General features: G+C 60.5%; 57 protein-coding genes and 4 pseudogenes (1 of these 61 cut by a window edge). 35 read left to right on the top strand and 26 right to left on the bottom strand.

Going from position 1 to position 56,011, the window contains the following annotated elements:
• Positions 1–34, bottom strand: partial view of a hypothetical protein gene (locus K6N12_RS02705; RefSeq protein ID WP_003592237.1) — the start only. The gene continues 485 nt to the left of window position 1, outside the view; only the first 34 of its 519 coding nucleotides appear in the window; the start codon lies at positions 32–34; the stop codon falls past the left edge of the window.
• Between the two features lie 311 nt (positions 35–345).
• Positions 346–810, bottom strand: coding sequence for an Lrp/AsnC family transcriptional regulator (locus K6N12_RS02700; protein WP_222148685.1), 465 nt, complete (start codon positions 808–810; stop codon positions 346–348).
• A gap of 126 nt (positions 811–936) precedes the next feature.
• Between K6N12_RS02700 and alr the strand changes: the two genes are divergently transcribed.
• From alr to K6N12_RS02685, 3 genes are all read left to right on the top strand, one after another.
• A complete protein-coding gene (gene alr, locus K6N12_RS02695) occupies positions 937–2,067 on the top strand; it encodes an alanine racemase (RefSeq protein WP_097624497.1) in 1,131 nt (376 codons plus the stop codon).
• 31 nt (positions 2,068–2,098) lie between these two features.
• Positions 2,099–3,349: a D-amino acid dehydrogenase gene (locus K6N12_RS02690; RefSeq protein WP_183781520.1), complete on the top strand. Its 1,251-nt coding sequence runs from the start codon at positions 2,099–2,101 to the stop codon at positions 3,347–3,349.
• A gap of 81 nt (positions 3,350–3,430) precedes the next feature.
• Positions 3,431–4,450, top strand: coding sequence for an AraC family transcriptional regulator (locus K6N12_RS02685; RefSeq protein WP_222148684.1), 1,020 nt, complete (start codon positions 3,431–3,433; stop codon positions 4,448–4,450).
• 71 nt (positions 4,451–4,521) lie between these two features.
• Here the strand turns inward: K6N12_RS02685 and aptA are convergent, their stop codons facing one another.
• Positions 4,522–5,856, bottom strand: coding sequence for an omega-aminotransferase AptA (gene aptA / locus K6N12_RS02680; RefSeq protein ID WP_222148683.1), 1,335 nt, complete (start codon positions 5,854–5,856; stop codon positions 4,522–4,524).
• 142 nt (positions 5,857–5,998) lie between these two features.
• On the opposite strand from aptA, the gene K6N12_RS02675 reads away from it, so the two are divergent.
• Positions 5,999–6,547 carry a cupin domain-containing protein gene (locus tag K6N12_RS02675; RefSeq protein ID WP_054184486.1) on the top strand — a complete coding sequence of 183 codons (549 nt, stop codon included), beginning with the start codon at positions 5,999–6,001 and terminating at the stop codon, positions 6,545–6,547.
• A gap of 73 nt (positions 6,548–6,620) precedes the next feature.
• Here K6N12_RS02675 and K6N12_RS02670 read toward each other — a convergent pair whose 3' ends face one another.
• The 3 genes from K6N12_RS02670 to K6N12_RS02660 are packed head-to-tail and all read right to left on the bottom strand — an operon-like array spanning position 6,621 to position 8,586.
• Positions 6,621–7,073 carry a DUF5086 family protein gene (locus tag K6N12_RS02670; RefSeq protein ID WP_097624327.1) on the bottom strand — a complete coding sequence of 151 codons (453 nt, stop codon included), beginning with the start codon at positions 7,071–7,073 and terminating at the stop codon, positions 6,621–6,623.
• A gap of 5 nt (positions 7,074–7,078) precedes the next feature.
• Positions 7,079–7,861 carry a pyrroline-5-carboxylate reductase gene (locus K6N12_RS02665; RefSeq protein ID WP_097624328.1) on the bottom strand — a complete coding sequence of 261 codons (783 nt, stop codon included), beginning with the start codon at positions 7,859–7,861 and terminating at the stop codon, positions 7,079–7,081.
• 5 nt (positions 7,862–7,866) lie between these two features.
• Positions 7,867–8,586: a GntR family transcriptional regulator gene (locus K6N12_RS02660; protein WP_003592247.1), complete on the bottom strand. Its 720-nt coding sequence runs from the start codon at positions 8,584–8,586 to the stop codon at positions 7,867–7,869.
• A 202-nt stretch (positions 8,587–8,788) separates the two neighbouring features.
• Between K6N12_RS02660 and K6N12_RS02655 the strand changes: the two genes are divergently transcribed.
• The 10 genes from K6N12_RS02655 (at position 8,789) to K6N12_RS02610 (ending at position 18,115) form a co-directional block, all read left to right on the top strand.
• On the top strand, positions 8,789–9,619 hold the full coding sequence (locus K6N12_RS02655) for a substrate-binding periplasmic protein (RefSeq protein ID WP_097624329.1): 831 nt from the start codon (positions 8,789–8,791) through the stop codon (positions 9,617–9,619).
• A gap of 62 nt (positions 9,620–9,681) precedes the next feature.
• A complete protein-coding gene (locus tag K6N12_RS02650; RefSeq protein ID WP_131710635.1) occupies positions 9,682–10,464 on the top strand; it encodes an amino acid ABC transporter ATP-binding protein in 783 nt (260 codons plus the stop codon).
• 9 nt (positions 10,465–10,473) lie between these two features.
• On the top strand, positions 10,474–11,136 hold the full coding sequence (locus tag K6N12_RS02645) for an amino acid ABC transporter permease (protein WP_183854304.1): 663 nt from the start codon (positions 10,474–10,476) through the stop codon (positions 11,134–11,136).
• Between the two features lie 9 nt (positions 11,137–11,145).
• Positions 11,146–11,814: an amino acid ABC transporter permease gene (locus K6N12_RS02640; protein ID WP_183854306.1), complete on the top strand. Its 669-nt coding sequence runs from the start codon at positions 11,146–11,148 to the stop codon at positions 11,812–11,814.
• Between the two features lie 30 nt (positions 11,815–11,844).
• A complete protein-coding gene (dapA, locus tag K6N12_RS02635; protein ID WP_222148682.1) occupies positions 11,845–12,723 on the top strand; it encodes a 4-hydroxy-tetrahydrodipicolinate synthase in 879 nt (292 codons plus the stop codon).
• Between the two features lie 58 nt (positions 12,724–12,781).
• The gene (locus K6N12_RS02630; protein WP_131710637.1) at positions 12,782–14,020 is read left to right on the top strand and encodes an NAD(P)/FAD-dependent oxidoreductase; all 1,239 of its coding nucleotides are present in this window, start codon (positions 12,782–12,784) and stop codon (positions 14,018–14,020) included.
• Between the two features lie 34 nt (positions 14,021–14,054).
• A complete protein-coding gene (locus K6N12_RS02625; RefSeq protein ID WP_222148681.1) occupies positions 14,055–15,545 on the top strand; it encodes an aldehyde dehydrogenase family protein in 1,491 nt (496 codons plus the stop codon).
• Positions 15,542–16,576 (top strand): proline racemase family protein, encoded by a 1,035-nt coding sequence (locus K6N12_RS02620; protein WP_131710639.1) that lies wholly within the window; start codon positions 15,542–15,544, stop codon positions 16,574–16,576. Before K6N12_RS02625 ends, K6N12_RS02620 begins: the two co-directional genes overlap by 4 nt.
• A 9-nt stretch (positions 16,577–16,585) precedes the next feature.
• Positions 16,586–17,350 (top strand): SDR family NAD(P)-dependent oxidoreductase, encoded by a 765-nt coding sequence (locus K6N12_RS02615; RefSeq protein ID WP_097624335.1) that lies wholly within the window; start codon positions 16,586–16,588, stop codon positions 17,348–17,350.
• Positions 17,351–17,359: 9 nt separating this feature from the next.
• Positions 17,360–18,115 carry an SDR family NAD(P)-dependent oxidoreductase gene (locus K6N12_RS02610; RefSeq protein WP_131710640.1) on the top strand — a complete coding sequence of 252 codons (756 nt, stop codon included), beginning with the start codon at positions 17,360–17,362 and terminating at the stop codon, positions 18,113–18,115.
• 11 nt (positions 18,116–18,126) lie between these two features.
• Here the strand turns inward: K6N12_RS02610 and K6N12_RS02605 are convergent, their stop codons facing one another.
• Positions 18,127–19,122, bottom strand: a complete 996-nt coding sequence (locus K6N12_RS02605; RefSeq protein ID WP_131710681.1) for a LacI family DNA-binding transcriptional regulator — start codon at positions 19,120–19,122, stop codon at positions 18,127–18,129.
• 301 nt (positions 19,123–19,423) lie between these two features.
• On the opposite strand from K6N12_RS02605, the gene K6N12_RS02600 reads away from it, so the two are divergent.
• The 5 genes from K6N12_RS02600 to K6N12_RS02580 all read left to right on the top strand — a co-directional run bounded on the left by K6N12_RS02600 (position 19,424) and on the right by K6N12_RS02580 (position 22,941).
• A complete protein-coding gene (locus tag K6N12_RS02600; protein ID WP_131710641.1) occupies positions 19,424–20,218 on the top strand; it encodes a TIM barrel protein in 795 nt (264 codons plus the stop codon).
• 26 nt (positions 20,219–20,244) lie between these two features.
• Entirely contained in the window at positions 20,245–21,264 is a 1,020-nt protein-coding gene (locus K6N12_RS02595) for a Gfo/Idh/MocA family oxidoreductase (RefSeq protein ID WP_131710642.1), read from the top strand.
• A gap of 55 nt (positions 21,265–21,319) precedes the next feature.
• Complete coding sequence (locus K6N12_RS02590) at positions 21,320–21,646, top strand: MurR/RpiR family transcriptional regulator (RefSeq protein ID WP_097624339.1); 327 nt, start codon at positions 21,320–21,322, stop codon at positions 21,644–21,646.
• A 112-nt stretch (positions 21,647–21,758) separates the two neighbouring features.
• Positions 21,759–21,998 (top strand): IolE/MocC family protein, encoded by a 240-nt coding sequence (locus tag K6N12_RS33960; protein ID WP_245499981.1) that lies wholly within the window; start codon positions 21,759–21,761, stop codon positions 21,996–21,998.
• 265 nt (positions 21,999–22,263) lie between these two features.
• Complete coding sequence (locus K6N12_RS02580; RefSeq protein ID WP_131710643.1) at positions 22,264–22,941, top strand: GntR family transcriptional regulator; 678 nt, start codon at positions 22,264–22,266, stop codon at positions 22,939–22,941.
• 27 nt (positions 22,942–22,968) lie between these two features.
• Here K6N12_RS02580 and K6N12_RS02575 read toward each other — a convergent pair whose 3' ends face one another.
• Positions 22,969–23,970, bottom strand: coding sequence for an Ldh family oxidoreductase (locus K6N12_RS02575; protein ID WP_131710644.1), 1,002 nt, complete (start codon positions 23,968–23,970; stop codon positions 22,969–22,971).
• A gap of 285 nt (positions 23,971–24,255) precedes the next feature.
• Between K6N12_RS02575 and K6N12_RS02570 the strand changes: the two genes are divergently transcribed.
• Positions 24,256–25,308, top strand: a complete 1,053-nt coding sequence (locus K6N12_RS02570; protein ID WP_131710645.1) for a proline racemase family protein — start codon at positions 24,256–24,258, stop codon at positions 25,306–25,308.
• Between the two features lie 107 nt (positions 25,309–25,415).
• The gene (locus K6N12_RS02565) at positions 25,416–26,264 is read left to right on the top strand and encodes a hypothetical protein (RefSeq protein WP_131710646.1); all 849 of its coding nucleotides are present in this window, start codon (positions 25,416–25,418) and stop codon (positions 26,262–26,264) included.
• Between the two features lie 27 nt (positions 26,265–26,291).
• Here K6N12_RS02565 and K6N12_RS02560 read toward each other — a convergent pair whose 3' ends face one another.
• From K6N12_RS02560 to K6N12_RS02525, 8 genes and pseudogenes are all read right to left on the bottom strand, one after another.
• The gene (locus K6N12_RS02560) at positions 26,292–26,765 is read right to left on the bottom strand and encodes a hypothetical protein (RefSeq protein WP_343228859.1); all 474 of its coding nucleotides are present in this window, start codon (positions 26,763–26,765) and stop codon (positions 26,292–26,294) included.
• A gap of 159 nt (positions 26,766–26,924) precedes the next feature.
• On the bottom strand, positions 26,925–27,509 hold the full coding sequence (locus K6N12_RS02555) for a TadE/TadG family type IV pilus assembly protein (protein WP_131710648.1): 585 nt from the start codon (positions 27,507–27,509) through the stop codon (positions 26,925–26,927).
• 1 nt (position 27,510) lies between these two features.
• Entirely contained in the window at positions 27,511–28,041 is a 531-nt protein-coding gene (locus tag K6N12_RS02550; RefSeq protein WP_097624346.1) for a TadE/TadG family type IV pilus assembly protein, read from the bottom strand.
• Entirely contained in the window at positions 28,038–29,426 is a 1,389-nt protein-coding gene (locus K6N12_RS02545; RefSeq protein WP_222135102.1) for a TadE/TadG family type IV pilus assembly protein, read from the bottom strand. Before K6N12_RS02545 ends, K6N12_RS02550 begins: the two co-directional genes overlap by 4 nt.
• Before the next feature lie 295 nt (positions 29,427–29,721).
• Positions 29,722–29,931 (bottom strand): annotated as a pseudogene (locus K6N12_RS02540) (integrase); the annotation flags it as partial.
• A gap of 48 nt (positions 29,932–29,979) precedes the next feature.
• Positions 29,980–30,180: a hypothetical protein gene (locus K6N12_RS02535; RefSeq protein ID WP_425517703.1), complete on the bottom strand. Its 201-nt coding sequence runs from the start codon at positions 30,178–30,180 to the stop codon at positions 29,980–29,982.
• 11 nt (positions 30,181–30,191) lie between these two features.
• Entirely contained in the window at positions 30,192–30,569 is a 378-nt protein-coding gene (locus K6N12_RS02530; protein WP_222135101.1) for a type II toxin-antitoxin system VapC family toxin, read from the bottom strand.
• On the bottom strand, positions 30,566–30,856 hold the full coding sequence (locus K6N12_RS02525) for a type II toxin-antitoxin system Phd/YefM family antitoxin (RefSeq protein ID WP_222135100.1): 291 nt from the start codon (positions 30,854–30,856) through the stop codon (positions 30,566–30,568). The genes K6N12_RS02530 and K6N12_RS02525 overlap by 4 nt, the downstream gene beginning before the upstream one ends.
• A 189-nt stretch (positions 30,857–31,045) precedes the next feature.
• On the opposite strand from K6N12_RS02525, the gene K6N12_RS02520 reads away from it, so the two are divergent.
• A complete protein-coding gene (locus K6N12_RS02520; protein WP_222148680.1) occupies positions 31,046–32,173 on the top strand; it encodes an RHE_PE00001 family protein in 1,128 nt (375 codons plus the stop codon).
• A gap of 30 nt (positions 32,174–32,203) precedes the next feature.
• Here K6N12_RS02520 and K6N12_RS02515 read toward each other — a convergent pair whose 3' ends face one another.
• Complete coding sequence (locus K6N12_RS02515; protein WP_222148679.1) at positions 32,204–33,130, bottom strand: hypothetical protein; 927 nt, start codon at positions 33,128–33,130, stop codon at positions 32,204–32,206.
• On the opposite strand from K6N12_RS02515, the gene K6N12_RS02510 reads away from it, so the two are divergent.
• Together K6N12_RS02510 and K6N12_RS02505 are read left to right on the top strand one after the other, a co-directional pair.
• On the top strand, positions 33,089–33,628 hold the full coding sequence (locus K6N12_RS02510) for a hypothetical protein (RefSeq protein WP_222148678.1): 540 nt from the start codon (positions 33,089–33,091) through the stop codon (positions 33,626–33,628). The two genes, K6N12_RS02515 and K6N12_RS02510, sit on opposite strands and share 42 nt — an antisense overlap.
• Positions 33,629–34,138: 510 nt before the next feature.
• The gene (locus K6N12_RS02505) at positions 34,139–34,972 is read left to right on the top strand and encodes a hypothetical protein (RefSeq protein ID WP_222148677.1); all 834 of its coding nucleotides are present in this window, start codon (positions 34,139–34,141) and stop codon (positions 34,970–34,972) included.
• Positions 34,973–35,192: 220 nt separating this feature from the next.
• On the opposite strand, the gene K6N12_RS02500 is transcribed toward K6N12_RS02505, so the two are convergent.
• Positions 35,193–35,708: a cysteine hydrolase family protein gene (locus tag K6N12_RS02500; RefSeq protein WP_343228866.1), complete on the bottom strand. Its 516-nt coding sequence runs from the start codon at positions 35,706–35,708 to the stop codon at positions 35,193–35,195.
• A gap of 165 nt (positions 35,709–35,873) precedes the next feature.
• Positions 35,874–36,101 (bottom strand): annotated as a pseudogene (locus K6N12_RS02495) (ATP-binding protein); the annotation flags it as partial.
• Positions 36,102–36,600: 499 nt separating this feature from the next.
• Between K6N12_RS02495 and K6N12_RS02490 the strand changes: the two are divergent.
• The 5 genes and pseudogenes from K6N12_RS02490 to K6N12_RS02470 all read left to right on the top strand — a co-directional run.
• Positions 36,601–37,518, top strand: coding sequence for a LysR family transcriptional regulator (locus K6N12_RS02490; RefSeq protein ID WP_105009192.1), 918 nt, complete (start codon positions 36,601–36,603; stop codon positions 37,516–37,518).
• 317 nt (positions 37,519–37,835) lie between these two features.
• Complete coding sequence (locus K6N12_RS02485) at positions 37,836–38,816, top strand: MBL fold metallo-hydrolase (RefSeq protein WP_105008782.1); 981 nt, start codon at positions 37,836–37,838, stop codon at positions 38,814–38,816.
• A gap of 165 nt (positions 38,817–38,981) precedes the next feature.
• Positions 38,982–39,506 (top strand): annotated as a pseudogene (locus K6N12_RS02480) (molecular chaperone HtpG); the annotation flags it as partial.
• Between the two features lie 135 nt (positions 39,507–39,641).
• A complete protein-coding gene (locus K6N12_RS02475) occupies positions 39,642–39,983 on the top strand; it encodes a hypothetical protein (protein ID WP_155256961.1) in 342 nt (113 codons plus the stop codon).
• Positions 39,984–40,333: 350 nt separating this feature from the next.
• Positions 40,334–40,674, top strand: a pseudogene (locus tag K6N12_RS02470) (LysR substrate-binding domain-containing protein); the annotation flags it as partial.
• Positions 40,675–40,957: 283 nt separating this feature from the next.
• On the opposite strand, the gene K6N12_RS02465 reads toward K6N12_RS02470, so the two are convergent.
• Complete coding sequence (locus K6N12_RS02465) at positions 40,958–43,729, bottom strand: EAL domain-containing protein (protein ID WP_222148676.1); 2,772 nt, start codon at positions 43,727–43,729, stop codon at positions 40,958–40,960.
• Positions 43,726–44,697 (bottom strand): FecR family protein, encoded by a 972-nt coding sequence (locus tag K6N12_RS02460; protein WP_222148675.1) that lies wholly within the window; start codon positions 44,695–44,697, stop codon positions 43,726–43,728. Before K6N12_RS02460 ends, K6N12_RS02465 begins: the two co-directional genes overlap by 4 nt.
• 373 nt (positions 44,698–45,070) lie before the next feature.
• On the opposite strand from K6N12_RS02460, the gene K6N12_RS02455 reads away from it, so the two are divergent.
• Positions 45,071–45,358, top strand: a complete 288-nt coding sequence (locus K6N12_RS02455) for a DUF1236 domain-containing protein (protein WP_130773508.1) — start codon at positions 45,071–45,073, stop codon at positions 45,356–45,358.
• Positions 45,359–45,423: 65 nt separating this feature from the next.
• Here K6N12_RS02455 and K6N12_RS02450 read toward each other — a convergent pair whose 3' ends face one another.
• The gene (locus K6N12_RS02450) at positions 45,424–46,563 is read right to left on the bottom strand and encodes a glycosyltransferase family 2 protein (RefSeq protein WP_222148674.1); all 1,140 of its coding nucleotides are present in this window, start codon (positions 46,561–46,563) and stop codon (positions 45,424–45,426) included.
• 470 nt (positions 46,564–47,033) lie between these two features.
• Here K6N12_RS02450 and K6N12_RS02445 point away from each other — a divergent pair, with 470 nt between their 5' ends.
• Positions 47,034–47,408 carry a response regulator gene (locus K6N12_RS02445; protein WP_164598302.1) on the top strand — a complete coding sequence of 125 codons (375 nt, stop codon included), beginning with the start codon at positions 47,034–47,036 and terminating at the stop codon, positions 47,406–47,408.
• A 207-nt stretch (positions 47,409–47,615) separates the two neighbouring features.
• Here K6N12_RS02445 and K6N12_RS02440 read toward each other — a convergent pair whose 3' ends face one another.
• Entirely contained in the window at positions 47,616–48,554 is a 939-nt protein-coding gene (locus tag K6N12_RS02440) for a sialate O-acetylesterase (protein WP_168299521.1), read from the bottom strand.
• A gap of 256 nt (positions 48,555–48,810) precedes the next feature.
• Between K6N12_RS02440 and K6N12_RS02435 the strand changes: the two genes are divergently transcribed.
• The 4 genes from K6N12_RS02435 to K6N12_RS02420 all read left to right on the top strand — a co-directional run bounded on the left by K6N12_RS02435 (position 48,811) and on the right by K6N12_RS02420 (position 51,552).
• Positions 48,811–49,422 carry a response regulator gene (locus tag K6N12_RS02435; protein ID WP_168299504.1) on the top strand — a complete coding sequence of 204 codons (612 nt, stop codon included), beginning with the start codon at positions 48,811–48,813 and terminating at the stop codon, positions 49,420–49,422.
• Between the two features lie 355 nt (positions 49,423–49,777).
• Positions 49,778–50,050, top strand: coding sequence for a BON domain-containing protein (locus K6N12_RS02430; RefSeq protein WP_017959395.1), 273 nt, complete (start codon positions 49,778–49,780; stop codon positions 50,048–50,050).
• Between the two features lie 129 nt (positions 50,051–50,179).
• Entirely contained in the window at positions 50,180–50,575 is a 396-nt protein-coding gene (locus K6N12_RS02425) for a DUF1236 domain-containing protein (RefSeq protein ID WP_028732201.1), read from the top strand.
• Between the two features lie 101 nt (positions 50,576–50,676).
• Complete coding sequence (locus tag K6N12_RS02420) at positions 50,677–51,552, top strand: DUF1236 domain-containing protein (RefSeq protein ID WP_222148673.1); 876 nt, start codon at positions 50,677–50,679, stop codon at positions 51,550–51,552.
• Between the two features lie 649 nt (positions 51,553–52,201).
• On the opposite strand, the gene K6N12_RS02415 is transcribed toward K6N12_RS02420, so the two are convergent.
• The 3 genes from K6N12_RS02415 to K6N12_RS02405 all read right to left on the bottom strand — a co-directional run bounded on the left by K6N12_RS02415 (position 52,202) and on the right by K6N12_RS02405 (position 55,077).
• A complete protein-coding gene (locus K6N12_RS02415; protein ID WP_343228857.1) occupies positions 52,202–53,398 on the bottom strand; it encodes a sensor histidine kinase in 1,197 nt (398 codons plus the stop codon).
• A gap of 297 nt (positions 53,399–53,695) precedes the next feature.
• Complete coding sequence (locus K6N12_RS02410) at positions 53,696–53,923, bottom strand: hypothetical protein (RefSeq protein WP_164598294.1); 228 nt, start codon at positions 53,921–53,923, stop codon at positions 53,696–53,698.
• Between the two features lie 929 nt (positions 53,924–54,852).
• A complete protein-coding gene (locus K6N12_RS02405; protein WP_164598293.1) occupies positions 54,853–55,077 on the bottom strand; it encodes a hypothetical protein in 225 nt (74 codons plus the stop codon).
• Between the last annotated feature and the right edge of the window lie 934 nt (positions 55,078–56,011).

Below are 56,011 nucleotides of genomic sequence, written 5' to 3'. Positions count from 1 at the left end.
GCGAGAATATAGCAGCGATCAGAACAGCACGCATGATAGCCTCCCCGTTTAAGCTACCAAACCGCTGAACGCTGCCGATTGTTCCGTAGAGATTCAGGCTCTAGCCGGCACCGCAGCCCAACAATCCGCCGCTGACGAGCGATCCGCAAGGCTGCGGCGTTGAGAATTGATAGAGGCCCGCTGATGGTGCTCGGTCGCGCAATCAAAAACTCCCCGCCTCGAACCTTCGCGCAAGACGGAGAGAGGGATCGTTTTCGAGCCGGAATTCGGCTTTCATTGGCAGGCAGTCAGACCACCCGGATTTCGAATGGCGGCAAAACCGACGCCGTGTTTGGTGATCGCGTTTTAACGCCTGCCTCTGGTGCGCGTCGCCAGAACATTGCGGATCGAGAAGCTGGAATGAATCCGGAGGACGCCCGGTAGGGTCGACAGTATTTCCTTGTGGATGCGCTCGAATTCGCCCGGACTGGCGACCTCCACGCGCAGGAGATAGTCGGAACCGCCCGTCATCAGAAAACATTCCCGGATCTCGGGATGCCGGCGGACCGCCGCCTCGAAGCGATCGAGATGGTCCTCCGTCTGTCGCTCGAGCGTGATGTTGATGATCACGGCGATCATCTCGTCCGCATTGCCGGGGTCCACCAGCGCCGTATAGCCGCGGATCACCCCTGACTTTTCCATGATCTTGATGCGCCTGAGGCAGGCGGACGGCGACAGGCCGATCTCGGCGGCGAGCTTGGCATTGCTCATGCGGGCGTCGAGGCGCAGCAGTCTCAGGATATTGCGATCGATCGAGTCGAGAGCGGTCATGATAGATTATACCAAAAGTTCGCCGATTATGCGGATAATAAGCAAATAATGCGATAAGCAGCTGCTGAATGCTAGGCAATTTCGCGCATTGTTTCATAAACTTTCCTGAGATCGAGAGGGATGGACATGGATAGCGATATTTTGGTTTCCCGCACACGCACCACGACCGCAAAGGGAGCCACGGGCTATCTGACGATCGATCTTGCCGCGCTCGGCCGCAACTACCGCAAGCTCGTATCGATGCTGGCGCCGGTCCGCGCCGGAGCCGTCGTCAAGGCCGACGCCTACGGCCTCGGCGCCGAGCGGGTCGCGGCAACGCTCTACGGCGAAGGCTGCCGGCATTTCTTCGTCGCCCAGTTCGTCGAGGCGGTCAGGCTGCGGCCGACCCTTGCGCATGACGCCCAGATTTTTGTGCTGAACGGCTTGCAGCCGGGCAACGAGATCGCCGGCGCCGAGAGGGGCATCGTGCCGGTTGTCAACTCGCTGGCCCAGTGGCGGCAATGGTCGGCGACGGCGCGGATGCTGAAGCGATGCCTGCCTGCCGTGCTGCAATTCGACACCGGCATGTCGCGGCTCGGCTTTCCCCGGGAAGAACGAGCCGAACTGGCGGCAGCGCTTGGCGACGGCAGCAATGTCGAAATCCTGTTCATCATGAGCCATCTCGCTTCGGCCGACGATATGGAGAGCGACCAGAACGGCGAACAGTTGGCCGAGATGTCCCGCATTGCCGACGAATTTCCCGGCCTCGACATGTCCTTCGCCAATTCCGGCGGAGTCTTCCTCGGTGATGCCTATCATGGTGTGCTCGCCCGCCCCGGCATCGCGCTTTACGGCGGCGCGCCCAACAATGGTGAGGCGAACCCGATGGAGCCGGTCGTCAGCCTCGATGTCGCCGTGGTGCAGACCCGCACCGTGCCGGCAGGCACCAAGGTCGGCTATGGCGGCGCGCATGTCACCCAGCGGGAGATGCGTCTCGCCACCATCGCCGCCGGCTATGCCGACGGTCTGCCCCGGACGCTCAGCGACCGCGGCGCCGTCTATGTCAACGGCATCCGCCTGCCGATCGTCGGCCGGGTCTCGATGGACAGCGTGACCGTCGACGTGTCGGCACTGCCCGAAGGCACGCTGACGCTGGGCAGTCTGGTCGAAGTGCTTGGCCCGAACCAGACGCTCGAGGACATCGCCGGCGATGCCGGCACCATATCTTACGAAATCCTAACCGCTCTGGGCGATCGTTACGACAGGCAATATCGCTGAGAGCCCGGCGGCTCCATCATTTGGGAAGATCATGAAAGTCATTGTTCTGGGTGCCGGTATCGTCGGCGTCACATCCGCTTATCAGCTAGCCAAATCAGGCCATGAGGTCACGGTCGTCGATCGGCAGACAGGCCCGGCGCTGGAAACGAGCTTTGCCAATGCCGGCGAAGTTTCCTTCGGTTATTGCTCGCCATGGGCAGCGCCCGGCATTCCGGCGAAAGCGATGAAGTGGCTGTTCATGAAACATGCGCCCCTCATCCTGCGCCCGAAGCTCGACATGGCCATGCTCTCCTGGATGGCGAGGATGCTGTCGAACTGCACCTCCGAGCGCTACGCGATCAATAAGAGCCGCATGCTGCGCCTTGCCGATTACAGCCGCATCGCGTTGGCCGAACTTCGCGCCGAGACCGGCATCGCCTATGACGAACGCATGCAGGGAACGCTGCAGCTCTTCCGCACGCAGCAGCAGCTCGAGGCCTCGGCCAAGGACGTCAAGGCGCTGGCGGCGGACGGCATTCCCTATGAGGTGCTGAACCGGGACGGCTGCATCCGCTTTGAGCCGGCATTGAAGCACGTGCGCGACAAGATCGTCGGCGGCCTGCTGACGCCGAAGGACGAAACCGGCGACTGCTTCAAATTCACCAATGCGCTGGCCGCCAAAGCCGAGGCACTCGGCGTCCGCTTTGCCTATGACACGACGATCAAGGCGCTGGATGTCGAGGCCGGCCGCGTACGCGGCGTCATCACCGATCGCGAACGGATGAGTGCGGATGCGGTGGTGGTTGCGCTCGGCAGCTATTCGCCGCTGCTGCTCAAGCCCTTCGGCATCAAATTGCCGGTCTATCCGGTGAAGGGCTATTCGCTCACCATCCCGATCACCGACGCGACGCGCGCTCCGGAATCGACCGTCATGGATGAAACCTTCAAGATCGCAATCACCCGGCTCGGGGACCGCATCCGCGTCGGCGGCATGGCTGAAATCTCGGGCTATACCAACGATCTCGGGTTCGCCCGCCGCAGCACGCTGGAACATTCGGTCACCGATCTGTTCCCCGGCGGCGATGTTTCCAAGGCGTCCTTCTGGTCCGGCCTGCGCCCGATGACGCCGGATGGCACGCCGGTCATCGGCCCGACGAAGATCAGCGGTCTCTTTCTCAACACCGGCCACGGCACGCTCGGCTGGACGATGAGCACCGGTTCGGCGCGGCTGATCAGCGATCTGGTCGGCGGTCGCACGCCTGAGATCGACGCGCGGGATCTCGCCATCAATCGATATGGCTGAAACCCGTCAAACGGCGCAAAATGCAAAGAAATGATTGCGGCCATCGCTTATTATCGATGGGCTTTGTCTTCGAGGTCATGAATGTCCGGTCGTTCCCTTATGCCCGCCAATGGCAGCTCCCTCCACGATCCGGCGAGGCAGAGCCCGCCGTTTTGGGAGACGGCGTTCAGCGGCACGGATCCGGACGCACTCTCGGAAATATTGTCGACGCCGAACTCTCCGATCAAGGCTGAGGCGAAAGCCGACGCACCCATCGCCTATCGCTGCAATTTCGTCGCGACGGAAGAGCTGGCCATTGCCGACTGCGCCTACGAAGGCACAATCTCGATCCGGCGGGAGGCGCCCAGTGGCAAGGTGATCATATTCCTGCCGATGGAGGGGGACGCCCTCTTCGATGCGGGCAAGGAGCATATCCATTCCATTCCCGGCCGCGGCGCCATTCTCGGGGCGGGCCGCGTCTCGGGTGCCCGCCTGCTCGGCCCGCGCCGTCATCTCGGCCTGTTCATCGATCAAGCGAGGATCAACAGGCACCTGACACAGATGTTCGAGCGAACGATTATTGGCGACACGGATTTTCGTCCCTCTATCGATCTGACGACCGGTCCAGGGCTCGTGTTGCAGCAACTCGCCGCGAACCTCCATTATGGACTCAGCGGCGACGGGCCGCTGCTGCAGTCGCCGCTGGCTCTGAACGCGCTCTGCGACGCGACGATCTATCTGCTTCTGGAGACCTGTCCCCATCGCTATTCGGAGGCGCTTGCGCTTCCCGCTCCGGCCCCGGCTCCTCGCCATGTGAAATGGGCGATCGAATTCATGCAGGAATATATCGCCGAGCCGATCTCGCTCAACGACATCGCGACCGCAGCCAAGGTCAGCGTCCGCACTTTGCAACAGGGTTTCCGGCAGTTCAGAGATACCACGCCGATGGCCTACCTGCATGAAATCCGGATGCTTTCCGCCCATCGCGATCTGCTCGAATCCGGCACGCGACAGGCCGTCGCCGACATCGCGCTCCGATGGGGATTTACCCATCTCGGGCGATTTTCAGCAGAATACCGGAAGCGTTTCGGTCAACTGCCGTCACAGGCTTTGAAGCGCTGAACGCCATATAGCTGGCCGGATGGTTCCGTCGGCGATTCAAAATCGCCGACGAGGACAAGCTGGATGCAGGTCTATGCCGCGCGCTTCAGTGCATCGCCGATCGTCGAGACGATCGTGTCGATTTGGCTCTTCTCGATGATGAGCGGCGGCGAGAGCGCGATGATGTCGCCGGTCACGCGGATCAGCAGGCCCTTGTTGAGGCAGTCGACGAAGACGTCGTAGGCCCGGGTTCCCGGCGCGCCGTTGCGAGGCGCCAATTCGACCGCGCCGACCAGGCCGAGATTACGGATGTCGACGACATTGGGGAGGCCTTTCAGCGAATGCAGGGCCTCCTGCCAGTGCTCGGCCAGATCGGCCGCGCGCGTCAGCAGTCCTTCTTCCTCGTAGATTTCGAGGGTTGCAAGCCCGGCTGCGCAGGCGACCGGATGGCCGGAATAGGTATAGCCATGGAAGAGTTCGATCGCATTTTCCGGGCCGACCATCAGGCCGTCATAGATCTTGCGGCTGGCAAAGACTGCGCCCATCGGGATCGCCCCGTTGGTCAGCCCCTTTGCCGTGGTGACGAGATCCGGCACGACGCCGAAATAATCGACGGCGAAAGGCGTGCCGAGACGGCCGAAGCCGGTGATGACCTCGTCGAAGATCAGCAGGATGCCGTGCTTGTCGGCGGTTGCACGCAGCTTTTCCAGATAGCCTTTCGGCGGCAGGACGACGCCCGCCGATCCCGACATCGGTTCGACGATGACGGCGGCAATGGTTTCGGCGCCGTGCAACTGCACCAGGCGCTCCAGATCGTCGGACAGTTCCACGCCGTGGGCGGGAAGGCCCTTCGAAAAGGCATTGCGCTCGACGTCGAGCGTATGGCGCATATGGTCGGCCGGTATCTGCGGAAAGACCCGCCGGTTGTTGACGAGGCCGCCGACGGAAATGCCGCCGAAGCCGACGCCGTGATAACCCTTCTCGCGCCCGATGATGCGCGTGCGGGTGCCCTGGCCGATGGCACGCTGATAGGCGATGGCGATTTTCAGCGCCGTATCGACCGATTCCGAACCTGAGCCCGTGAAAAATACCCGGTCGAGCTTGCCGTCCGGGCCGCCCGGCGCGTTCGCGGCCAGCTTGGCGGCGAAGTCGAAGGCGATCGGATGGCCCATCTGGAAGGTCGGAGCATAGTCCATGGTCGAAAGCTGCCGTTCGACTGCCTGGGCGATCTTCTTGCGGCCATGGCCGGCATTGCAGCACCAGAGGCCGGCAGTGCCGTCCAGCACCTGGTTCCCGTCGACGTCGGTGTAATACATGCCCTCTGCTGCGGCCAGGAGGCGCGGCGTAGCCTTGAACTGCCGGTTCGCGGTGAACGGCATCCAAAAATTGTCGAGTACGGGCGCGTTCGGTTTGCTGATCTGGTCCATGCTGGCCTCCTATGGTTGGCGGTGAGAATGGCAATTTCTCCCAGTCAAACAAGTCCTTTTCTTCTGCGGTACAAGTCATTGAAACTGAACGGATGAGCGGATATGTTTTTCGATATTCTGGACAACATAAACGGACCGCATCATGTCAGTCGACATCGGCAGCCGCCTGCGTCATCTGCGCATCGCTCATAAGCTTTCCCAGCGTGAACTGGCCAAGCGCACCGGCGTGCCCAATTCAACGATTTCGCTGATCGAATCGAACGCCTCCAACCCTTCGGTCGGGGCCTTGAAACGGATTCTGGACGGTATCCCGATCGGTCTGGCGGAGTTCTTCGCCTTTGAGCCCGAGCGTCCGAAGAAGGCTTTCTATGCGGCCGAAGAACTGGTGGAGATCGGCAAGGGCGCCATCTCCTACAGGCAGGTTGGAGAAAACCTGTTCGGGCGCAGCCTGCAGATGCTCAAGGAATGTTACCAGCCGGGCGCCGACACCGGTAAGATTCCGCTTGTTCACGAGGGGGAGGAGGGCGGGATCGTCCTCTCGGGAAGGCTTGAGGTGACCGTCGACGACGAGCGGCGTATCCTCGGGCCGGGGGATGCCTATTATTTCGAAAGCCGGCGGCCGCATCGGTTCCGCTGCGTCGGGCCGGTGCCCTGCGAAGTCATCAGCGCCTGCACGCCGCCGACGTTCTAGAGCATGATGCCGAAAAGTGTGAGCGGTTTTCGGACGACATCATGCTCTAACTCTTTAATTTAGCAGGTCACATCTATTCTGAATCGGATCTGCCTATGCATTCGAGAATTGCCGTGCGGCAAACCATGGCCTCTCTTTGCGCCGGAGATTGTTGACGCCAGGCCTTGTCGGCGATCCGGAACTCGATGTCCTTGTAAAAATAGGTCTTTGCTTTCCGTCTGAGGCGGCTCCTGTCCAAAGCCGCCGCCGTCACGACGAGATGGGCGGCAAGCCGCTTGAATTGCCAGGGCGGCGTATGCCGCTCCTTCTCGATCACTTCAAGATGGTAATAGGGATCGTGATCGGCGGGGTCGGGAACCTTGTAGATGGTGGCCCAACGAATGGTCCGTGGTGAGAGGGAGAGAATGACGGTGGAAACGGCCGGTGGTCTTGCCGCCTCGGCATGCGCCAGGACGCTTCCGCCGAGAAGGGCCGCGACGGCTGCAAGGGCGGCGCCGAGACCTGTTCGCATCCATGCCGATGCCATGCGCCTCAGCTCCTGCGGCCCTCGATGCGGGCAAGCACGCCGTCGAGGGCGGCGGTGAGTGCGGCAAGACCGCCCTGCTTGTCGAAGTCCGAAAGAACCTGCTCGTTCAGGCCGCCTTTGGTGGCGAATTCGCGGCTCAGCGCGCTGAACGGCTCGTTGCCGGGGTTGTTGGCTTTCTGCGCCAGGCTTGCAAACAGTGGGGCGATGTAGGCTTGGCCCTTTGCCCTTTCGAGGCCGCTTTTTTCCAGCCAGCCGGTGATCGACTCCATGACGCCGAAATAGGTCGACATGACTGCGCTTGCGGCCGCGAGGAGATCGTATTCCTTCCGCGACTGACACTGGACGGCCGTTCCGAGCGTGTCAAACAGCGCCGCGATGGCGGCATTGGCGGGATAGATGGCAGTAACGCCTTGCCGCTGTGCGACGAAGGGCAGGGGGATGGCCTGGACGAGATCGATATCGGCGCCGATCCAATCGAGTAGGGCTTGCCGCTCCGTCGCCGCGACGAGGCTGACGACCGTCTGGCCGGTCCTGAACGACAGCGCCCGCACGACCTCCTCGGCGATCTGCGGCCTTATCGCCAGGAACACCATGTCGCTGCGATCGACGACAGTCTGGTTGTCCCCGGCAATCCTGACCGAGGCGAACTCTTCTGCCAGCGTGGCGGCAATGTGCGCGCTCCGCGGTGAAACGTGGACCTCGGAGGCGTAAGCCGGTGCGGCCAGAAGCCCGCGAACCATGGCTTCGGTGATGGCGCCGGTGCCGACGAATCCAATGCTGTCGATCATCGCTGTTACTCCGCAGCCCGCAACGGCCCCAACGCGACATCCGTCGTGTAGTTCTCGCGCATGAAGTTGATGAAATTGTCTTGGAATTGGCGCGTATGGGCATGGGCGAGCTCATCGGCGAGCTCGACGTTCTTGTCCCTGATGGCATCGAGCATCAGCGTGTGCTCGTCGGTCAGCAGATAGCCCTCATGGGTCCGCTCCAGATATTCGAAATGCAGGTGGAGCATGCGCTGTCCCTGCGACAGCAATTTCTCGTAGAAGGAGGCGAGGTACTGATTTTTTCCGGCATGGGCGATCGCCATGTGGAATTCCTTGTTGGCCTCCGACATGGCGAGATGATTGCCGGTTTTAACCGCCGCTTCGAAGATCTTCAGCCGCTTGGCGATGGTCTTGAGGTCGGCCTCGGTCCGGAGCGCTGCGGCAAGCCGCGTATTCATTCGCTGCGCGATGTCGAGCGCCTCGACATATTTGGGAAAGGTCGCGACTTCGATCGGCGCGACGATCGTGCTGCGGTTGGAAAGCGTCACTACCAACTCGTCGGCGCCGAGCCGGATCAGCGCTTCACGCACTGGCGAGCGCGACATGTCGAAGCGTTCGGCAAGCGTCATCTCGTCGAGAAGCTGACCGGGCGGCAAAGCAAGCGACAAAATCTCGTTGCGGAGCGTTTCGTAAACGCTCTTCCAGCCGGTCCCGCGGATGCGTTTCACTTCCGATTCATCAGACACTTAAGTCCCTTTCTCCAGGCGCGGATCCCATTGGGCCAGAAAAACAGCGTGTCGGCAATGTAATTTTTCCGCTTGACTTTGTCGACACGCTGTTGACATGATCCCGTCCAGTCGACACGCAGCCGACAAAAAACCAATAGAAACGGCCAGAGCCGACGAGTGGAACCGCGCGCTTTCGCGCACAGCAAAAGAGGAATGCCCAATGCTTTCTTTGATAACGTCCGCCTTGCGGGCGCTGCCCGTGCTCGCCCTGATGGCAGGTCTTTCCGCAACCGCCGCACACGCCCAGACCACTGACGGATATTGGCAGGGCGTGCAGAAGGCAGGCACGCTGCGCTGCGGCGCGGCCGTTGCGCCGCCTTATGTCATGCGCGATCCGGCGACGGGCGAGTACACCGGCTTCTTCGCCGATCTCTGCAAGGAATTTGCCGACGTCCTCAAGGTGAAGCCTGAATTCGTCGATACCACCTGGGACAATATCGTTGCCGGTCTGCAGGCGGGCAAATGGGATCTGTCGCTGGCGCTCAACCGGACACCAACTCGCGCCATGGCCGTGCAGTTCTCGATCCCGGCGATGGAGTACCAGATCTCGCTCGCCTACAATAAAAACAATCCGAAGATTACCACCGGTGCCGCTTCGGTGGCCGATATTGACAAATCAGGCGTGACGCTCGCCGTCATGTCCGGCACGGCGCAGGACAAAGCCATTTCCGCTGCGGTGAAGAACGCCACGATCATGCGCCTTCCCGGCAATGACGAGACCCGGCTGGCGGTCACCTCGAAGCGCGCCGACATCCTGGTCGACGCCTCCGATACCAATCAGCTCTTCACCCAGTCGAACCCGGATTGGGCGGTTGCGCTCAACCCGACGCCGGCTCTTGCCAAGCAGGGTGTCGCTTTCGGTCTGCCGCATCAGCTTTCGGCCGCCGATGTCGAAGTGGTCGATATTTTCCTCGAAGAGAAGGTCGCCACCGGTCACGTCGATGAGCTGATCCGCAAGGCGGTCGACGACGTGCTCAAGGGCGCAAAGTAACCTCGCCGGGCCGGTGCGGGGATCGCGCCGGCCCTTCCAGCTTCGATCATCGGAGATTGGCCATGACCACCTCCTTCAGCCTTCCCCTCGTGAAAATGCAGGCGCTCCACAAAAGCTATGGCAACGGAGCAATCCAGGTGCTGAAAGGCATCGACATTGAAATGACGCGCGGCGAACGCGTCGTCGTCATCGGTCCGAGCGGCGGCGGCAAGAGCACGCTACTCAGGGTGATGATGGGCCTGGAGCAGATCGACAGCGGCTCGGTCAGATTCGACGGCAAGGCCTATATTTCTTCCGATGGCGGTGCCAGGAAGACCCAGATCGACACCAATGTCCGCCGCTCGATCGGCATGGTCTTTCAGCACTACACGCTGTTTCCACATCTGAGCGTCATTCAGAACCTGATCCTCGCACCCTGCAAAGTGCGCGGAGAAAGCAAGTCGAAGGCGACCGCTCGCGCCCAGGCTCTGCTCGAGCGCTTCGGGCTCGGCGCCAAGGCCAATGCCTATCCGGCACAGCTTTCCGGCGGCCAGAAGCAGCGCGTCGCCGTCGCCCGCGCATTGATGCTCGATCCGAAGCTGATGCTGTTCGACGAGGTTACCTCGGCGCTCGATCCGGAACTCGTGAGCGAGGTGGAGCAGGTGATCCTGCAGCTCGCCGCCCAGGACATGCCGATGATGATCGTCACCCACGACATGTGGTTCGCCAAGAACATCGCCTCGCGCGTCATCTTCTGCGCCGGCGGCGTGGTCGTCGAGGACGGCCCGCCCGAGCAGGTGCTCGGCGCTCCGCGCGAGGAACGCACCAAGGAATTCATCGACCGCGTCTTCCACATCAAACAGTAGGAGGCACAGATGAACTACACGTTCGATTTCAACGCCGTCTCCATCGCTCCGCTGCTGCAGGGGCTGTGGGTTTCGCTGCAGCTGACAGCGGCTGCGAACGCCCTCGGCATCGTCCTGGGCTTCGGACTCGCCCTCCTGATCATGAGTCCGATCAAGGTCGTGCGGCTGCCGTTCATGCTGTTCGTCGAATTCTTCCGCTGCACGCCGGCGATCGTCCAGATCGTCTGGATATTCTACTGCGTGCCGATGCTGTTCGACGTCTTCCTCGACCCGATGACGATGGGCATCATGGCCCTCGGGCTCAATCTGATGGCGTTCAATGCCGAGGCCTACCGGGCATCCATCCAGGCGGTGCCGCGCGAGCAGCTCGATGCCGGCATCGCGCTCGGTCTCAATCCGCTGCAGCGGGTGCTCTACATCGTCTTCCCGACGGCGTTCCGCGCCTCGATCCCGGTGCTTTTGACCAACGGCATCGTCATTTTCCAGCAGAGCGCGCTGGTCGCGATCGTGGCGATCCAGGACCTGATGTACCAGGGCAAGACTCTGGCGACGGAGACCTATCGCCCGATCGAGACCTTCACGGTCGTGGCACTCATCTATTTCGCCGTGTCCTTCCCGATCACCCAGATCGTCGGCCTGCTCGAACGCCGCCGCCAGATCCTCGTCAGCTAGGAGGCCAGCATGATGACGCTCGATTTCTCGATCCTGCTGCGCTTCGAAAACGCGCTGCTGCTCGGCCTGTGGATGACGATCAAGCTGACGATCATCTGCATCGTGCTTGGATGCTCTCTCGGCTTTCTCGTCGGTTTGGCCCGCGCGTCGCGCAATTTGGCGCTTCGCGCCATTGCAGGCACCTATGTCGAATTCTTCCGCGGCACGCCGGTCCTTATCCAGCTCTTCTGGATCTTCTTCTGCCTGCCGCTGCTCCTCGGCGTCGAGCTTTCGAATCTCGCATCGGGCGTCATCACGCTGACGCTCTACATGGGCGCGATCACCAGCGAAACGTTCCGCGCCAGCCTCAAATCCATCGGCCGCGAGCAGTTGGATGCCTGCGTCGCACTCGGCCTGCCGCGCAGCGCCCAGGTCGTCAACGTCGTGCTGCCGCAGGCGGTGCTGCGGGCCATCCCGACGCTGCTGTCGAACTGCGTCAGCCTCTTCAAGGAGAGCGCGCTCGTCTCCGCCGTCGGCATGGCGGACCTGATGTTCGTCGGCCAGAACATCTCGAACAACACGGCCCGCCCGGTCGAAGTGCTGACGGTCGTCGCGCTGATCTACTTCGCCATTGCCTTCCCACTGACGCGGGCGGTTTCCCTCATCGAGGGACGCATCCTCAAGAAGCTCGCAATCTGAAAACCGTCATTCCCAGGACAGGAGAATCCCATGAAACTTTCCGGCGTCGTGCCCGCCCTCATCACACCCTTCGACGCGAGCAACAAGATTGACTTCAAGGCGTTCGAAAAGCTTCTGACACATCTGCGTGAGGCAGGCGTCACCGGCTGGGTTCCGAATGGGTCCACAGGTGAATATTTCAGCCAATCCAGGGAAGAGCGTCGTGACGTGCTGCAGTTCGTCAAGGAGTTTGCCAGACCGGGCGAAATTCTGATCGCCGGCACCAATGCGCCGGCGACCCGCGAGGTGATCGAGCAGACGGCTATGGCACGCGACATCGGCTATGACACGGTCCTGCTGGCGCCGCCATTCTATACCCGTCCGACGCAGGCGGAGCTCATCAAGCACTACGAAGCCGTGCTCGGTGCTGTCGATGTGAACCTCGTGCTCTATTCCTATCCGGCCAAGGATGGTTCGGACATCGGCTTCGAGCTGATGGATCATTTTGCCGATAATCCGCGGGTGATCGGCATCAAGGAAAGCTCGGGCGTTTTGCAGCGCGCCATCGACATCGCCAGCCGCTATGAGGGCAAGATCCAGCTCGTCAGCGGCTCGGACGATATCGCGCTCGATTTCATGTTCTGGGGCGCGGAAAGCTGGATCTGCGGTCCGTCCAACTGCATGGCCAAGGCGTGCTGCGATCTCGACCGAACCTACAAGGCGGGAGATCTCAGCAAAGCCCGCGAGATGATGAAGACCCTCTATCGGGCGATGAACATCCTGGAGAGCGGCAAGTTCGTGCAGAAGATCAAATATGGCTGCGAGCTGCAGGGCTTGTCCGTGGGGACGTGCCGCGCGCCGCTCGGCGAGCTGACCTCGGAGGAAAAGGCCGAGTTCAGGGCGGCGATGGAGCCGATCCTCAACTGGTAGCAGGAACAGGCCGGGGCGGCCGAACCGCCCCGGGATCTCTGAATTTACGAGGTTCGCCGTGTCATCCATCGTGATCGTCGGCGCCGGCATTATCGGCGCCACCATCGCCTATGAACTCCAGCGCCGGGGAAACGACGTCACCCTGATCGACAGGGCTGCCCCCGGCATGGGCGCCTCCTACGGCAATATGGCGAGCATCGCCGTCACCGAATTCATGCCGGCTTCGCGTCCCGGCATCTGGGCGCAGATGCCGAAATGGCTGCTCGACCCGGAGGGGCCGGTGCGCATCCGGCCCGCCTATCTGCCGAAACTGGTGCCGTGGTTCCTGAGGTTCCTCGCCGCCAGCCGCCCCTCAAAATTGAGGGAGCTGGAAGCGGCCGGCGCCGTGCTCTGCGGCCGCGTCTATGAAGACCTTGACGTGCTGCTCAAGGAGACCGGTCTTGCGCATATGCTGACGGCCGAGGGCTGCCTCAGCCTCTATACTGACGACGCCGAATTCAGGGCGGATCGCGAACATATCGATATTCTGGAGCGTTTCGGCTTCCGGCACGAAATCCTCGGCGGCAACGCCATCCGGGATCTCGAGCCGGCCTTGACCGCTAGGATTGGCAAGGCGGTACTCTTTCCCGACAATCGGTCGATCACCGATCCGTACAAACTCGTCGCCGCCCTCATCGAAAAATTCCAGGCGCTCGGCGGCCGGATCGTCGAGGCCGACGTCGCAGGCTTCGAGCAAAGCGAGGCCGGCGTCTCGGCTCTGCGTCTGGCGGACGGGCGCACCCTTGCGGCGGAGAAGGTGGTGCTCGCGGCCGGTGCCTTCACCGCCCGACTTTCCGCGCTGCTGCGTGAACATATCCCGCTCGAAACCGAGCGCGGCTACCACACGCAGATCATGGAGCCCGGCATTTCGATGCGCCATTCGATCATCTGGCCGGCGCGCGCCTTCATGGTGACGCCGACAGCGGGCGGCATCCGCGTCGGCGGCACGGTCGAAATGGCCGGCCTCGACGCCCCGCCGGATTACCGGCGCGCGAAAATCCTGGTGAAGCGGGCTCGAGAAGCATTGCCGGAGCTGAAGGCCGAAGGGGTGACGGAGTGGATGGGGCATCGCCCGGCACTGCCCGATACCGTGCCGGTCATGGGACGGTCCGCCAAGCACCGCAACGTTTGGTACGCGACCGGCCATGGGCATCTCGGCCTGACCTATGCCGCCACGACGGGCCGGTTGATGGCCGATCTCGTTACGGGCGTTGAACCGCCCGTGGACATGAAACCCTATCGCGTCGACCGCTTCTGAGCGCGGCGCCGACGCAAGGCAAAAGGGAGTGAACATGCGAAGCGAACTCTACATTGATGGACAGTGGGTGAAGCCGGTCAAGGGCGGCGTCTGCACGGTGACGAACCCGGCAACGGAAGAGGTGATCCAGACGATCGGCGCCGCAACGGCCGAGGATGTCGACCTTGCCGTCAAGGCAGCGCGCCGGGCCTTCGACAAGGACGGCTGGCCGAAGTTGACGGGCGCCCATCGCGCCCGATATCTCCGGGCCATCGCAGATGGCATCCGCGCCCGCCAGGCCGAGATCGCCCGCCTCGAGGTCCTCGACAACGGCAAGCCGTTCCCCGAGGCCGATTGGGACGTCGCCGACGCCGCCGGCTGCTTCGATTTCTACGCGGGTCTCGCCGAACAGCTCGACAACAATCCCGAGGAGACGATCGCGCTTCCCGATCAGCGCTTTACCTCCAAGGCGGTACGCGAGCCGCTCGGTGTCGCCGGCGCGATTATCCCCTGGAACTATCCGCTGCTGATGGCGGCATGGAAAGTCGCCCCGGCACTGGCCGCCGGCTGCACGGTGGTGCTGAAGCCCGCCGAGCTGACATCGCTGACGGCGCTTGAACTGGCGGTGGTTGCCGACAAAGCTGGGCTGCCGCCCGGCGTGCTCAATATCTTGACCGGCGCCGGGTCGGTCGCCGGCCAGGCGATCATCGATCACAAGCAGGTCGACAAGCTCGCCTTTACCGGCTCGGGGCCGGTCGGCTCGAAGATCATGGCGGCGGCCGCCCGCGACATCAAGCGGGTCAGCCTCGAACTCGGCGGCAAGTCGCCCTTCGTCGTCTTCGAGGACGCCGATATCGACAAGGCTGTCGAATGGATCATGTTCGGCATTTTCTGGAACCAGGGTCAGGTCTGCTCGGCAACGTCGCGGGTCCTCGTGCAGGACACCATCTACGAGCGGCTGCTCGCACGACTGATCGAGGAGACGAAGAAGATCAAGATCGGCAACGGTCTCGACGAGGGCGTTCTCCTTGGGCCGCTGGTTTCCAAGCGCCAGCACGAGCAGGTTGTTGCCGCGATCGAAGCGGCGCGGCAGGCCGGTGCGACGGTCGCCTGCGGTGGAGCCCGCCCGGAAGGATTCGACAAGGGCTATTATCTCCAGCCGACCGTTCTGACCGATGTTCCGCTCGACAGCGCCGCCTGGGTGGAGGAGATCTTCGGGCCTGTCGTCTGCATCCGGCCGTTCAGGACCGAGGAAGAGGCGATCGAGCTCGCCAATGATTCCCGTTTCGGCCTCGCCGCCGCTGTCATGTCGAAGGACGACATCAGGGCCGAGCGCGTTGCCGCCGCCTTCCGCGCCGGCATCGTCTGGATCAATTGCTCGCAGCCGACCTTCACCGAGGCGCCCTGGGGCGGCTACAAGGAATCCGGCATCGGCCGCGAACTTGGCCGCTGGGGCCTCGACAACTATCTCGAGACCAAGCAGATCACCCGCTTCGTCGGCGAGGATCCCTGGGGCTGGTACATCAAGCCGGAGGCGGCCGAATGAACTGGAACCGCAGCCTCGACCTGCTGCAGGTCCACTGCCAGGGCGAGATCGGCAAGGTTATCGTCGCAGGCGCGCCCGAAATACCGGGCGCGACCATGCTCGACAAGATGAACCACATCAACACGGTGGACGACAGCCTGCGCCGCTTTGTCACCTTCGAGCCGCGCGCCAACGTTGCCATGTCGGTGAACCTGCTGGTCGAGCCGACCCGCGCCGACGCCGATGCCGGCTTCATCGTGTTGCAGGCCGACCGCGCCCACCCGATGTCCGGCAGCAACTGCATCTGCGTCGTCACCGCACTGCTCGAAAGCGGCCGGGTGCCGATGTCGGAGCAGGAGACGGTGGTGCGGCTGGACACGCCCGCCGGCCTGATCGTCGCGCGCGCCACCTGCCGCGACGGCCGCTGCCTTTCGGTCAGCCTCGACAATGTGCCGAGTTTTGCCGAGGCGCTCGACAGTGAGGTGGAGACGCCGAAATGGGGCCGCATCAAGGTCGATGTCGCCTTCGGCGGCGTCTATTACGCGCTTGTTGATGTCGACCAGCTCGGCCTCGATATCGCTCCGGCCAATGCCCGGCTGCTGGCAGAGGCCGGCATCGAGCTCAAGTCGCTCCTTGCCGGGCAGGTCTCTGTCGCCCATCCCGTTTTAACCGGCGTCAACGAGATCGCCTATGTGATGTTCCGCGGGCGCGAGGCTGACGGGGCGGTCAGGACCTGCACGACGCTGCAGCCCGGCCGCGTCGACCGCTCGCCCTGCGGAACCGGCAGCTCGGCCAATCTGGCGACGCTCTATGCCCGTGGCGAAGTCTCGGTCGGAGACTTGAGAACGTCCCGGTCGATCATCGGCGGCGAGTTTCTGGCGGAGGCGATCGGCGAAACCGAGGTGGGCGGCCGCCGCGCCGTGTTGCCGAGAATAACCGGCCGCGCCTATGTCTATGGCCGCGAGCAGCTGCGTATGTCCGACGACGATCCCTTCGCCGCGGGCTTTGCGCTCTCTGATACATGGGGGCCGCAGGTCGGCCTGCTCGGATAGGAGCCCGCAATGTCTTACCTTCAACCTCTGGCCGGCCAGACTGTCCTCGTCACCGGGGCATCCGGCGGAATCGGCGCAGCCATCGTCGAGCGCCTTTCGGCCGAAGGCGCGCGACCGGTCATCCATTACGGCCGCGACAGGCAACGTGCGGAAGCCCTGCTCTGCAAGCTTGGCGGAAACGGCCTGATCGTTCAGGCCGACCTCTCCCGTCCGGACGGCGCCTTCGCGCTTTGGGGCGATGCGCTTTCGGCGGCGGGGCGGATCCATGCCGTCGTCAACAATGCCGGGGTCCGCAACGAGATTTCGATCGATGCCGATCCGGCCGATTGGCGGGCAGCCTGGCAGAAAGAGTTTCAGGTGAATTTCTTTGCCGCGGCCGATCTCTGCAAAGAGGCGCTCGTGCATTTCAAGCAGCATGACGGCGGGCGGATCGTCAATATGGCCAGCCGCGCCGGTCAGCGCGGGTACGCCGCCGACGCCATGCCTTATGGGGCGACGAAGGCGGCGCTCACCAATCTCACAAAGTCGATCGCGAGGAGCTTCGGTCGCGACGGAGTGGTCGCCGTCTCCGTCGCGCCGGGATGGGTGCGCACAGATATGGCCGAGGATTTCGTGGCAAGGCACGGCAAGGAGGCGGCGGTTGGCGATATTCCGATCGGCGCGATGGCCGAGCCGGGCGAGATCGCCGAGCTGGTCGCCTTCCTGCTTCGTCCGTCGCAGGCATCGGTCAACGGCGCGACATTCGACGTCAATGGCGGCAGCTACATCAGATAGGAGAACGGGATGAAGAGATTTCATGGCAAGGTAGCGGTCGTGACCGGTGGCGGCGGTGGCATCGGCTCCGCCATATCGAAGAGGTTGGCCGAGGAAGGCGCGCTGGTGGTGGTGACCGATGCCAACGCTCAGGCCGCAGGCGAAGTCGCGTCGCTCATCGAGGCGGCGGGCGGATCGGCGACCGCCATTGCGGCCGACATCTCCCGCAAGCCGGAATGTGTGGAACTTATCGAAAAAGCCTTTGCGATCAAGGGGCGGCTGGATGTGCTGGTCAACAATGCCGGCATCAACCGGCGCGGCAATCTGCTGGCGCTCTCGGATGAAGACTGGCAGCTGAGTTTCGCGGTCAATCTGGATTCGATGTTCCATCTCTGCCGCGCGGCCCTGCCGCATATGATCGCCGCCGGTGGCGGCGCGATCATCAACACGGCCTCGCAATGGGGGCTTTACCCCGCGCCGAACCACATCGCGTACAACACCACGAAGGCGGCCGTTGCCGCCTTCACCCAGAACCTCGCCCGCGACTATGCGCCGGACAAGGTGCGCGTCAACGCCGTGTGCCCCGGCGAAATTCGTACGCCGATGCTCGAAGCCGGCGTCAAGCGCTCCGGCCGGACGATCGCCGAACTCGACAGGCTCGTTCCCTACGGCCGCATCGGCCGTCCGGAAGAGGTCGCGGCCCTCGTCGCGTTCCTCGCCTCTGACGAGGCCGCGTTCATGTGCGGCTCTTTGGTGGAGATCACCGGCGCGCAGGCCGTATCATAGCGCCCGGACGACTATGTCGAACTTCGGACGACGAGCCGGCCCGGCAGCGTCACAGTCTCCGGTTCGACGGCGCCCTTAATCATGCTGACGACAGCCCGCACCATCTCTTCCCTGGGTTGTTCGTAGGTTGTCAGTCCGTATCCGTATGATCCGCCGAGTTCGTAATTATCGAAGCCGACGATAGCGATGTCCTCGGGAATCTTCAGTCCGAAGTTTCCGCGAATCTCGTCCATTGCTCCCAGTGCGAGAATGTCGTTTTCGCACATCAGGACATCCACCCGCTTTTTCGCCGGCGTGCTCGCGAGATATGCCCGGACGGACGCCGCACCCGCGTCCGCACTGTACCTGTCTGCGGAAAGAAGTGAGATGTTTTGGATGCTGTGCTGGGCCCAGAACTCGAGGTAATGCTGACGTCGCCTCAGCGCCGTCGAGAGAGCGGCGGCCCCACTCATGAAACCGGGTCGCCGATAGCCTCGTTCATAAAGGTGACGGACGATGTCCCGAAGCGCCAGTTCGGCGTCGCATACGACGGCTGGGACGCCGTCGATCTGGCTGTCTCGAGCCAGAACGAACATGGGAGGCATTCCATGGCCGAGCTGCAGGTCGGTCAGCGTCTCATCGCGGAACGCGGTACCGAAGAGAATGATGGCGTCGACCTGACGCTGGTCGGCATGGAGCAGCGCGTTCACATGGTCGAAGTGATTGTTGATGTTGATGAGCATCGCAACCAGCCCCGCCGCCTGTAGCTGCTCCGTCAAGGTTTCGAGGAAAGGGAGTTTTTGCGGGTTGGCAAAATCGTCGACGAACACCGCCACCTGGCGCGTCGAGTTGGTCGCGAGACTGCGCGCCAAAAGGTTCGGCGTGTAGTTGAGCGCGGCTGCCATCTCCAGCACCTTCCGCTTACTCTCCTCGGTGATGGACGCGCCGGGTGTGAAGGCCCTGATGACCGTCCACTTCGATACTCCTGCGGCCTCCGCCACCTGTTTTGCCGTTGCCCGCTTGCGCATTACGCCTCCCGAAGAAAATAGAATAAACATTCCATTTTCTGATTCCGGTGAAATGAATGCTTGCTTTTAGCTTATTCCTGCATATGATGCACCTGCTTTGCACCCGGTAGCAAGCGTTTTGCACCCGGTAGTATTCGTTTTGTCCGTTCCTGTGGAGGGGACGGTTGGAGGAGGAAAGGAACTTCAGTCGATCTCCGAGGAGCTTGGCGGAACGATTTGACGCTCTCGTCAAAAAAGGTCGGTCCAGCACCTGCGTGCCGGACCACGGACACTCATACCCATGATCAGGGAAGAACCCGCAATGAGCAATTCCATCTCATCCCCCTTTCCATTGGCGGCTTGCGCCGAAATGCTCTGGCGCGATCGGCCCATCGAATGGCGTGCCTCACGGCTCAAGGAACTGGGTTTCGGCGTCGGTCTCTGGAACTGGCCGGAACATGACATTCGCAAGCTGGAGGCGACCGGCGCCACTTTCACCATCATGAACGGCTATCTCACTGGCCGGCTCACCGACGACGAGGGCGCGGATGAACTTCTGAGGACGGCGCGCCAAACTGCTGAGATCGGCAAGCGCCTCGGCGTTCAGCGGCTGAACCTTCACGGCACCGGTCTTGGCGACCGCGGCCTTCCGGTTCAGCCGATAGAGGTCGTCACGGGGGCGATGTGGATGAAGGCGCGCGACACGTTGCGCAGGATCGTCGACTTGGCGGAGGATGAGAATGTCGTCTTCACTCTCGAGAATTTGAACCTGCCGGTCGACCACCCAGGTGTGCCGTTCGGGCGCGCGGAGGACACGATGGCGCTCGTTTCCAGCATCGACCATCCCCGTCTTCGCCTGAACCTTGATCTCTATCACGCCCAGATCGGCGAAGGGAACCTGATCGAGCTGTGCCGCAGGTGCTTGCCATGGATTGGCGAGATCCAGGTCGCCGACGTGCCGGGACGCTGCGAACCCGGCACGGGCGAGGTCAACTGGAAAGGGGTCGCCAAAGCGCTGACGACGATGGGCTACGCCGGTCCCGTCGGCTTGGAAGCCTGGGCTGCCGGCGATTCCGACGCCGCGCTCGAAGCCTTCCGCTCAGCATTCACCCTCTGACGTTTCAATCCTACAGGACCCGAACCATGCCCAAGATCAAGTCCGTCAACGTCGGCCTTATCGGCGCCGGCCGCATCGGCTCCTTCCATGGCCAATCCATCGCCCGCCGGCTGGTGGACGCGGAACTTGTCGCCATCGCAGATCCGGCGCCGGGCACCGCAGCGAAGCTCGCAGAGACGCTCGGTGTGGACGCCGCATATGCTGAGGTATCAGAACTCCTTGCCCATCCGGGGCTCGATGCGGTGGTTATCGCCACCCCCGCGCGGTTCCATACAAATGTGCTGGTGCAGGCTGCCGAAGCCGGCAAGGCGATCTTCTGCGAGAAGCCGATGGCCCTGACCCTTGAAGATGCGGACCGGGCGATTGCCGCGGCCCATTCGGCCGGCGTGCCGCTCCAGGTCGGGTTCAACCGGCGCTGGGACCAGGCCTTTGCCGAGGGTCGCGCCGCCATCGACGCCGGCAAGATCGGCGCCCCGCAGCTCATCCGCTCCCTGACGCGCGATCCAGGCCCCTTCGGCGCAGATCCCGACCGCATCCCACAGTGGACCATTTTCTACGAGACGCTCATTCACGACTTCGACACCCTGCTTTGGCTCAATGCCAGCGCCAAGCCGGTCGAGGTTTTCGCGATGGCCGACGCGCTCCTCCGCCCGGATGCAAAGGAGAAGGGCTTCATCGACACCGCAGTGGTCAACATCCGCTTCGACAACGGCTCGGTCGCCGTCGCGGAGGCGAACTTCTCGGCACTTTACGGTTATGACATTCGCGGCGAGGTGTTCGGATCCGGAGGTATGGTCACCATGGGCGACGTCCGGCGGTCGAGTATGACCCTCTTCGACAAGGACGGTGTCTCGAACGATACGTGGCGACGGGACACCGATCACTTCGTCCAGGGGTACACCGCCCAGCTCGCCGCGTTCGTCGACGCCGTGCGCAATGGCGAATTCAAGGATGCTCCGACAGGCATGGATGCGCGCAACGCGTTGATGATCGCGCTCGCCAGCATCGAGTCTGTTTCGAAGAATCGGCCCGTGCTTTTGTCATGAAAGCCGGGATGCGCCGCCGAGCCGGCGCATCCCGCCTCAACAAGGAGCCGACACCATGAGCGCCGAGCGGACATTGCAGAAGCCGAACAGCGTCGCCGAACTGAAGGGCATGATTACGGCAGCCGGGTTGCGACTTCCCGAGCAGCAGGAGCGCGTGGCGCGCAAGATGCTGGCACGGCCCGATATCGTCGCCTTCGGAACGATAAGTTCCGTGGCGGGCGAATGCGTGGTGTCCCCTTCCACGGTGGTCCGCGTCGCCAATGCGTTGGGCTTCGACACCTTCAGGGAGCTGAAGTGTTTCTTTCAACAGCATCTGAGATCGATCTCCGGCGCTCCCCGTCCAACCATTTCCAAGACAAGGGCGTCTGCCGCAACGCATTGACGCGCCACAGGGGTTCGCATGAATTCTCTCGATTTCCTGCCCGAAGATGTGCGGCATGCAGTGGCGCTGGCTTCAGCGTGGCACTCCGGCGAATTGGCGGAACGCCGCGTCGATGACGAAATGGCCGCTGTCGCGGCATGCCGACCTTCTCCATGCGATGGACTGCAAGGTAATGATCTACTGCGAGGTCGCCGTGATGACGCCCGGATCGCCTCTCGACGCGCCCATGTCCCAGCGCCTGATCATGCCGGCAGGCGAAGCAGCGGCCTATGCTTCGCACTTGACCGAATTCTCGAAACGTCTGGCGGATGAATACGTTCTCCAGCTGGCCTATCATCATCACCTTTGGTGACGCAGGCTTTCGACGAGATCTCCCGCCTGTTCGGCACGACGGGTCGCGAGGTCACGACTGGGCTTGCGGTCAGCAGAAATAGCGGTCGAAAGGGCCGCCCCATCGGCTCGCACGGTAATTTCTCGGTGAACGCAAAACCGGCGGCTGGATCCAGAGATTACGGGAGCGCAAGCCGCGGCGTGAAAAAGCTGATCGATCTTGAGGAATGAGATCGTCTACGATATCCCAAGCAGGATCTTCGTCCCGGAAACAAGGAGCTCGGGGAATGCCTTTCAACACCGCTCAGGTGACAAATCTCGGGAAGGCCCCCACAGCCTCGGATGTCATCCTGAAGTTCATCCGCGATTCCATTGCGGATGGATCGCTGGATGAAGGCGAGCCGATCCGTCAGGACGATGTCGCCAGGCTGTTCAACGTCAGCAAGATCCCCGTGCGGGAAGCGCTCAAGCGGCTGGAGGCGGAAGGTCTGGTGGAGTTCCACCGCAACAAGGGCGCGATCGTCACGAGCGTTTCGGAGCCTGAGATTGTCCAGATCTTCGAGGTGCGCGCGATCTTGGAATCGAACGCCATCAAACTCTCGATCCCTCATATGACGGAAGAGACCTTTGAAAAGGCGCTTGGCTATTGCGACGCCTTCGCAGGGGAAACCGATGTCGCACGGTGGTCGGAATTGAACTGCCGATTCCACAGCTGCCTTTACGAGGATGCGCAACGGCCATTTCTCGTAACCACCATCCGTTCCGTCCACGACCGGCTGGAACGCTATCTCCGGGTACAGTTGACCCTGTCGCATGGCAAGCAGACGGCGGATCGCGAACATCGCCAGATCCTCGAAGCGTGCCGAGCGCGCGATGAGGAAAAGGCGGCAGGTCTGCTCTACGCCCACATCATGAGCGCCTGCCAATCGCTTCTCGAACATCTTCCGGAAAAGAAGCCCCGTTGAGCGTCATCCCATCGATCGCGGGAAAAGTCAGGTGCCGGCGATCTTTACGACAGCCTCGAAGACGGCGCGCGGCACTTTCAGGCTTTCCGTCGCCGGCCTTGGATATTCGATGCCGCTGACGCCGGGCATGAACACGCCGTGTTGCTGAAGGCGGTCGGCCTGGCGGCGCGCGCGCTCGACAAGGCCATCGTCGGTGCACCCCGGCATCATCGCCACGACGGTCAATCCCACGGCAGGGCTGTCGCTTCCCTCTCTGAACGACGGCGTGTCCAATGACCACGGGCCGCCGGAGAGGCCGGCCGACAGCATTTCCACCATCAGCGCCACATTGGCGCCCTTGCGTCCGCCGAAAGGAAGCAGCGCTCCGCCAAGCGCTCTTGCCGCATCCTGGGTGTCGTTACCGGCTTCGTCGACGGCCCATCCGGCCGGGATGGCGCGTCCCTCGGCTGCGGCGGCGACGATATTGACATAGGCGGTGGCGCTGGAAGCCTGGTCGATGATGAGAGGTAGCGATCCTTCTCCCAGCGGAAAGCCTAAGGCCATCGGGTTCGTGCTGTAAACGGCTGGGCCGCCGGCTTTGGCGACCACCATGGCATTGGCGTTGGTCGCGGCGATGCCGACGATTCCTTCGCCGGCAAGCCTGCGAACATAGTAGCCCAGTTCTCCCGCGGTATAGCTGTTCTTCTGCGTAAACACGGCGACCCCGAAATTGCGCGTGACCGCGACGAGTTCGTCGAAGACGCGATCGAAACCGAGCTGGGCGATGCCGCGATCGGCATCCGCGACGAAGAAGGCGGGATAAGGACGCGTGCAGCTTGGTTCAGCGCCGCCGTTGATGCGGCCCTCGCGAAAGCTGTTGAGGTAATCCACCATGTGCGGAAACCCGAGTGTCGCAGGTCCGTAGAGTGCGGCGGACAAGGTAGCGTCTACGAGGGATCGGGCGGTGGCTTCCGTTGCGCCGGCTGCCAGGCAGGCCCGTATTGCCAGGGCCTCGGCTTCCGCCAGATTGAGCACGACCTCATCAGACATCTGAAATCTCCGTTCTCGTGTTTCCTTGACCGCCGATGCTTTGAAGACATCCGGCGCGGCCCGGTTCTCGGCCGGTCGGTGTTCCGGCCCATGGAGTTCCTTAGCAACAGTCGCGAGACGCCGAAAGGAATAATGTACATTAGTGTCAACAAGCATGACGTTGGTGATTGACAGGTTCGCGGCTTCGGATAAAGGATATCGTATACGATATTACAAAGAGATGGCCCAGTTGCAGGCCGCTGTCTGACGAAGACGGCAATTTCGCAACGATGGAGGAGAACAAGTATGGGATTCAAAAGAACGATCCACGCGGTCGATACGCACGCAGGCACGCCGATGCGCGTGATCACGGGCGGCATTCCGCATATTCCCGGCAATTCCGTCTATGAGAAGATGAAATGGCTGGAGAGCAACGACGATCAGCTGCGCAAGCTGATGCTGCGCGAGCCGCGCGGCTATCCCGCCCATTGCTGCAACATCATCGTGCCGCCCTGTCACCCGGAAGCCGATGCCGGCTATATCATCCTCGAGCAAATCGAATATCCGATGATGTCCGGCGGCAATACCATCTCGGTGGTGACGGTGCTTTTGGAAATGGGCATGCTGCCGATGAAGGAGCCCGTCACCGAGCTGGTACTCGAGGCGCCCGCCGGCCTGATCCGCGTCACGGCGGAATGCAGCAACGGCAGGGCCAAGAACGTGACCTTCAAGAACGTCCCCGCATTTGCCGCCCATCTCGATGCAGTCATCGATGTGCCGCATCTCGGAAAGGTCACCGTCGATGTCGGCTGGGGCGGCATGTTCTATGTCATCGCCGATGTCAGGCAGTTCAAAGGCCTTGAGCTGATCCCCGCACATGGGCGGGAGATCGCGCGCGTTTCCGCGATGATCCGCCAGGCGGCCATCGAACAGTTGCCGGTTGCCCATCCGCATTACCCCGGCGTCGGCATTACGATCTCACAGCTGTCGGGACCGACGGACGATCCGAACGCCGACTGGAAAAATACGGTGACGATGGCAACGGGTGGTCTGTCCTGGGACGATCCCGCTACCTGGACGGGAGCGCTCGATCGCTGCCCCTGCGGCACCGGCACCTGCGCGAAGATGGCGGTTCTGCATGCGAAGGGCGAATTGCCGCTCAACCAGGATTTCCGGCACCAGGGCATTCTGGGCAATATCTATACAGGCAGGCTGGTCGAAGAGGCCAGGATCGGCGACAAATCCGCCGTTGTCCCGACGCTGACCGGCACGAGCTGGATCTCCGGTCTGAATACCCTCGTTCTCGACAATGACGATCCCTTCACGGAAGGGTTCACCCCAGGCGATATCTGGGCCTGAACATCGGCGCGCGGCGGCATCGTCTGGTGACGTCTTTCGTTTCGGATTTCGGATGTTTACAAGGCTGAGGCAGCTCAAAACATTCGACCGGAGGAAAGGCATCGATCGTGAATCTCATGCGTCGCGCGCTGTTAGGGACATTCTGGGCCCTGATCGGCTGGAGGCCGGCATCTGCCAAGGAAGCCGGCTCGGATTCCGGCAAGCAAACGATGCAGGCCGAGGCATCGTCGGTGACGCCTCGGCATGTCCTGTGTTTTCTCGGGCGGGACCCCGACCTGAGCCGCCTGTCCGATGCGGCATCGCAGGCAATCCGTGACTTCGCCACCGGTTTCAGCATCGACGAGGATTATTCGCAGGCCGAGCCTGATGATCGCATGAGCCGGTCATTCGACGTCTGCTGGGATCGGGTCGAACCCGATGCCTGGGATCCGGCGGATGAGAAAGCCGTCGCCGATCATCGATCGGTGCTCTACATCCTTGGGACGAGCATGAAGCAGGCGGAAACGGTGACGGTTTCGATGCTGGCGCTCCGCCTCGTCGAACGGTTGATCGGCGCGGGAGCGGTTGCCGTGAAGGGTGAAAGCGCCGGGATCGCCCATGGGCTCGATCGATGGAGAGAACTGATCCGGCAGGGAGCCGAGGCGCAGAAATCCGCCGACAGGCTCACCGAGCAGCGGATCGGCCGGCTGGCCTTTGCGAAGCGGCCGCTCTCTGTGCGGGGGTATCTCGAAAGCGTCGGCTTCCATCTTGTCGGGCTGCCGGATGTCTATGTGCCTGACACAGAAGGCAGCGAACGGCAGATTGTCGCCATCATGGATGCAGTCGCCGACGAGATCGCCGAGCAGGGGCTCGAATCGACGCTGAAGGCGCGCCGGGCAAGCCTCTCCTTCAATTCCACTTATGAAGTGGACGAATACAAGTTCAATCCATACGGCATCGTCAGGCTCGGCGGCTGAGAGGCGCAACCTCGTGCGGACACCGTTTCAATCGGTCTGCAGCTCCAATGTCTTGGCAAGCTCTTCGTAGTGGCGGGCGGATCCGGGGTTCTTCTCGGCGACATATTGGGCGCTGACCTGCCGCGCCGCCTCGGCCGCGATACGGAAGGCATTGATCCTGTCCTGCGGATCGGACTCCGCTTGCCCGCCGATGTCGTCGCCGCTGAAACGGCCGGCCCTAAATCCGTCAGCCAGATCGACGACGCCGATTTCTGGGACCCCTTCCTTCATCCGGCCGAAAAAGGCGGGGCCGGCCCGCTCGCCGTCCCGGCGGCGCAGCATCCCCTCGCCTGATGCCTTCCCGTTGATGCAGGCGCCGATCCAGAACGTCGGGCCGCTGGTCAAGGAGGCTGGTGCGATGAATTTGCAGTGGCTGCCCGGATCTTGCAACCACTGCCGATCTCCCGCTGCCGCACCGACAGGGCCATGCAAACAGAGTGCGGCCACCAGAGCGATCGCCACCGTAACCGGCAACCGCCCAATGTTGCCGCTAACCTTTCTGATGTCATTTCATGATCCTTGACGCTCTCATCGGCCGCAGCAATGCACCATTGTCGGCCCGGCGACAACCGGTCCGAGCGTATGCCGCATTGGTTGGCGATCCGGCGGGCGTTCTTCGGCTTACTTGTAAGTGATCGTGTCACTCACGCGCGGACGATTGAAGAAATATCGGTCGAAGCTGTAGCCGTTCTGTCCAGTGAAGTTTGAGAAAAACGCGGAGACCGGTGTCGTCAACGTATATTGAACCCGGGTCAGCACGATCTGCACGCCAGTTTCCTGGATATTGGAGGGGATTGTGACCGCGCTCGCCGTGCCGGAGTTCACCGCTGAGGTGTTGAGCGCGGCGGACCAGTTGACGGTCGCGCTGCCGCTCGCGCTGACATCGTTGACCGCGACAGTGATCGTCAGTTCGGTGGTGTCATAGGGCTGCAGGATGAAGCTGGCGCCCGAAAGAAGCTTGGCGACGTCGGACTTCGTCCAGGAACTCTGCTGGGCAATCATATCGCCTGTGGAGGAGGCGATTTCGTCTATCTTGCGGCTGACCGTCAGCGCATGGCCGAGATCGGCGGTGCCGAACAACAGCATCACCAGGATCGGCAGCACGAGCGCGAATTCGACGCCCGAAGCAGCCGACCGGTCGCGCACAAAATAACGGATGCCGGACCGCGCGAACCGGAAAAGGGACAGGCTTCGTTTCATCGTCATGTCAGAATGGCTCGTTGCGGAACAGAGCGGAAGATCCAAGGAGATAACGGCCGTCGGAAAGCTTGGCGCTCGACAGGTTGAAGAAACTGACGACGGCCGTCCATGGCATGAACGCCTGAACCAGGATGTAGTCGCTGCCGTTGCCGATATCATAAGTCTCGGTGACCGTGAGATTACCGCTGTCGTCGATCGGATCGGTGTGGGCTGCGGACGACATGTCGGAAAGCACGTTCACCTTGACGACGAGACCGCTGGAGCAGTCGAACGACAGAAGCATGTCGTCGCATATCTTGGCCTTGAAACCGGCCAGTGTAATCTTCGAGGACGCCACCTCGCCGGTGCGGATCATTCGGGAGATCTTGTGCACCGAAGCATCAAGCGCGGAATTGACGAAAAACATCAGCGATACTTCGATAATGCCGAAGAGGATGATGAAGAGCGGCAGGGCCAGGATCGCAAATTCGATCGCAGCAGCCCCCTTCCGGTCGCCGATCAGGCGGCGCAGCGGTGCGAACCGGTTTCCGCGCCTCATTGGGTCAGCCGCACGGAAGAGAGATATTGCGTGAAGAGCGTCGACAGGCCTGCCGTGATCTCGGTGGACGACGAGGCTGACAGGAACAGGCTCTTGGACGACGCGCAGTCAGCCAGTGCATAGGGGATGTAATCCCGCCTCGTGATGCTGGTCGACACGCCGCTGTCCATGGTGCCGCCCCAGGTATTCTTCCAGTTGGCGCTCGCCATGGTCGAGCCGACAGTTGCATTGTAACCCCAGTCCGAGGTGATCGGCAGGTATTCGGTGTAGAGCACTGCCATGGTATTGGATTGATTCTTGAGATAGCCGCACCAATCGGGATTGAGCGGCGCGACCTTATTCCAGTATGCTCCGGATATAGCCTTCCCGCTCTTCCACACCACGCTGTCGGTCACCCATTCGCGCTTTGACTGGACGCCATCCGTCAACAGCAAAACCAGCTTGAGCGGCGTCCCCGAAGTGGTCCCGTCCCCCCCGGTGCCGACTTTCTGCTTGAGCGTTGCCAGCGAGACGTCGAAATAGGTGGCGGCCGTGGAGGTCGCGCTGGTGAGGCCATAACTTTTGTCCGCGAGACGGGTGCGCGCCGTGTCCGTGCTCAATGTCGGGGCGAGAACTTCCGTCAGCGTATCGCCGAGGCTATACAATCCGACCTTGATCCGTTCATGATTGCTGTCGGACGTATCGATGAGGGAAAGCACGTCCTTGACGGCGTCGCCGGCGACATCGGCGCGCAGTTTTATGTTCTTCGCTGTGCTGTATTCATAGTTGTTGGCGTATGTTTTCTTGCCGACGGTGTGCGCATCACCCGTGTGGCAGGCGAACTGACAGCCAATGCCGGAATACATCGTCGACTGACCTGAGGTCGTTGCAGCCAGGAGCATCGACGGAGAGGTGTCGATGACGATGTAGACGTTGAGATAGGAGGTCGCCGGCCCCTTGACGGCGCTTCCCACGCTGACGGGGACGGTATCGATATTGGCGATCTTCATGAACGTCGTCGGTACGGTGCCGCTTGCCGTCGCCGTGATGTTATGATTGGCGGTATCGATGTCGATTTCGCCAAGCGTGTAGGTGTTTTCCACCTGCGCATGGAACCAGTCGGAGACCTTCTCCTTGAGGGCGTCGGTGTCCTCGGTGTTGTTGATCTGCTTGACCGCGGCGATCAGAGCGGCATCAAGGTCGCTCTGCATCTTCTGCCGGACATTGTAGCTGCGAATATAGTCAAAGCTCGCGCCGACCGCGACGAGCATCGGCACCAGGCTGAGGGCAACGACGATCGCAACGTTACCGGTTCGGTCCCTTCTAAGATCGCGAAGGGTGCGGAAGCATCGACCTAATGAAAATGAAAGAGCTGACTTCAAAAAAATCACCGTCGCACTGAACATGAAAAAATACTAATGCGAGATGTATCCAGGAAGCTTAAGCCTTTGTTAAAACTTGCAAGTTCCGGCGCAAAATGGATTGCCCGCGCGTCGTTTGCTGCGTGTATCGGACATGGCTGCGAATTATGGATATTCGCGCAACGGCAACTCATCGTCTTTCACTGGAATGACGTTGGTGAGCCGATGGTAAGGGACATGCTAGTCTCCTCTTTTCAGTCGAACATTGGCAAGGATAAATCCGGTTTTTCTAGAGGTGATGGGCGACGAATTTTAGAAGCAGCGCCTCGGTCGCCGGCTAGGGCAGGGGTTGGCCGGCGGTGGCCATCGACCGGGCCTGCAGATAGGCGAGGTCGGAAGTCCGCAGGGTATTGACGCCCATGCCTTCATTGACCGGGTGGCGGAGCGTGTCGACATCCTGATCGGCGAGCTCTTCGCGGCGCTCGGTCGGCAGCACGGCGGCGATCGTGTCGAGCTCCTCGGCGCGGCGATCGACGGAGGCGACAGTCACTGCGGACGTCCCCGGGCGTCATGGTTGTCGTCGTGGATTGACGTGAGATCACGCAATCGGGGCTTCTGCCTCAGAAAGGTTCTGCGCGTTCTCGCCTGAGACGAGCGCATCGCTGCGCCAAAACCCAGTCAGCAACGCGACCGGCCGTCCGTCTCGGGACATATACACTTCGTCCTGGCGAAGGGCCAATTCGATCAATTCCTCCAGGCGTTCGGCGGCTTCCTCGACATCGGCGAATATCACCATCACTGGCGATCTCTCTACCAGACCCGTTCGTGCAGCACCGCATCGAAGGCGATGTCGAGCGACGCGAATGAGCAATGTTCCAGCCGCGTCTGGGCGGCGAGAATGCGGTCCCAGGGGTCGCGGTGATCCCAATCAAAACTCGCCGCCAGTTCGGCGTGCAGATCGGTGACGGCAAGCGTCTGCAAGCCACTGGCCGCGACGGCAGCGCGTAGTTCCTGCGGCTTCAAGTCGAGCTTCTTCAGCCGCATCTTGTTGTCGAGTTCGTAGAAGGAGACGGCGCTGACGAGGACGGTGTTGGCCTTGTCCTCAATCAGCGATCGGGCCGTCGTCGAAAGCCGTTCACTGCCGATCGTCCACCAGTAGACGGCGTGGCTGTCGAGTAGAACCTTCATGCCTTGGGCACACGGTCGGATGGATCACCCCGCCAGACGCCGACATCGTTAGTCCAGTCGCCGGCGTCGATTGCTGCCTGCTCAGCATCGACCTCATCGAACAGGTCGTCGGGCAGGCCGCGCTGGCGCAGCAAGCCAAAGGGGCGCTTGCCGCCATCGGCCGGGCCGATGCGGGCATAGATCTCACTGCCCCGCATGATGATGATTTCTTCGCCCTGGTTGGCGCGCTCGAGCACCGCGGCGAAATTTTTCCGCGCTTCGCTGATCTTGTAGGTGGTCTGGGGCATCCTGCGTTCCGATTTTGCCTCTCGAACTGCACGATAGCACCGCAAACCGGCGCGTACAATCCATCTGTACGTTTCACGTCCGATAAGAGGTACTTATCGATGGTTAGAACACCAGCCCACGACCATACTATGTGAGGAACTGTAATATTTGTATAGAGTTCGTTTCATAAATCATTTACCATAATTTCAATGGCTTACGATCTCGCGAGAATCAGCATGACAGCCCTGATGCGGCCGGCTTTCGACGCCGGTCTCGCGCTCACCCGTCTGGACGAGCGCATCGCCCGTTCTCCCGTCGGCCAGGGATGGATCGAACGATCCCAATTCACCGATGCCTGCGCCTCGCTGTGGATCGACGGCGAACTCGTGCATCTCGAAGACCTCGTCCTCCACGACGCTACCCGCGATATTCGCACGCCCACCCACGAACTGACAATTGCTCGCGACGTCCTGCGCACCCGCCGGCGGATCGCGGCGCAGGAACCCGGCTGGGCGCTGTCGAACGACGGCATTCGCACGCTGCGAAAAACCGCGGAGATCACGCAGCCCGACACGGACGAGGCGACGACCGCCGATGCCATTCGGCCCGCAGTCGCGATCGATCGGGAAGGGGAGGGGGATGACGACGACGTCGCCGAAAATCTCCCCGGCCTCGACTATGCCGCCATCGATGCGCTGCTCGCCCGATCGGACGCGGCGATCGAGAACGCGAAGCGGACCGGCCGGACTGGCGCGGAAAAAGATCCGTTGGTCTACGATCTCGACTGGGACGAGGGTTCCAGGCTCATCGAATGGGGCGGCGTATTGCGCGAGGCGGAGAACTTGCCGGCGGTGCTGCAGACCATTGTTGCCGTGGATGCCTGGAACGAGCTTTCCGTGCTCCAGCACGCGCCCTGGCTGGGCCGGCTGCTGGCCGCCTCGATCCTGCGTCAGGACGGCATCACCAGCGGCGCGCATCTCGTCGCCGTCAATCTAGGCCTCAAAACCATTCCCGTCGATCGCCGCCGGCATCGCGACCGGGAAACGCGGTTGCTCGCTATCGCACACGGGCTCCTCGCGGCCGCCGAGATCGGCATGAAGGAGCATGACCGGCTGGCTCTGGCGCGAACAATGATGGAGCGGAAGCTGGAGGGTCGCCGGACGTCTTCAAAACTTCCGGAGTTGGTTGAGCTGGTGATGGCGCGGCCGCTGGTGTCAGCCAAAATGGTCGCCAAGACGCTCGAGGTCACGCCGCAGGCGGCGCGCCGGATTGTTTTGGAGCTCGGCCTGAGGGAGATGACCGGGAGGGGGAGGTTTCGGGCGTGGGGGTTTATTTGAAAGTGGCCGCACCTTGCGACGCTGAACCCACTAGCTTGTGGAGTCACCTCCAAATAGAGCCTGTCCCTGGCGAAAGTTCATCATGATCTCGACGCAGAGCAACACAACGATCTGCATAAAGATACGCGCGCACCGATCAAGATAGGTCACGTAGGTCATGGACTGCTCCTCCCCGGTGCCCCCCTTACCGGCACGGTATAGAACGGTGTGACGATCCGCGGAAAGCTTGATCCCTCGATGGTGCGAAGCATTTCGGATTTGGTTGTCGATTTCGACGCAGAGGTCCGTGAAGACCGCGTTGCCGGCGAAGGGATTGAACTTGCTCGCGTTGTCGAGTTCCCGATATTTCTTCAAGGTCAGCCGTTCTCCCTGGCCGTATTCTCGCCCGGCATCCAGGTTGTTGAGCATGGTGAAAAGCTCCACCAGACCTGCGAAGGTCTCAAAGGCATCCCCATAGAAGGTCTTCACACTCTCGAAATTCGTCGAGCCAGCGGCCGCGTCTTCTGGCGCTCGGGCGCCAAGTCGGACTTGGTACAGCACCTGAGAAAATTCAGAATAGTTCCGGAAGAAGTCTGTCAGGATCGCGAAGTATGCGTCTCGCCTGGTAGCTCTGAGGTCTGCGAAGTAGTGTTCCATCAGGCCGCTCGCATCCTTGGCTGCCACAATGCGTTCGACCTCTTTGCTAATTTTTTCGAATATCTCGGAATTGTCGGGGCCGACGAGCCTCCGCAGAAACCGGATAACCCAATCGTCCAGACCGTCGAGCCTTTCGCCTTCGTAAAATAGCTCACCAGTAGTTTCGATCTCGCGCCTTGAAAGCTTCGACTTGCCCCTTGTTTCAAGTCCGATCGCTTTTCTCAGATGCGTCCACTCTGTCGGAAACGACAGTCCTCGTCCGCGCGAGGCGCCGGCCATTTGATCGAGCGATATACCGCGCGCCTCGATCGCCTTGACCATCGTCCTCATTTGCTCAAGCCGGGGAAAGGAAAGCGGCGAATTTGCCTGATCTTTTGGAATTACAAAGTTGGGGTCCAGATTAACAGTAAGGGCCTTGGCATCTTCGTCGCAAAATTCAGCGTTTTCGGAACACGAAAAAGCCCCTTCGCGACTTCCGGTCCCAAGGGTAAGCACGACCTCAAGTTCCTCTCCGCAGTTCCTACACGCGAAATGATGCGGCTGTCGCTTTGCATCGCCAATAGCTATGCGCAGCGTGTGGACCTGATCACATGTCAGGCATTGGAGATATTTACGGATGATCACAGCTATTTTCTCACCTGCGGGCGGACAGCCCAGACTTCATGGATTGTTGCGGACCAGCTGATGAGGAAAAAGGCCAAAGCGACCTTCGTCAATCATTCCGGAGAAATGAATGACTCGGTCACTAAGCTCTACGTCCGACGGGGGGGCCATATTCTCTACGATGATCGCCTGGCTGTCGCTTCCAAGACCAAATAAACAGCGCCCTTTAGAGGGAGCTCGCTGGGTGAATATTCGGCGCCGAAAGGCGCGTTCCTCATCAAGCATCTGGTCACTACGTCGCTGCTGAAGTCGAGGGCTTTAGACGTGCGCTAGAAGCTGTCGAGAGTGCCCTCATTCGCCGGCTGAACCGCCATCTCGACAGGCTGCAGGACAAGCTTGGAAAACCAGTCCTGCTTTCCGAGCACTGACTGCCATCGATCGTGACCCGGATGGGGAAGACCTTGGGCTTCGGGCGGAGCCTAGGCGACCGCTATGTGGGCAGCATGAGGGACGCTTCACAGATGCCACCGCCAGGATAGGGACACTCCCTCTACTACTAGCCCACAATGACTAAGGGCGCAGTCGGTGAAGACCACGCCCAGCCAAATTCCGTTTAGACTCTCCAAGTGCCATGGTAAGGCCATGGGCTCGCAACACCATTGTGCCACCACTCAGCGAGTTACTATGTTATAGGGACAAGAGACTCGCATTGCAAGGGGGGACCAGGTGTCCAGCATCACCAAGCGGCATGTGCCGACATCACAGCTCCTCGGTGAATACCTGACCTTCGTCCCCACCCCTCAGCAGGTGGACCACTTCAGGGTAGACATGCGCACCCTCAACCCCACGCTGCTGCGCGACACCATCCGCGAAGGGGTACAGGTCCAGGCCCTGCAGCAGATACCCATACATGACCAGAGGCTCGTGATCCACAGGATCTATACCCGCAAGGTCAAGGAATTCTCGGCAATCTATCCCTTCGTGTTTGCCGTCGAAAACGCCTTACGGTCGGTTCTGGCCGATTACCTGGAAGAGCGCTTCGGGCGGATGGACTGGTGGACCTTGATCCGCAATGCTTGGCAGCATGGACAGACCTATGCCGCCTTCTCGAGCATCCTGGGAACGACCGTCAACCCTGCCTTCGTCAAGGCAGTGTGGCGGGTCTTCGACACCATGACCAACCAGCAGCAAGCCAGCCTTGCAGGCAATGACAAGAGTGACGAGTTTTACTACTGCCTTACACTGGGTGATCTGTGGGCGATCATGCAGGGGGACTGGCCGCTTGTCCGCGACATGTTCGCGCCGGACGCCGCCCTCGGCTTTACTTTCACTAAGACCCTCTTCGTCGATACGATGCGGATCATCAAGGACACGCGCAACGAACTCTTTCACAGCAACCCGATCAAGGACCGCAAGAAAATCGTCGAAGCCTGCGAGCGCATCCTGAACGGCCTGCAGTTCCATCTCGGCGACTACGACCACGATCTCAGCGTCGCCCAGTATGTCCGCGTACCGTCGAGCGTTGCCCGGACCCACCGCCATGTCATCCCAGCTCGGTAGCCAGCGAAATTGCAGACCCGCCATGGTGGGCCTGCAAGGCTGTCTGTCAATCAGCATCCAAAATTTGCACGCCGAAACACACTTACGGATTTCCGCCGCGATCACCGCCGATTCACCCTCCGCGCCGCCTTGGATGTTGGCGTTGAGGCCAGCAGGTTGGTCTGCAAGGTAATGATGAGCCCGTTGATCTGTTCGATCTGGTGAGATCGTTCTCTCGCAGCTAAACGGCCACATCCTTTAACCAGTCTATGACTGCGTGGCTTTCAGCAACCCATCCGAAGTTTTTGTCGACAACGTCCAGCATCGTTTCAGTCGCGCGCGGATCATACGTGGCCACGCCATCTGTGATCACCACTGCCGGGTAATGCAGCTGATAGGCTTGTCGGGCCGTGTCTTCGACACAGCATTCGGCCATGACACCCGTTATGACAACGCCGTCGATCTTAAATTCCCGTAGCATCGCGTCGAGCCCGGTTCCAAGGAAACCACCATAGCCGCGCTTCATTAGCTGGATTTCATTGTCGTTGGGTGCGAGTTCGTCGATGATTGCACAGCAGTCCCGTACTGCATCGATATCGGCATAGTGACGGAGATGACCGGGCCGGCATCCTTTGATGTCCTCGGCAAGTCCCCGCGCCCAGGTGAACTTGTCTTGCATACGCTGGTAAGGGTCGTTTTCGACGCCTATCCACTTTAAAAACACGATCGGCAGCTCGCGCGCCCTGAAGGCATCGATCAGGCGCTGTTGCGGGAGAATGTGTCAATCGGCTTGGTAACGGGACCCCTTATCGGCTCCCAAAAGTGACCCCTGCCTCTGGTTGCATAGGGTCAGCGCGCGTAGGCCCGGAGCTTTTCATTTAGCGCAGGGGCCTGCGGGCGCGGGTTGGTTGTCTTTTCGGCTTTAGCTTTGAGAGCGGTTTTTGAAGCGCCAGGATTCATTTCCGGTTTCCAGGATCTCGCAATGGTGGGTGAGCCTGTCGAGAAGAGCGGCGGTCATCTTGGCGTCGCCGAACACAGCGGGCCATTCTCCGAAGGCTAGGTTGGTCGTGACGATGACCGACGTCCGCTCGTAAAGCCTGCTGATCAAATGGAAGAGAAGCTGGCCGCCGGCCTGAGCGAACGGGAGATACAGCAAGATCGGCGATCCGCTTCAGCCGCCGCCACATGTCCATGCTCCCGAGGTGTTGCTAGAGGCATGCGGAAACGAGCTGATCGCAAAGGGCTCCATCTCGGTCGATCTTCCGGGCGTCGAGCTTAGACTTCTGTTGGAGCGTGTCACCGATCGTCCCCTTCCACGCGATCTCTCAGGCGAGATACCGCTGTCGGGACTAAAATTGAGCCAGGGCCGCGAACACCCTCTTTTCCTGACAGCGAGACAGAGGGATCAATCCCGCATTTGGACGTCACCGCTGTTCATGACAGCTTGAAATGAGCATAAGCTACAATCCGGAAGGTGGTGACTGGCTTCCACTATCGGAACGTGAAATGCTGCCAAACGGCCGATGCCTGGAGAAGGCGTCCTGGTACCCAATACGGTCGCCAGCCGGACTGGCTTTGACTTCGCCTTGGAAAAACGCTGCGGAATCCGTTACTTTGACATTGGTCGGATCAAAATCAGGACGTTGGACTTGGCGCATCGTGTGGGCGATCTGGAAATCAATCTTTTGCTCACGCTCGACGCGCTGCTGCGCGACGAAAACGTCACGCATGCGGCCGCAAGGCTAAATATTACCCAATCTGCCTTGTCCGGTCGGTTGAACAAGCTTCGGCAGATCCTCAATGACCCGCTGTTTCTTCCGGCGTCGACTGGACGGGGCGTAACGGCGACGCCGCATGCCCTGGCAATGAAGCCGGAATTGGAGCAACTTCTCGAGCGCTTGAAGCAATTCGCGCAGAGGGCCCATCTCTTCGATCCCGCATCGAGCGATCGCACATTCAGGATCGCAGCTTCGGACAATCCTGCGGCAATCCTCGCTCCCGACCTGCTTCCTCTTATTCATGATCGGGCGCCCGGCCTCAGGATCGCGTTCATCTTTCCCGACAGGAGCAGGATCGGCGAGCTGTTGGAGCATGGCGACCTCGATCTCTACATCGGCGCACCGGATGATGCGCCCCAGGATCTGATTGGCCGCAGCCTGTTCGACGACGAACTGGTAACCGCCCAGCGGATCGGTCATCCCCGCGGAACCGGACCGTTGTCCCTCGATGAATTCTGTTCGCTTGACCATCTGTTGATTTCGTCAAACGGGGGCATGTTTTCGGGGATTATTGACGGAGCCCTGGCTGAGCACGGTCGAAGCCGCAGAGTGACGGTGTCCGTTCAAAGTTATGCGCTCGCTCCTCTCCTCGTGGCGACGACCGACTGCCTGTGCACGCTGCCGAGGCGGTTGCTCCAACGCTTCACCCACAGCCTTGACCTTTTCGAACCACCACTCGCCCTCGGCAGGTTCGCATTGAAATACTTCTGGCATCCGAAGATGGCGGCGGACCCCGCGCATCGCTGGCTGCGGTCCATGGTGGCTGAAGCGGCGCTTGACAAGGCCTGAGGCGGAATGCAGCCATCAGGCAAAGCGATAGGTCACATGATCCATTGCGATTGGTCCTCGACGTCGGAGAATGGCACTTTTGGGTCGGCCGCAAGAACGGCCGCCGAGAGCTGGATCTCGCTCTAGACGTCGAGCCGATCGACATCTTCGAGCGTCGTTCAGTTCAAGCATCAGTTGAGCGGCCGCAAGCCAGCTTGTTGTCTCGCCACTGACGCTCCGGCCCGCAATCCAGGCCACTCGCTCACTCTTTGTCGCTCCTCGCCGACCATCTGTCCGGCGACGGATTTCAACGTCCAAAAAAGCAGGAATGAAAGAACATGACAACTGCAAGAACCCTACTCTTCTCGACCGCCGTGGTCCTTCTGACCGCGGGTTCTGCACCCGCCTTCGCAGTCGACAACGCACCGGCGACGGCGAGCTACCAGCAGGTCACCGACGGCTACTCCTTTCCTTTTGGTGATTTGCGGATCACAGCCCTTTCGGATGGCACCGTCCCGCAGGATCTCTATAAGCTCCTGATCGGAACATCCCACGCCCATACCGACGATCTCCTCGACAAGGAATTCCTCGCAAACCCCGTCGAGGCATCGATCAACGCCTTTCTGATCCAGGACGGGACGCGCACCATCCTTGTCGACACCGGCTCCGGCGACCTCTTCGGACCGGGGAATGGCGGCAAGCTCCTCGACAGCCTTTCCGGCGTCGGCGTGAAGGCCGGTGACGTGACGGACGTTCTCATCACGCATATTCACACGGACCATACGGGCGGCCTGGTGCGCAACGGTCGACCCGCATTCCCCAACGCCACGGTCCATGTGAGCGCTCCGGACCTGAAATTCTTCCTCGATCCCTCCAATGCCCGGAAGACAGGCTATGCGGATCAGTATTTCGACGAGGCGGCCAAGACGATTGGTGTCTATGAAAAGCTGGGGAAGGCGAAGACATTCGGCGACGGCGACACGATCTTGCCCGGCATCGCGACCTCCTTACATCCAGGCCACACGCCAGGCAGCGCCTTCTTCACCGTCACGAGCAAGGGCCGATCCATGACTTTCATCGGTGATGTGATCCATGTCGCAGCGGTCCAGTTTCCCGATCCGAATGTAACAATCGTCTACGACGTCAATCCACGGGACGCCGCGGCCGTGCGGAAGGAAACCTTCTCAGATTTTGCCGCGCGACGCGAACTCGTCGCCGCGCCGCATCTTCCCTTCCCTGGCGTCGGCTACATTCGTGCTGAAGGCCCGGACTCGTTCTCCTGGCATCCGGTCGAATATCGCAACCGCGCCGGCCAATAGAGCCTGACGAAACGTGCCGCCCCCGATTGGATTCAAAGGCTTGAGCCTTGCCAGGCCAGTGAACGAACCGGGGCGGTGCGCCTATCCGAACCTCCATGTAATCCTCGGGCATTGGGGCGAGCTGGTGCTCTTCTATCTGAAGCGGCTTGTCATGCTCGATCGGGTGTCCTGCTGCTAACTGACTCGGTCGATAGCTTCTGGGTGGTGAACGCGCCGGAATTCGAAGGAAAGGCGTTCAAATCGATCACGCAGGGAACTGCGGATCTGGCGCAGTATCCAAGGCCCGACAATCAAACGCCGCCGGAGCAGGACAGCGCCGGTTTGGCGACATTTATTGGCTTCGCAAGAGAAAAACCGGCCGTCAAGGCGCCTATGTTCGGGCATCCCGACCGCTTGACAGAGAGCGCGGTCTGCCTAGTTGCGCCGGTGGACGGCTACGACAGGCAGATGGAAAAGATCCTGCAAAACGCAGGTCGTCTCCAGGGAGCCACCAAACCGATCCTCGAAATCAACTTGGCACATCCCGTGATTAAAGCCATCGCGGCCGTAGAGGACGATGCCTCTTATCAAGAGGACGCAACGTTCCTATTGCTCGACCAAACGCGCATCCTCGACGGCGAACGGCCACGAGATCCCCGAGAATTCGCGCAACGGCTGGCGAGGGTTTTCGAGAGGTCAGTTCGGTCGTAGGGTTAGCCTGTTCACACTTTGCTTACCACTCGACGTGGCGATCTCGCTCGGCTCCATGTCAGGAGCCGAGCCTTCCCGGCCCCTATGGCTAAGGGTTACATTAGCTTGCTGTCGCGGCCCTCGCGGCTCGGGACAATGCGCATCATCACCGGCTGGCTGGGGTTCGATGGCTGCGAGGAGTTCTGTCAATGCTCCAAAGTGCTCCCGCGCCGTCCTCAGTACATCAGCGCCGGCAATAGGAAGATCGATGACGGCTTCAAGCGCACGAACGACACGGCGGGCAGCTCGGCGGATTTCACGAGAAGACATATCGGATTTCAGGATCTCCGTCGCCAGGATGAATTTGGCGCGGTAGCTCGTCGCGTTCTGGGAGGAGAGCTGCCATTGGCGGTAAATCTGTTGCATCTCGTGTTAACGCGTCAGCTGCCGAAAACGTCGCTCATCATCTGCAAACACAGTGAATCGCATTTTAACTAAAACTTAAGCGTAAGTTAGCAGAGTTTTATTAAACTGTTGCGCTTGGAGGCCGGCGCTCGCATTGTTTCAGTGCCCTTCTAATAGCCAGATAGGGCGACGGCCGCCGCGGGCACGCCTCGATGAGAATCCCGTCACATAGGAAGTCGAAACGTGCCGTGTCCGCCGGACGGCTGGGCGCCAGTTCGCCAGCCTACGGCGTCTGGGTGTCCGGGAGATTTCGCTTCGAGTCGCGGACGCCCTGTGCTGACACGAAGCATCAATCACCGCCACGAATGACATGAGTTCCATAAATTGCTGTTATCCCACGCGATCGAAACAACGTGGTCGCTGGTTCAGATCCGTTCAAGGCGACCGACCTGCGCTCGGAAAGGATCATCGCCTTCAATCCCAAAAACCTCTCCTATACCGAGCGGTACTTCAACGAGAAGTTCGAGGAATACGATCTGACCCGCAACATCGCCTATAGCTGTGACGATACCTATTCGCTGGTGTCGCTCGTCTCAACCGGCCTTGGCATCGGCTTTGCGCTGGAATGGACCGAGGGTCTGCCGAACCGGGCCTTCGAGCTGAAGGCGGTCAGGGGCATCGACTTCAGGATCGGACTTGGGGTTGCCTGAGCAAGGACGACCCAACCGCCTCGCGCGACGACATCGTCGATATCGCCCGGTCGCTGGCACGGCCGGGCCGGTAAGCGATCTGCGCTGCGGTTCATCGGCGATGTCAGCGATGTGCAGATCTGCCACTTCCGCCGCCGTCAAAACCTCCTACTAACATTGGGGCCATCGCGTCCTGCCCCGGCTTTGGTCGTGCCAGGCTCGCACCGCCGGCAACGGCTTTGCCGTCTCCACTTGAACCGCGCATCTCTGTCCGCAGGTAGCCGAGGAATGCGTATTTGGTATGGAAGCACGACTAAGAACTGCCTCGAGATCGAGCAGTCATTCGTGCGATTTGGGAAGATTTGAGTAAGCGAGCCGTCATACCCGCGCTGATAGAAGGCTTGGGGCACTCCATTTGGAAAGCATCTCAACTGATCGACCGGGCCGGCCGAAGAGATAGCCTTGTCCCGTTTCGCATCCGAGCCGATACAGCGCTTCGGCCTCCTGCTCGGTTTCGATGCCTTCTGCAACGACTTGCAGGTTCAATCCCCGTGCCAGCGAAACGATGGCCCGCACGATCTCGAACACACTCGGATTTCCATTCATTCGCCTGACGAAGGACTGGTCGATCTTGAGCTTGTCGAGAGGAAGATCGGCAAGATAACTCATAGACGAGTAGCCTGTCCCGAAGTCGTCCAAGGCTATGCCGACCCCTGTTTCGCGAAGCGCGCGCATCTTCGACAGCGAGGGCCCGCCATGGTCGAGGAAAGCGGACTCCGTCAACTCGATGCAAAAGCGGGAAGGGGGAAGTTTGCTAGAAGACAACGCGTTCCTCACGTCTAGTTCGATGTCGGATCGATCGAACTGAATTGCAGAAACGTTGACAGCGATACTGAGCTCCGCGGGCCATACGGCCGCCTCGGTGCAAGCTTCTAACAGCGTCCAGCGGCCGATCTCGCAGATCAAGCCAGAGGATTCGGCGATAGGGATGAATTCGGCGGGAGATATCAATCCGAATTCCGGGTGGTCCCATCGGATCAAAGCCTCGGCACCGACAAGGCGCCCACTCTTGAATTCGACCTGCGGCTGGAACAGCAGGAAGAACTGCCGGTTCTGGAGAGCATCGCGCATGTCGCGTTCCAACCGGCGCGACCGAGCCTGGCGAACAGCCGTGGTGGGATCGAAAGAGAACCATTGTCGGCCGGGCATGCCCTTCGCGGCATCCAGCGCGGATTCAGCGGCGGTTGGGAGGGCGCCCGGGGCCGCGTCCCCCGAACTTGCTATTCCAACGCGAACCGCGATCGGCACGGCCACGCCGCGGATGAGGACTGGCTGCTCGATCAGCCGCAAAAGACCCTCAGCAAAATCTTCGACCGACTGTCCGTCTGTCGCGGCGGCGATACCAAAGTGGTCACCGTCCAGCCTTGCCACCAAATCACCGGCGAACGCGTTCTCCAGCCTGATCGCCACGGCTTTCAAAAGTTCATCCCCAACGTCGCGCCCAAGCGTCGCGCAAAGCGATGAAAAGCGCTCGATATCCAGCACCGAGACGATGACCTCGCCGTCATGGGCGGTCAGTTGAGACACGAACTCTCGGCGGTTGAGCAGCCCGGTGAGTTCGTCCCGCTCGGACAGCATCCTCAGGCGCTTCTCGTAATCATGCCGTGTGGTGATGTCGCGTATGATGAGGCAACCCGCAAACAACGACCGCGCGTCGGTCGGGTGCCCATCCGGCTCTTCGATGGGCGAAATCGTGACGGACGCCTCATAGTAAGCGGTCCGCGAACCCGGATTGGCGGTGAAGTCTACGCGGGCCGCGTGCACCTTGTCCGGTTCGGCATCGTATTGCAAAACCAGCCTCCGCACGACGTCAATGATCGCGGCGTCGGTGGTGGCGAGAAGGGAAGTACCAATGTCCACGCGCAGGACGACCTTCGCGGATTCGCTCGCCTCGATGATCCGCAGATCGCTATCGAATGCAACCACCGCGTCCGAACTGTCGGCAATGATCCGTCTCATCAGGTGCCTGGCGTTTCGAGCCTCCGTGTTGGCGATGCCGATAAGCAATCTGCCGAGGTCGACGCGTTCGTTCAGGGCCAGGATCCACGCGAGCACCAGCGTCGACCACGGCACTGCGGTTCCGATCAGGATCCCATAACGCGCCTGTAGCAGGAAAGCGCCCATCTCGCCGATAATGATGATGGTTAGCCCAACTGCCATTATCGTAATAATTCCAGCTGAACGCCAGCGGATCACGCCGAAGACCAGCAAGGCCCCAAACATGAGTTCCGGCAGACGCAGGTCGAGCGTCCGCAAAAAGCGCTTCTGGAGAAGGGTTTCCGCGGCAAGCACGTGAAAGAGCGGACCGGCGATAGCGCCGTACACAGGAACGGCGAAGATGTCCTTGAGTTCGGCGGCGGATGCACCCACCACCACCGAGCGGCCTCTGATCGCGTCGGCCGGCACCGTCCCATTCAGCACGTCGGACAATGAGAACGTCGGAACGGTGTCGAGTCTTATCGAGTAGTCGACCAGCAGGGAACCGGAACTGCTGTCGATCCCACCAAGGGCTGATGCAGCGGACTGGGTAGGATCCCCATAGAGCTGGCTTCCCAAATCGAACCGGCGAACGATCCCGTCTTCATCCAACGCAACGTTTGCGAATACGGGCCAGGCCTTCTGAAGAAGCTGCGGGATTGGCCTCGTTACCACCGTCTCGGACGATGATGCCATTTCCTGCTGCCGGAAGACCGGCAAGAGAACACCGCCTCCAGATCTTTCCAGCGCTGCCGCTAGAAGTTCATCCTCCCGCTTGCTCGAGAAGGCACTGAAGTCAACGTCGAGGAAAACATCCTTGACGCCAAAGGCGACCAGCTTGTCGAGCAGTGTTGCGTAGATACTCCGCTGCCACGGCCATGTCCCGACGGCATCCAGAGAACGCTTGTCGATCGCGACGATGACAATGTTCCCAGTCGCGGTGCGAGGAGCCCATTCGAACCGCTTGGCGAAAAGGCCATTATCGAACCCCTGCATGATGCGGAAGCCGGCGAGGGGAAGCGCAAGCATGGCGGCGATTAGAAGAACACGAATTGTGATCGTGTTGATAATGCTGGAGAGGTTGGTCCCGGCCGCCCTAGTCCTTCGTCTCACTTGTCCTTGTCCTTGCCCTTGCCACTTCCGCCGGAATTGCCGCCGCTATGGTTGTCGCCCTTCCCGCTGCTGCCGTTGCCATTACCACCAGAATTGCCGTTGCCGCTTCCACTGTTCCCGTTTCCGCCGGCGCCGTTACTATTGCCGGCGCCGTTGCCATTCCCATTATTACCGTGGCCCCCGGAATTGCCATTCCCGCTTCCGCCGGAATTCCCATTACCTTTGTCGCCGCCATTGCTCTTACCGCTGCCGCCACTCTTACCGTTATCGTCGTTCGTACTGGAATTAACGCCCTTGCTGGCTGGCGAAGACTTACTCTTGTCGTTGGACGCGTCGGTGGTGCCTGCGAGCTTGGTGGTGCCAACGGCTGGAACCATGGCGATCGATGGAACAACCGATCTGATCTGTGGCTTTGTGATTTCGCCCGCGACCGTCATACCGGCTTTGCTGTCAACGCTGGCTTCCTGACCCGGCCCCACATTCGACTGCTGGCCGCTTGCGAAGGAAGTGACCTGGACCAGGCCGCGATCCACGGAGACGGATGCCTTCGTCTTTGCGACTGTCACGTGGAAGACCGTTCCTTTCACGACGGCCGCGAGATAAGGGGTCTGAACGGTTGTATGAGGCTGACTTCGCTTTTCGATTTCAAGATCGAGCGACCCGATCTGCTGGACGATCTGGGTTGTCCTGGAAAAAAATCCGTTGGTGGTGATCGAGGCAAGACTGTTCGGCTGGAATGTGATGCTCTCGACGCCTCTGCCAAGCTGAACCCGCCCACGCGGGCCAGTCGAAACCCACGCTCGGTTGGGGACCACGTCGCCAGCCCGCAGGCCGAGCCAGTTTGTCCGGTCGACGGAATACTTTACTTGATCCGTCGCCTTTACGACCTGCCAGTCATCAGCGGCCGCCAACGCGGCTGCCGGCACCAAGATGAATGTCAGAACCAGAACCCGAAATATTGTCAACATGAATGCCATCCCTCGACGTCCGGAAGAGTGAAGCATCTTCTGATTAATAATGATTATAAGAAGGGATGCGGGATGGAGCCTGAGAACGCTTTCCAAGCGTCCGTGCGCAAGGACAGTTTATGGACAACCCTCTCCACTTACGCCTCCGGACTCTCTCGCCGAGGTTAGGGAATAATAGCTGGCTGAGCCGCGCTTGCTAGCCGAACACGTGCTGGGCCGCAACTGTCGTTCCCTCAAGGTCGGGCTTACATCGCCGACAAAACGGAAGTGGGCGTGACATTCAAGCATACCCGCAGCCATTCCGTGTGGCGGAGGAACCATATCTTATCGGTGGCGTTTACCGGGACACTCAAAATCCTGGGAGGATAACAACATGAAAACACTGGTCATCTCTGCGGCAGCGCTGTTTCTGTCACTCGGAGGCGCGGCGGTCGCGCAGACGACGACGGTCGTCGTTCCTGGCGAGGTCAGGACCTATGTCGAAAAACAGGAAACGCCATCCGTCACCTTTGAAGGTGACGTCGCAGTCGGTACGGCATTTCCTGACACGGTCGAGATCCACAAGATTCCCGATCAACCTGATTACGGCTATGTAGTCGTCAACAAAAAACGTGTGCTCGTCAATCCGAAGACCCGCACGGTGATTGAGGTCATCAAATAAATTGAATGCATCGCGGGCCTGCTTCCAAGGCCCGCGATTCCTCTACCATTCCTCCTCCGTCCGCATCAGGGGCCGTTCGCTCGGCGAGCGAGGGCTGAATTCAGCTTGGCATCTACCGCAGCCAGCCGTATCAGATGACGTCGTAATCGCGGGGTCTCCTTTGGGCATTCGAGACACGAAGGAGCAATATGATCGTCGAATTTCAACCTCTTCATTCGCGGCTGGTCTTCACGGTTTGCTGTGGTCGTCCCGAGACGAAGACAGTGTTGTATTCCGCGCAGACCCTTCTCGAGAACAAGCCGAACCACGAAACGCGGGTCGCTTCGGAAAATCACCCCAATGGTCACGAGTGACAGATAGGTTCTCCGAGCTTGTCGAAATTCCCAAAACGCATACTTCTGCGTGGCGTCGATTGCACTTCCGATCGCGTATCGGGGGAGCTGCGGGTTTGCTGCCAGGGAACGCCTGACGACTTCCAGAGCACTTTTGCCCATTCGCAGGTGATCGGAAGACATGCTGCCTGGATGCTTTCGATATCCCACCAGCCGTTCGGGAACGACTTCGATGAAGTAGCGTGCGGCTAGCTTGAGCTCGAAATCGAGGTCTTCGCAGCCTCCAATGCCGACTGCTGCATATGAGCTGTCAAACCCACCTATCGCAAGGGCGGCGTTCCGCCGGACGAGCAGCGCGCTTCCGTTCCCTACATACTTAACATTCAGATGCCGGGCATAGATATATCCTCTTGCGACATCGGAACTGCCAGGGCGAATGATCTCCTCGTCCTCGTTAATGATGTAATGCAGCGTGTAAACCGCAGCCCAGTGCGAGGACAGCCGCTTGAGAGCGTTCACCTGCTTTTCGATTTTCGTTGGGTGCCAGAGATCGTCCGCATCAAGGAATGCCACGAATCGACCTGATGATGCCTCGATCCCAGTATTCCTTGCGGCGGCGACACCGCGGTTGGGTGTGGACAGCAAGTGGATTCGTGGGTCTGACGTCGCTATCTGCTCGACGAGTTTTGCCGTGTCGTCCGTGGAACCGTCGTTGACAACGACAATCTCAAGGGCGGCGTAGGTCTGCCGCATAGCGGACCGAAGCGTGCGCTCAATGTAAGTGGAAGCATTGAATGCCGGGATGACTACCGAGACCAGAGGCTGGTCAGAATGAAATGTGTCTGGTCGATCTTCATCTTTATATGAAAGCATTGCAGATCTCTCGCCACGTCAATCACAAAGATACTTTCGTACAGGTGAAGGGACTGCTTTTTGATTTCTGCCGTTTTCGTACATTCAATTCGGAGCGGGCAAATCCCAGCCGCCGACCTTGTTGGAAGATTGCCTTCAACAAAGCCTACACTCTAACTTTGTTCTGCGGGCGCAAACGGACTTTGGTCCGACGTAGGCCCTCTACTTTCGTAGAAGAGGGTATATCATCCGCACGCCGGCGAAACCTGGAGTTCAGGCCAGGCGTCAAGATCTGGTCCTCCGACACTTCGTTCACGCGGGTCGCGCACAGGGCCGGCGCCCGATCGCAGTGAGGCTCCGGAGCTCGGACCTTAGTTGGGGACGTATGAGACTGAAGTCCTACGCGTGGAACCGCCTGTGGTGGCGAGTGTTTTCGGTTGGCGACGCCAGAGAGCGCCGCGCCGATTTTGTAGCCGCCCTGGAGACGAGACATGCGCCTGCTCATCGTCGAAGACGAACCGAGTATCGCCCTGGTGATCGAGGACGTCGCGATCGACGCCGGATTCGAAATCACTGGCATCGCGGGGAACATGTCAGAGGCTCTGGAGCTCGGCTCAGAAGCAGACATCGCCATCATCGACGTCCGGCTTGGGGATGGACTGACTGGGCCGTCCATTGCCCGCGCCCTCTTTTCCGGATTCGGACTTGGGGTGGTGTATTTCACCGTGAACCCCGGTCTTATCGTAAGCTCGGAGGGGCGAGCCAAACCGGCGAGCCCCGAACGAATCGTGGACGCTTTGTCCATAGCGGCCAAGAACGCTCGCGCAGGAACGCATCGCGTCGCGAGCCGGCCCGCCTTCCACTGAGCGCTTGAGGCGCCTTTGATCGGGCGGCTCCACTGTACGATCGGGAACACCCACTGCTCTGATCGGGACCTATGTCGGTCGTTGTTCGAAACGGCCGCCGATCTTCGATGCATCCTTCGAAAGTCTCGTGTACGGATGCACCAGCTTCGTCACAATCGGGGCCCGAGGCCGAAGCGTGCGAAGGTACGAAAACCGGTTCAGCGAAGGCTATCGCATGGTTTGCAGGCGGCGATCGCTACGCAGAAGCTTCAGCCAGGCCTGCGACACTTTCTCCGCGCCTGTGCCCCCGATATGGCAATCGTCGTAGCGGTCATCTGGATCGAGTAGCACGTCGGTATTGACGCCCTCTCGGATACCGTGGCCGCTTTTTGACAGCGCCAGTTGCGCCCGCACTATCGCATTGTCTGGAATATGCTCCTTGAAACCGCCGTTGCTCGGTTCGAGGCATTTCGATGCGATCGAAATGTAAACGGGTGCTTCGACGCCGTGCTGACGCAACGTGTCGACCATCGATATGAAATGTTCCTGATAGGTCTCCGCAGTGGTGCCGATAACGAGGTCCTTCTCCCCTTGCACCCAGAGGACGCTCGTTATCCGATAATCCGAATCCTGAAGCTGTTTCACTGTATCGACCAGCACAGGATTGAGGTCACCGCCTGTCGCCCATCGTGTTACCTCGGATCCGGAATATGCGAGAGGTGCGAGGATGACGCTGTCATATTGTCCCGATGCGATCAATTGGTTCGCAAGAAGGGTCCAATACTCTCCCTTGGTATCGGTCGATCCAAGAAGGGGCGACGCCGCGATGAAGCACCGTTTATCAAAGGCATTTACGACGCGAGCGCCATAATCTGACCTGTGCCGTTGTCCACCGTCGTTGGCCGCGTTCGATTGGCCAAGTATGAGTAAGACAGCAGTTCGGTCAGTTTGCGTCGGGCAGGTCACAAGCGTTTTTGATTCATCCGCGATCAGTCGTTCCTTGGCGTCGAAAGCATAACGGCTTGGAGCCGCCGCCCTCTCTCCGCCAGCCATTTTCCTCAGCGCGGAAAGTTGTGGCCAAGGAAAGATCTCATGTCTCGCGCTCATGCCGCCGAGCAAGTACATGGCGATCAAGGCGGCCAGGCCGGCTGCCATTGTTTTGAGCATGTCGTTGCCTTTCAAACATTATCCGATGAGATCGAGCCCATCGGACCGATAAAGGCTATCCGGCCATGAAGGTTCCTTTGCACAGTGGAAGCCGCGAGCGGCAAAATCACGATATAACGCAGGCCTAACTAAAAGTGTTCAGTCGCTCATAGAGTGTCTCTAGACGTTTCCCAAACGCTTGCCATGTCTATGCCGAATAGCCAGTCGATGGACCGCAGATGGCTTTTCTTCAGCCCGAGGAGATGGAGAGTGCAGCTTGACAGCCATTACGATCGCCATCGCGGACGACCACCCTCTTTTTCGAGAAGGGGTGAGCCGCAGTCTGTCCGAAATTGATGATTTCGTCGTTATAGGCGAAGGGGCGAGCGCCGATGACGCGACCACGCTGGCGACGTCGCACAGGCCCGACGTCCTTCTGCTCGACGTGTCCATGCCCGGAGGAGGAATCGACGCGATTTCCGATATCCTGGCACGAAGCCCACAGACAAAGGTCCTGATGCTGACCGCCTCGGAGGACGTCGACTCTGTTGTCGCGGCACTACGACGGGGCGCAGCCGGATACATCGTCAAGGGTATCGGATCACGCGGACTTGCTGAGGCCATTCGAACGGTCGTCGGAGGCTCGAGGTACATCTCGCCGAGCATGCGCGCCAAGGTCGAAAAAACCCTTCTCGACAGACCGGCTTCACTGACGCCCCGCGAAACCGAGGTGATAGAACTGGTCGCCGGCGGACTTACCAACAAGCAAATCGCGCGCCGTCTGGACCTCCAGGAGAAAACGATCAAGCATCACATGACCGAAATACTCTCCAAGCTTGGCGCCACCAATCGAACGGAAGCAGCAATCAGATGGCGCCAGGGCGCCTAGGCGGAGATAGCGCAGCGACGGCGCCGAAGGCGCACGGGCTGATCGCCAAGGATTCGAGGTCGCCGCCCGTTCGGGATTTCTATCGTCTTCACCAAACGCAAGAGCATTCCGCATCCATCGCGGCGTTGGAGAGTCGTCAGGGAGGTTCTGACTGGAGTTGGGCAACGTGCTTGAACCTCCCTGACACCCTCGCAAGATTACGAGCCTGACGTCCTTGCAAGGATCAGGAGAATCTAAGCCGGATCGTGCCGAGGGAAAGCCGGACTTAAGTCCGGCTGGTGATGTCAGGGCACGCCGCTCATATCTAATGCGAGGTAATGTGTACGTCCGTGGAGGGGCGGAACAGGAGGAGAATATGAAGTTTGGCCCCGATAACTACAATCACGAAGAGCGCTGCTCGCAAGGCCACAGTTCGGCGTCCACGATCGCCACAATCGAAGCGGCCCTTTCCGCCGATCCGGATATCGACAGCAGTGCCATCGAGATCAGGATGCTCGGCCCTGTCGTCCTGCTCGAAGGCTTTATAACCAAGGCCGTGGACCGCGACAAAGCCATCTCGCTTGCTGCGATGATCGTCGGGTGGGAGAACGTCCAGGACCGGATGCTGAGCCGTTTTCCCACGCAGTAGACAGCCGAATTCTGCGGCTCGGACCAAGGTCTGACCAAGCCCCGGCATGAGGTCCTACTTCTGGAACACTTCCTCCATCTTCCGGTTTGTCTCCGCAGCGGAACCAACCGCATCCAAGGAGGAAAACAGATGAATATCAAAGTCGTAGGAATCGCCGCAGGCATCTTGTTGGCATCGACCTCTGCCTTTGCGCAGTCTTCGACGGTGACAGGAGCAGTAGGCGGTGCTGCAACAGGTGCGATTGTCGGCGGCCCGGTCGGTGCTGCTGTCGGCGGCATCGTCGGCGGCGTGGCGGGTAGCGTCATCGATCCGCCGCCGCAGCAGGTGGTGACCTATGTTCAGCAGGCTCCTGCCCCGACCACGCGCGTCGTGGTGAAGGAGAAGGTCGTGGTCGGGCAGCCCCTGCCGGAGACCGTGGTCGTCACGCCAATTCCCGACGACCCGAAATATGCATACGCGATCGTCAACGATCAGCGTGTGATCGTCGAACCTTCCTCCCGGAAGGTCATCCAGGTCATTCAGTGACCACGTGCGGCTGAAGCCGCCCCCTATCGCCAATCAGGGCACGCATGCGGCGCATGAAAATGCGGGGCGGCATCGCGTGCCCGACACCTCGGAGATTGATCATGAAAAGCAACCATCTCACCATGCTCGTAGCAGCGCTGTCACTCAGCGTATCGCCGCTTGCAACACTGCCCGCGGCGGCCCAGCAGGACACCAAGAGCGGCGGCCAGGCCCAATCCGGTTCCCGGACGGGGACTGGCGCCGGTTCGCAGTCCGGCTCCAGCGCCACCGGAACCGGCACCGACTGCACCCCCGACGCTTCGGGAGCCTGCCCGCAAGGCAAGGGCCAGTCGACGCAGCAAAAATCCGGCCAGGGCTCGGGTATGAAAAAGAGCGCCGAGCAGCCTTCCAAGGACAAGTCTTCGACGAGTGGAACGGCCTCCGGCAAGGCCTCGACAGAAGTCAAACCCGGATCGCAAGACGCCGGCGCCACGACCGAACAGAAGCCCGCCGCGAAGTCCGGCAGCACCGATACAAGCGGTTCGGCCACCTCAGGCACGAAGAGCAGCACCGAAACCAAGCCTGCTGAGGGCACGAAGAGCGGCACCACCATGCAGAGCGGTGATGCATCAAAACCGTCGACCGATCAGAACTCTTCGACGACGAACAAAAGCTCTTCCGAAACCAACGTCAACAACAACACCACGACGAACAATCAGACGTCCAACACCAAGACCGACGTCAACATTTCCGTCGAGCAGCAGACCGAAATTCGCACAGTGGTGAAGGAGGTCCATGTCGAGCCCGTGAAGGAAGTGAATTTCACGGTCTCCGTCGGAACGAAGATCCCGAAGAAGGTTCGTCTCGAACCGCTGCCGCCACGCATCGTGAAGATCGTTCCGCAGTATGAAAGCTACCGCTTCTTTATCCTTGCAGACGGCCGGATCGTCATCGTCGATCCCGATGCCCTTACGATCGTCTACATCATCGAGGCTTAACAGGCATGTCCCGGCGGCGCAAAGACGCCGCCGGTCCCACCGGGAGTGATCAATGATCTACCATGAAGATAAGTCGTCCGGCGTCACGTTTCCCGTCGTCGTCATCCTGATTGCTATGGTCGCCATTGTCGGTAGCCTGGCGCTATCCTCGGGCCACCAGACATCGGCTCGGGTTTGGGTTCCTGGTAGTTCGGTAGGATCGTCATCTGAATCGTCTCGCTGACGTTGCTCAGGGTCTCTTAGCTGGGAGCCTCCGTCGGGACCTATCTCGTCGACTTCGTCGTCGCCGGCATCGACGACCGCACCTTTGTAGTCGATGTAAGCCCACGATTTTGACCGGTCACCGGATTGGACCGGACTGCCTGCCGGCCGCGCACGGCCACCGACCGTCGCCATAGACCGGCGGCCGAGGACGAGGCTCCGGCGAGGATCACTCCGGGTAACGCCCCGCTGCAGCACCGCGACGTTGCAGGGCCACTACCGAATCCGATTTCGCGACTGGTCGCCGCTGCAGAGGCGAGCCGGTCGCGGCTTAGGTTCATTCACCTTGCTGCCCATCTCGAGATGACCCGGATTCTCGACGCCAGCCAGATCGCCACCTATGCCAAGGTCCGCGGCTATTCGAATAGACCTCGGTATCTCGTCGTGCTCACAGGTCGGACGCTGGCGAAAACTCCAACGCAAACCGCGTGCCTCGGGAGAGGCTCACCCACTTCGGTTCGCCGCCAAGCTGCCTGCTGATCGAGGTGATCAGCCTGACGCCAAGGCTGCTCGTGGTGGACGGGTCGAAATCGGCAGGCAGACCTTTGCCATCGTCGTCGACGGAAAGTCGCAGCGTGCCATCGCCCGAGGCCGCGACCGCGACTTCAATCGTTCCGGTCGCGCCCTCGTCGAAGGCGTATTTCATCGCGTTCGTCGTAAGTTCGTTCACGAGAAGACCGACGTTCACCGCCTGCTCTGTCAACACCGTGACGCTGTCCACTCGGCATGAGATCGTCACGCCGGAGGACGCTGCCATGACTTGCTCGCAAAGCTCGTGCAGAAATTTGTCCAGGTCGACTGTTCGCACTGCCTTGCTGCGCCACAGGCGGTCGTGCAGGGACGCAATCGTCTGGACGCGCTGACCTGCTTCCTGCAGGGCTCTAGCCGCCTCGTCGTTCCCGGTTGACCTGGCCTGCATAGACAGGAGGCTCGCCACGATGCTCAGGGAGTTCTTGACGCGGTGGCTCGCTTCCAAGGTCAGCACCTCCTGATGTCTGATCGACTCCCGAAGCCGTGCCTCCCGCTCTGCCCGTTGCATTGCGACCCCGAGCATGGAGGCGAAGCTTTCAAGGAAAGCAACGTCCGACTCGTCGAACTGGCCCTCGCCGGGCGTGTCCACTTCGAGGACGCCGTAGCGCCGCTCCTCGCAACGGATAATCACGTTTAAAGCGCGCTTGATACCATGTTCCACGAGTAGCGCCGGCGTTCGAAATCTCTCCTCGTTCGAGAGGTGGTTCGAGATCACCGCCTTCTCGGTATGAAAAGCATAACCCGCCGGGCTTTCCATATCGTCGCCCACCGTCGCATGTCCGACTACGCCGGGCCCCCAGCCGACGCCTGCGGCGACCAGGAAGCCGGAGCCGTCGCCCAAATGCCGCAGATACTTTGCGAAGGTTGCATCGAGTCCTTCAGCGGCAAGCCGCGTCGCCTCCTGCAAGAGCTCGTCAAGGTCTTCCGTCTTTAGTGCAAAGTAGCCGAAGTCCGCAGCGATCCGCTGTTGTCGGAGCCTGTAGGCGAGTTCCACCGGGGCCGCTTTCCGGTCGGGATGGGGCGAGGGTTCTTCGTGAACTTCTGGTTCGGACACGGGCGTCGATCCTTCTTCGGCGGCTATGGAACGCTTTCGTTGCGCCCGCGTTATGAGCGCCAGCGAGAAGGCCGACATTAATAGGGGGAATCATGCTTGTCGCGACATATGTGACAAATAGCGTCGCCGACGGCCAAGTAACGCGTCGGCTACGGCAAGGCCTGCAATGCACGTATGCTGTCACAGATGGGTAAGGAGGCCACAAATTACGCCGCCATCCTCGCCGGGATGCCCCAGCCCTACTTGATACTGGACCCCGCCTGACGATCGTCGCCGCAAGCGACCGCTATCTTGCCCTCACGTCAAGAACCAGGGACAACCTTTTGCCGCTTGGGACAGGCGTTCGAGTTCGATGTCCATACGTGTTCGGATCTCTTCCGGAGTCTCATCGACAAAAACCGGCCCACCGTGCTCTCTAAGCAAGAAGAGTTCCGTCTGATGTTTGTCGTCATCGAACCGCATCTGGATAACAACGTCCATATTGATCCAGCGCGTTATCGTGCCATCGGTCAACTTCACGAACATACGATCCTCCAAAGGTGGCGACCCCGACGCAGCAAAAAACTTAGGGCCGGTTCCAAACAGGTCTAGCATGCGTCCGCAGTGGGCGTGCCTCAAAAAAGCCCTCGCTGGCGGGCCAGTTTGGGAGTTGGCGCGCGGTGACGACGCGGCGTTGTGTTCTGAGCGGTGCGGGGTCTCATAGCATCGGGGAGTGCGGCTCAGAGCATACGGTGATGATGATTTCAGAGTAGCTGGACGGGAAGAACCGACGGCCGCGCCAAATGCCCGGCCAACGCAGCTTCGGGCCTAATCAGGCGACCACAAGCAGCAACCTGCGCCTACACTTAATTCCCGCTGACAAAAGTAGCGGCGCCGGTTCGTATCCCATCAAGACCAAGGAAGAAGACGATGTGGCGTAGCGGAAACCGCCTTTGGTGAGCGACAGGAACCAGTGCCTCAGTCGGAGGTCTACAACGCAATCATCGAGGAGATCAGCAATCTCCGAATTGCTTACGAGCGCAATCCAGACCCTGCCGAAGATCGTCCGGGCGACCGGCTCGATTTTGATGAGATGGACGAACTATATACCACCCGGATCTACCCCAAAGACGATCCTGACCGGTCCATTCGATGCCAGGACGAGCTCCGCTTGGAATTCGCGGCCCCGTTGGCGGTGCTATCGCAGCGGGGTGGCAAGCGGCTGAGGTACTGACGACGATCATCGAGTTCGCCGACAACCACGCGCTCATGCTGCCGCCAACGCATAACTCGAAGGTGCCCCCTCGACCCTGAGGCGTTTGGATGGACATGGCCTTAGGCGTTTACTGTTTGGCCGTTTCGATGGTCGCGTGTTCCGGTAACGGCGATTTGGCGGGACGCGACCCACGCTTTCGTTCCGATGTAGAGGCGCGACGTGCCGTAGGAGACGAGTTGAGGCGTCTCCGGTAAGGCAGTCAACGGCTGGCGCCCAAAATCGCTTTCCATAGGAGGCGAATTTTTTCTAGGCGCGGCAGTATGCGCTCAGCGGTGGGCTTCGCCATACCGTTGCGGAAATCGGCAAGTGCCTGCGCCTCCAGACGGGTACGGAGCGTGGGAGCCGCGCCGGGGGCGGGCAGTGTGGCGGCGTGGTCTACTACCGTCCAACCGCCATCATGCTCCTCAATTTCGTACCGGGTCATCAACGGACTTTCGCTTTGCCACTTTCAGTTCAACGCATACCGGATCGTCGTTAATGGCTACGCACGTCCCAGCCGTTCGCCGCCAGGAGTTTTTAAAGACGATGAACGTCAAGTTAAACACTTGTCCTGCGAAGTGGTAGTGATTGCGCTCTCCAACGGCGCCAGGCGAGACCGAACAGGAAAAAAGCACGGTGCGGCTCGAGAATAGCGTCAGCACGGGATGGCACGAAGGCAAGCAAATGGGAGTTCTTGCCCACCGGAACAAACCATATTGACACGACAGAGAGTTCTGCCGATCGGCTCCGGCCTTCGGCGGTTGCCGCAGATATCGATACCTTGTGGCAGTCCGCCTTGCGTTCAGGTGGGGAATGTCGGCACGCTGGTTATCCAGTGGCATAGGGAGCGAGCGCAATACCAGGCGGCAGGAGGCGGCGAGCGTTGTAGCCTTGGTCTTCGCAAGGTCAACGTTCAAGGTCGAGGCAGCTTGGGGTGGTGATCAAGTAATGGCCGGTCTGTCGCTTTTGTGCTGTCGCCCGCATCTTGCGATACCTCTCGAAAGCCAGAGACCGGCATCGACTGTATTTTCGACCCTATCGTAACATCCTGCTGGATCGGCGGCGCCTCCGACTTAGATCGGACGCACCATCTCGAAAATCCAATTGCATGACATCGTCCCGGCCTTTGGCATAGACCATAAGCATCTGTTGACCGGAGTTCACCAAGATCGTACATCCCCGCTGAGCCTCACGTCCAACGGCCTGCGCTAAGAGCAAAAAGGGAACCACATGGACGCAAAATATCCAAATGTGTGATTAGGCATGGAATAAGGACCCCGCATTTGGGGTGATCGGCGTCCAAACGGGACCCCCATCTGCGATGGGGTTACAACAGCCTCCGGTTTCATCGGAGGCTTTTTGTTTGGATGCTTATTGTG

This window comes from Rhizobium redzepovicii, assembly GCF_019793435.1.
Lineage (GTDB): Bacteria > Pseudomonadota > Alphaproteobacteria > Rhizobiales > Rhizobiaceae > Rhizobium > Rhizobium redzepovicii.
This window is presented reverse-complemented; position numbering and strand designations above follow the sequence as displayed.

Excerpts from the sequence above, each read along its gene's own strand:
- K6N12_RS02700 (WP_222148685.1), bottom strand. The coding sequence starts at position 810 with ATGACCGCTCTCGACTCGATCGATCGCAATATCCTGAGACTGCTGCGC.
- alr (WP_097624497.1), top strand. The coding sequence starts at position 937 with ATGGATAGCGATATTTTGGTTTCCCGCACACGCACCACGACCGCAAAG.
- K6N12_RS02690 (WP_183781520.1), top strand. The coding sequence starts at position 2,099 with ATGAAAGTCATTGTTCTGGGTGCCGGTATCGTCGGCGTCACATCCGCT.
- K6N12_RS02685 (WP_222148684.1), top strand. The coding sequence starts at position 3,431 with ATGTCCGGTCGTTCCCTTATGCCCGCCAATGGCAGCTCCCTCCACGAT.
- aptA (WP_222148683.1), bottom strand. The coding sequence starts at position 5,856 with ATGGACCAGATCAGCAAACCGAACGCGCCCGTACTCGACAATTTTTGG.
- K6N12_RS02675 (WP_054184486.1), top strand. The coding sequence starts at position 5,999 with ATGTCAGTCGACATCGGCAGCCGCCTGCGTCATCTGCGCATCGCTCAT.
- K6N12_RS02670 (WP_097624327.1), bottom strand. The coding sequence starts at position 7,073 with ATGGCATCGGCATGGATGCGAACAGGTCTCGGCGCCGCCCTTGCAGCC.
- K6N12_RS02665 (WP_097624328.1), bottom strand. The coding sequence starts at position 7,861 with ATGATCGACAGCATTGGATTCGTCGGCACCGGCGCCATCACCGAAGCC.
- K6N12_RS02655 (WP_097624329.1), top strand. The coding sequence starts at position 8,789 with ATGCTTTCTTTGATAACGTCCGCCTTGCGGGCGCTGCCCGTGCTCGCC.
- K6N12_RS02650 (WP_131710635.1), top strand. The coding sequence starts at position 9,682 with ATGACCACCTCCTTCAGCCTTCCCCTCGTGAAAATGCAGGCGCTCCAC.
- K6N12_RS02645 (WP_183854304.1), top strand. The coding sequence starts at position 10,474 with ATGAACTACACGTTCGATTTCAACGCCGTCTCCATCGCTCCGCTGCTG.
- K6N12_RS02640 (WP_183854306.1), top strand. The coding sequence starts at position 11,146 with ATGATGACGCTCGATTTCTCGATCCTGCTGCGCTTCGAAAACGCGCTG.
- dapA (WP_222148682.1), top strand. The coding sequence starts at position 11,845 with ATGAAACTTTCCGGCGTCGTGCCCGCCCTCATCACACCCTTCGACGCG.
- K6N12_RS02625 (WP_222148681.1), top strand. The coding sequence starts at position 14,055 with ATGCGAAGCGAACTCTACATTGATGGACAGTGGGTGAAGCCGGTCAAG.
- K6N12_RS02620 (WP_131710639.1), top strand. The coding sequence starts at position 15,542 with ATGAACTGGAACCGCAGCCTCGACCTGCTGCAGGTCCACTGCCAGGGC.
- K6N12_RS02615 (WP_097624335.1), top strand. The coding sequence starts at position 16,586 with ATGTCTTACCTTCAACCTCTGGCCGGCCAGACTGTCCTCGTCACCGGG.
- K6N12_RS02610 (WP_131710640.1), top strand. The coding sequence starts at position 17,360 with ATGAAGAGATTTCATGGCAAGGTAGCGGTCGTGACCGGTGGCGGCGGT.
- K6N12_RS02605 (WP_131710681.1), bottom strand. The coding sequence starts at position 19,122 with ATGCGCAAGCGGGCAACGGCAAAACAGGTGGCGGAGGCCGCAGGAGTA.
- K6N12_RS02600 (WP_131710641.1), top strand. The coding sequence starts at position 19,424 with ATGAGCAATTCCATCTCATCCCCCTTTCCATTGGCGGCTTGCGCCGAA.
- K6N12_RS02595 (WP_131710642.1), top strand. The coding sequence starts at position 20,245 with ATGCCCAAGATCAAGTCCGTCAACGTCGGCCTTATCGGCGCCGGCCGC.
- K6N12_RS02590 (WP_097624339.1), top strand. The coding sequence starts at position 21,320 with ATGAGCGCCGAGCGGACATTGCAGAAGCCGAACAGCGTCGCCGAACTG.
- K6N12_RS33960 (WP_245499981.1), top strand. The coding sequence starts at position 21,759 with ATGACGAAATGGCCGCTGTCGCGGCATGCCGACCTTCTCCATGCGATG.
- K6N12_RS02580 (WP_131710643.1), top strand. The coding sequence starts at position 22,264 with ATGCCTTTCAACACCGCTCAGGTGACAAATCTCGGGAAGGCCCCCACA.
- K6N12_RS02575 (WP_131710644.1), bottom strand. The coding sequence starts at position 23,970 with ATGTCTGATGAGGTCGTGCTCAATCTGGCGGAAGCCGAGGCCCTGGCA.
- K6N12_RS02570 (WP_131710645.1), top strand. The coding sequence starts at position 24,256 with ATGGGATTCAAAAGAACGATCCACGCGGTCGATACGCACGCAGGCACG.
- K6N12_RS02555 (WP_131710648.1), bottom strand. The coding sequence starts at position 27,509 with ATGACGATGAAACGAAGCCTGTCCCTTTTCCGGTTCGCGCGGTCCGGC.
- K6N12_RS02550 (WP_097624346.1), bottom strand. The coding sequence starts at position 28,041 with ATGAGGCGCGGAAACCGGTTCGCACCGCTGCGCCGCCTGATCGGCGAC.
- K6N12_RS02545 (WP_222135102.1), bottom strand. The coding sequence starts at position 29,426 with ATGTTCAGTGCGACGGTGATTTTTTTGAAGTCAGCTCTTTCATTTTCA.
- K6N12_RS02530 (WP_222135101.1), bottom strand. The coding sequence starts at position 30,569 with ATGAAGGTTCTACTCGACAGCCACGCCGTCTACTGGTGGACGATCGGC.
- K6N12_RS02525 (WP_222135100.1), bottom strand. The coding sequence starts at position 30,856 with ATGCCCCAGACCACCTACAAGATCAGCGAAGCGCGGAAAAATTTCGCC.
- K6N12_RS02520 (WP_222148680.1), top strand. The coding sequence starts at position 31,046 with ATGGCTTACGATCTCGCGAGAATCAGCATGACAGCCCTGATGCGGCCG.
- K6N12_RS02515 (WP_222148679.1), bottom strand. The coding sequence starts at position 33,130 with ATGGTCAAGGCGATCGAGGCGCGCGGTATATCGCTCGATCAAATGGCC.
- K6N12_RS02485 (WP_105008782.1), top strand. The coding sequence starts at position 37,836 with ATGACAACTGCAAGAACCCTACTCTTCTCGACCGCCGTGGTCCTTCTG.
- K6N12_RS02475 (WP_155256961.1), top strand. The coding sequence starts at position 39,642 with ATGCGCATCATCACCGGCTGGCTGGGGTTCGATGGCTGCGAGGAGTTC.
- K6N12_RS02460 (WP_222148675.1), bottom strand. The coding sequence starts at position 44,697 with ATGTTGACAATATTTCGGGTTCTGGTTCTGACATTCATCTTGGTGCCG.
- K6N12_RS02455 (WP_130773508.1), top strand. The coding sequence starts at position 45,071 with ATGAAAACACTGGTCATCTCTGCGGCAGCGCTGTTTCTGTCACTCGGA.
- K6N12_RS02450 (WP_222148674.1), bottom strand. The coding sequence starts at position 46,563 with ATGCTTTCATATAAAGATGAAGATCGACCAGACACATTTCATTCTGAC.
- K6N12_RS02445 (WP_164598302.1), top strand. The coding sequence starts at position 47,034 with ATGCGCCTGCTCATCGTCGAAGACGAACCGAGTATCGCCCTGGTGATC.
- K6N12_RS02440 (WP_168299521.1), bottom strand. The coding sequence starts at position 48,554 with ATGCTCAAAACAATGGCAGCCGGCCTGGCCGCCTTGATCGCCATGTAC.
- K6N12_RS02430 (WP_017959395.1), top strand. The coding sequence starts at position 49,778 with ATGAAGTTTGGCCCCGATAACTACAATCACGAAGAGCGCTGCTCGCAA.
- K6N12_RS02425 (WP_028732201.1), top strand. The coding sequence starts at position 50,180 with ATGAATATCAAAGTCGTAGGAATCGCCGCAGGCATCTTGTTGGCATCG.
- K6N12_RS02420 (WP_222148673.1), top strand. The coding sequence starts at position 50,677 with ATGAAAAGCAACCATCTCACCATGCTCGTAGCAGCGCTGTCACTCAGC.
- K6N12_RS02410 (WP_164598294.1), bottom strand. The coding sequence starts at position 53,923 with ATGTTCGTGAAGTTGACCGATGGCACGATAACGCGCTGGATCAATATG.
- K6N12_RS02405 (WP_164598293.1), bottom strand. The coding sequence starts at position 55,077 with ATGACCCGGTACGAAATTGAGGAGCATGATGGCGGTTGGACGGTAGTA.